Source organism: Helicobacter mehlei (assembly GCF_007280785.1).
Lineage (GTDB): Bacteria > Campylobacterota > Campylobacteria > Campylobacterales > Helicobacteraceae > Helicobacter > Helicobacter mehlei.
The window spans coordinates 1-57671 of sequence record NZ_VKGC01000006.1; the positions used below are offsets into that span (position 1 = coordinate 1).

The following is a 57671-nucleotide window of genomic DNA, read 5'->3' on the forward strand; positions in this document are numbered from 1 at the left end:
GATTTTTAATTTTTCTATGCAATGCGGTTATTCGAGCACACCACTTCACGGCGTGTGCCCCTTTTCTTTTTAGGAAGTAGTTAGCTACCTTTTTAAATCTAGGGAGTCTGCCCTGCTTTTTAAAAAACTTTTTGTAGGTTTTGTCTATTCTTTTTGTGATGTCTTGCAAGGTTTAAGAACCCAAAGTTTTCAAAAAAGCAAAGCGTGCTGTTTTCTTTAGTTTAGTGATGTGTTTTTGCAAGGTGTAGGGCTTTAAGTGTTTTTTAAAAGTCTATAATGCCTCTTATGTAAGGCGATACAATGGTCCATAAAGGCGTAGCAGTTTGCCGATGTGCTTATTTTTGTTTGTATTGTAGAGTTTCTGTTTGTAGGCGATTAACATTGGGGTATTATACACAACCCCAGTGATATTTAAGAGTGTGCGGCAACTCTCCGCTTAGCTTTAAGCTTGTGGGCTTTAGCGCGCAGATGGTAGGGTTTTAAGCATCACAGAGTTAAGTTAATGTTAAAATTTTCAACGGATTTGTCTCAAAAATCCTATATTTTGATGGGCGTTAAAGAATTTTGGCTATAATGTCCTTTTATTCTCTCTCTGAAAGGCTAGCCATGTTGCGATCTCTTTATAGTGCCACCACCGGGATGTTAGGGCAACAAACCCATATCGACACCACTTCTAACAACATTGCCAATGTCAATACCGTGGGTTTTAAAAAACAGCGCGCGGATTTTAACGACCTCTTTTACCAAGCCCTCCAATATGCCGGCACTTCTACATCAGACACCACCAAATCGCCCAATGGGATCGAAGTGGGCTTGGGCGTGCGCACTTCTAGCGTTACCAAGATGTTTTCTCAAGGTAGCCCCAAAGAGACCGAAAATAACCTAGACATCGCCATTACCGGTAAGGGCTTTTTCCAAATCCAAATGCCCGATGGCTCGACCGCCTACACCCGCGCGGGCAATTTTAAGATCGACGATCAGGGCAATATGGTTACTACTGAGGGGTATTTGCTCATCCCCCAAATCACCTTCCCTCAAGACACCACCCAAATTAGCATCGGGGTAGATGGCACGGTGAGCGTTACACAGGGCAATGCCAGCACCTCGAATGTGATAGGCCAAATCACTTTGGCTAACTTCATTAACCCCGCCGGATTGCACGCTTTGGGGGATAATTTGCTCGCTGTAACCTCCGCTAGTGGTCCGGCCATTGTGGGCAATCCTAATGGCGATGGCTATGGGCAATTACGCCAAGGCTTTTTAGAGCTTAGCAATGTGCGTTTAGTCGAAGAGATGACCGACTTAATCACCGCCCAGCGCGCCTATGAAGCCAATTCCAAGACGATCCAAACGGCAGATAACATGCTACAGACGGTCAATAGTTTGAAACGCTAGGATTTTCTTGCGCTTTTTTAGCAGAGAGTGTTTTTTAACCCTGTTTTTCTCGGGCAAAGTATCTAAGGGACCGGGCACGGCAGGCAGTGCAGTCGCTCTTGTGCTGGGCTTGCCCATCTTGTATGTTTCGGCTAACACGCTTTTTTTATGTGCGATTTTAATCGGCTTGATTGCCATCAAGCAAATTGACATCTACGAGGCACAGACCAACACCCACGATGACAAAGAGATTGTGATTGATGAATTGGTGGGCATGTGGATGGCGATGGCGATTGCGGGTTGGAGTTGGGTCGGCATCATCGCTAGCTTTATTTTCTTCAGACTCTTTGATATTCTCAAGCCCTCTATCATTGGCAAGATCGATCGCGATGTCAAGGGGGGCTTAGGAGTCGTGGGCGATGATGCACTAGCCGGAATTTTAGGCGGGCTTTGCGCGCTGATCTTAACCCACTTGGTGAAGGTCTTTTTCTAGTGGTGGCTAACAGATTGGGGGGTAAATTTTATGATAGAATAGACGATTATGAAAGGCATGAAAAGACAAGGTGGCTTAATCCTTAGATGTAGGCGTGTACTTGCACGGCGTGCGGGTTTTAAGGCTAGGGCTTTGCGTTGCAAATTAAGCCCGCCTACACCAAGCCCCACGCTTAGAAGGCGTGTTTTTGGGGGGGCTTTGATCTTGGGGATGTTGCTTGTTGGGGAGGTTGGCGCAACATCTTGGAGGTCGGGAAATCAGACTCTCAACATGCAAAATATTGGGCAATACATCTATGACAACTCCACTAACAATACTTGGTGGGGTGGAAGTAATAAGTTTTACCGCTCTTACTCCAATGGGGGTTATTATTGTGCCAATTTTAATTGTAATAACCCTATAACCTTAAATGGCAATGGGGGGGGCACTTATACTTTCAATGGCTACACCTATAGTGGTCCGCTTAATATCAACACCCCTAATGCCAACTTGCAATTAGGCAATGTCCATTTTAATAATAACTGGGCAGGCCGCCAAACTGACCAATTTAACGCCCAAAATATCATTATCAACAATGCTTTTAGCTCGGGACAGAATACTAATTTGCAACTCAAAGCCAGTAGTATCACCACTTCAAACGCCCAGATCAGTGCTAATAATGGTCAAGGGATTAGCTTTGATACCTCCAAGATGGATATTAGTTCGACCACCTTCAGTGGGAATAGCACCTTAAACTTTGGCAGTGTCAAGGACATTAGCTTTGATAACACCAATTTCCAAACCGGCAATGTGCAGTTTGGCACTCTTAACAATGCGACTTTCAAGGGCACTTTCAACTACACAGGGAATCAGCAACTCACCATCAACGCACAAGATATTAATGCACAAGGGGCCACTATCTCTGCGAGCAATGGGGGGCTTAAACTCCAATCAAATCAGAGTGCTAATTTTAATGGGACAACCTTTGGGGGCAATAGTGCCATCACCTTAGGCATCAAAGGGCAAGCCACTTTTAATGGGGCGACTTTTAATAACGACAAAGTGCAAATCCAAGGGGCTAATAGCCTAGACTTTCAAGGGACAACCACTCTTGATCAAGCCTCTCCCTTTACTAACGTGAGCGTGCCCATTACGCTTAGCCCGGGTGCAGTATTTGATATTAATACCAATTTGACTAAGGGCCAAACTTTTAATATTTTGGGCACGACCGGGAATAGCACCATAGATTACAAAAATTACGCCAATAATCTTTGGCAACTCATCCACTACCAAGGGGCTACCGGGAGTCTATACACGGGCAATGGGGTTAACAACCCTAGCTCGGGGGTTGGCACCTACCAAGTGGTCTTTAACCAAAATGGGGCGCAATATGTCGTGCAAGAGATTTTTGGCAGTAATTCCATCTCTTTAAAAATGCTCTCCTATGTTCCCCCACCCCAAAATGTGTGGAGCACCGTATCTGGCTTGACCACGGGGACTTATAATGTGGGCGATGGGGGGATCGCCTATATCAATCCCAATGGAAACACCCTAAGCGCATCGGTTCCATGGTATAACTTTGCTAATGGTAGCTTTAATGTTCAAATTAAAGGCAATGGGACTTTGATCTTAGGGAACGATAAAAAGGCTGTTGCCAGCGGGGGGACAATTTGGTTGGGTCAAAGTCAAGCGGTCATTTATGCCATCAACGGGAAGTTTGCATCCTATAACATCTATATGACCAATAATTTCAAAACGGGCAATGACTTTAGCGGGGGGACTGGGTATTTGGGTTTTGCTGCCGACAATGATTTCACCATGAAGGGCTTGAATTTCACTAATGTGTATGCGGGCACTGCTTATAGTGCTCAAGATTGGTTCACTGCTAATAAAACCATGGAAATTAGCCAGTCCAGTTTTGTGGATAACACGGGTGGCGCATGGTATTTTAATGCCCCTGAGATGACAATCACCAACTCTATCTTTAGCGGTGATGGCACCACCATGGACTTTAATGTCTTTAATAACAATAACACTGCAAAGGGTTGGACACCCAAAAGTATCCAAGTAATCAATTCCACTTTTACAGAGAAAAAGCGGGGGAGCATTAATCTCCAAAGTGGCAATATCACGATTGGTGGGAGTAATTTTGTTAGTGGTAATGCCACTAATATTAGCTTGAGTGCTAGCCAAGCCTTGAGCGTGAGCGACACGATTTTTAATGATCCATGGGATACTAGTGGGAGTGGGGCGACTATTGCTCTAGGGGGTAGCTCGGTTAGTTTGAATAATGACACTTTCAAGGGGACCAACAATGCGGTCAAGATTGTGGGGGCTGGTGGGAATGGATCGGCTCAAAATCTCACCATCAGCAACACCCAATTTGAGAGCAGCAAGCAGATCAACATTGATGCCAATCAAGCCACCTTTACCAATACCACCTTTGACACCACCGGCTATGGCAACCCCACCAATAACTTTAATATCCAAAAAGCCACTTTTGATAACACCACCTTTGAGGGGTATTCACAATATAGTTTTAGTCCCAATGGCACGGCGACTTTTCAAGGCACCACCACCATTGGCACGACTAATAATGGCGTGCCTGCTTCGCCCTTTGCAACTCTGGGCGGGAACATCACTTTAAGCCAAAATGCCTTGTTCAACATTAAAAACGCCTTGCAGGCGGGGGCTTCTTACACGCTCTTAAAGGGCAAGATCAATTATAACGACAGCCAGTATGCCAAATCTCTATGGCAACTTGTCAATTACCAAGGCATGCAAGGGCAACTTTTAAGCCAAAATGGCGATGTTTATACCGTCGGGTTTGATGTGGGTGGCTTGACCCTCAAAATGCAAGAGACTTTAAACAATGATTCTTTTACATTGCAACTTTTAACGGCTGTGAAAGATGTTTGGCAATATGTGCAGCCTTTAGACGGGGCGCATAGCGTTAGTATTGGTGATGGGATTGCCTACATCGATCCCAATCAAAAAAATGCAGCTTCTCCCTATTTTAACCCTAATGGTAACTTGCTCCAAACTTGGGGGACCTCCATTTTGGGGATTCCCTACCACACCTCATTTACAATTAATGTTGATGGAACGGGGACTTTGGTCATTGGGAATAACCGCCAACAAGTTGCAAATGGGGGGACTATTTCTTTAGGGACCGGATCCGGACAAGGATCAGCTGCTTGGTTGTGCCCGACCTGCTACGTCACCGGCACCTTTAATGCCCCTAATATTTATCTCACCAACACTTTTAAAACGGGTAATTTTGCCTACGGACAGGGTGCTGGGGTTACTTTTAATGCCACAAATGACCTTACCGCTGATGGCTTGACCTATAGCAATGTGGCTACCGCCTTTCCCGGAATACAAACAGGAATTAGCCAACACTCCCGTGCTTCTTTTAGCGCACAGACAATGGAGATCACCAATTCGCATTTCTTTGATGCGACTTGGGGGAGTTTTAGTTTTACCGGCTCTAAGCAGATCACTTTTAATCAAAGTGCCGTGCAAGGGAGTAATACCCAAGTTACGCTCAATTCCCCTAGCATCAGCTTAAATGGTGGGGGTTTCTTCTTGGGGCTTGGGAGCACGCTAAGCATTGGGAATAATGGTGGGGGTGCTAGCCTTGAGGGCACTGATGCGACCTTTAATCTCAACCAACAAAGCCATGCGACCTTTAATACTGCTGTTAATTTGGAGGGCGATAGCGCGCTTTTCTTAAATAACTCCAGCACCGCGACTTTTAACCAACAAGCAGATTTTGCGGGCGATAGTGCGTTGAATTTGGACAATGCTAGTAGCATCACTTTTAATGGCAACACAACCCTAAGTGGCAATGCGCTTTTGAGCTTGATGAACACGGGTGGGCAAAAAACCAACCAAAGCAAGGTGGCTTTTAATGGCACAACTACGCTTAGTGGCAATGCAAACATTAGCTTATCTCAAGGGAGCGTAGCGACCTTTAAGGGTTTGGCGACTTTTGGGGGGCAGTCTAGCCTAAACATGGTTGGGACGGGGCAGAATACCCAAAATGGGCAACCACAGACAACAGCCACTTTTCAGGGCGGGGTTACTTTTGGTGCGCAGTCTAGCTTGAATCTGAGTGATGGTGCCAGTGCTAGCATACAAGGGCAGAGCAACTTTGAGGGGAACACCACCAATCTTTCCAATAGCTCTTTGAGCTTGCAAGATGTTACTTTTAATGCGGGTAACTTGGTGGTGGAAAATAGCACCTTTAATGCCAGCGGGGCTGTGAGCAGTGATGGCACAACCAATATGAATTTATATGGCAATAATAGCTTGAGCATGGGCAGTTTTACCCTCAATGGGTTTTTAAACCTCAATGGTGCGATGAGCCCTGACACGGCTCCCTTGATCAAGGTTACCAATAATTTCACCTTAGCCCAAAAAGGGAAACTTAATCTCTCTAACATTGATATCTTCACTAATCTTGGAAATAAAAAATCAAAAACCTTTGATATTTTAAAAGCGGGTAGTATTGTGGGGCTTAGTGGGGCGGATGGTTATCAAAACATTGGGCTTTATGGTTTGCCTATTCAAGATGCTTTGTATAACCAAGCCAATGATAGCTGGAGCTTTGTTAATCCCCTCAATGGCAACCAGATCATCACTGAGAGCGTGCAAAATAATAATCTCACGATCACCATCTCGGCTAATCCTAACCCTAGCCCCACCTTAGCCAATCTCTACAACATCGCCCCTGAGCTTTTTTATTACAAACAATCCAAGCAAAACACCACGGGAACCAGCTATGATTATAGCGATGATCGGGTGGGGACGTTTTTCCTAGATAGTAATATCAAAGGGACTTTCACAGCCCCTATTACTGCCCAAAATCCTAATCCTACTCCCCAAGTGCCCACCACCTACAACACCAGCGGACACCCCCTAGACCCGCTTTACATCTACAATAGCCCGATCAATAAGCAAGTTTTGGCTAATCTCTTTGACATTGCCTCTAGCCTATTCCCGGCCCTAGAGCAACTCTTAAAATCTTTCAATATCAATGATCTAAGCGATCCTAATAAGCTTTTACAAGCCCTCTCAAACTCTAATATTAGCTTGACAGACCAGCAAAAACAACAGCTTTTGGATTTTATCGGTTCTCTTTCAAGCAATATCAACCAAACCTTTAAAAATGGGACTTTGGTCGTGGGGGCTCCACAGGTCGGGCAGGTCAATAACACGAGCCAAGTTTGGTTTGGGGGGAATGGGTATGCGGGCATATGCGCCCAAAACTCTATCTGTAAAACCTTTGGGAACACCTACCTAGGGCAACTCTTAACTTCCACGGCAGGGGCTCTAGGCTATATTGATGCCAATTTCAACGCCAAAGATATTTACATCACCGGGACCCTTGGTAGCGGGAATGCGACCCAGACGGGTGGGAGCGCGTCTGTAAGCTTTAATAGCGCAACCAATTTGGTTTTAAACCAAGCCAATGTAACCGCCGAGCAAACCGATCAAGTCTTTAATCTTTTGGGCACAGGGGGCATTGATAAAATTTTAGGGCAACCCGGGCTAGGGCAGGCATTGGGGAACATCATTTACCAAACAGCCTCTAATAATGGCTTGATCCCCCAAGGCTTGCAAGATTTATTGCCCAAATCCTTAAGTAGCAAAACACTAGGATCGATTTTTAATGCCAGTGATTTAGGCCCCATTTTGCAATTACCCGGTTTTGCCACTGCCATTAAAGATATTATGACTTCTAAAACGGTGGGTTCTTTACTAGGCTCTAATGGACTCATTAGCCATTTGGATAGCGCACAACAAGCAAAAATCTACACCATGCTTAATGATGAGATTCAAAAAGGTTTGAATAGTCTTCCTACAGCTGCAAAAATTGCGGCACAAGTCGGGCTTGGTATTGTAGGTGGGACCAAAGGGGCTCAATCTCTTATTGACAAGTTTTATGCCAAAGACACCCTTTGGACCTTGATGGAGCAACTCTCTCCGGCAACGGGCATGACTTTAAACCAAGCTTTGGCAATGGGGGACACGCCCCAAGGTGTTGCTAGTTTGCAAAAGTTCTTAGACACCACCACTTTTGGGCAAATCTTTAAGATAGTCTTTGAGAATACAAACTTAGTTAATCAGGGTGTGGCATGGCTGGGTCCTCAACTTTTAGGCACCATTCTTAACATGGCGATCCAAGATGCGATCAACCCCCCCAAAGCCCTCACCAACATGGCACAAAATGTCGGGATGAAAATTCTAAGCGACATCTTAGGACCAGACACTATAAAAGCCTTGCAGGATAACACCATGGTTAGCAATGTGATCAATGGCATTATCAAAGATGGCGGTTTGGGGGGTGTTTGGCAAAAGGGCTTGGGAAGCATCTTACCCCCTAATTTGCAAGAAGCCCTTAAAAAAGCAGGCGTGGGGTCTTTATTGGCCCCTAAGGGTCTTAGCACGCTTTGGGAGAAGGGTTATTTTAGCTTTTTAGCTAATGATAATGTCTTTGTGAATAACAGCACTTTTAGCAACGCCACCGGGGGAGATTTGAGCTTTGTTGCGGGCAAATCTCTTTATTTTGTGGGTAATAATAGCATTGATTTTACCAACTATCAAGGCACGCTCAATCTCTTTTCTAACGATGTTTCTAACATTAACTTAACCACCCTAAACGCCACCAATGGGCTCACTATCAACGCCCAATTCAACAATCTGGCCGTCCAAAAGGGCACGATCGCGCTCAACCAATACGAGAGTTTGAGTGTGAGCGCGAATAATTTTGGCTATTTGGGCACAATCAATGCCGATGGGGCGGTCAATCTCTCCAGTGTAACCAACCAAACAGAGTTAGCTACGCTCAATCTCACCCAAAATAGCACCTTGCAAGCCAATAACTTAACCATCACAAAGGCACTCACCAGCACCTCTAATAGCGTGCTCAATGTCGCCCAAAATCTCAATTTGCAAAGTGGGGCAACCCTTGATCTCAACATCACCAAACTACCAGCCCCCAACACACAAGCAACACAGACACCAACAGCAGATGGCTTGCAAATTGGGGGGGGGTTTAATAGTGCGGGTACGGTCAGTTTGAGCGTGGATTCTTCTCTTGCCCCTAGCCAACCCTTGATCCAAGCTAATGGGCTCATCAATTTTAGTTTAAACACCCAAACGCCCTTGAGTTTCAGCGTCCAAGCCCCACAAGGTGCCACCGCGCCCATCAGCGGTGCTTATACTCTCATGCAATCTAATAGCTGGATTCATTACAACCCCACAACCTTTAACCCCAATAACTGGCAAGATTACCTCAATCTTTATACCAGTTTGAAAATCAATGGGACTAATTTCCAGCTCAATGCACAGGGCACGGGCTTAACCTACAACGGGCAAGCGGTCAATATCAGCGATCGCGGTTTGTTGGTTACCTACCAAAATGGCAATAACCAAAGCGTGAGTGCCTCGATTGCTTATAATAAAATCCAAGTGGGGGTCAATCAGCCACTCAATATTGAAGTGCCCACGATCAAACAATACATCAGCCAAATCCAAGGGGAAGCCAGCGTGCGCGCCATTGAACAAGCCGGGGGACCTGATGTGATGGGCTGGTTTAACAAGCTCTTGATTCAAACTAAGAATACACCCCTCTTTGCGCCCTATTACCTCGAGCAACACTCCTTGCAAGACATGGTAAAAATGGCTAAGGATATTGCCAATAGTATCGATTTAATTGCTAGCCCCACACTTAAGGCTAATGCCTCCGATCTCTTGCAAATTAGCTCCCACACCAAGCAGATGAGCCGTCTAGCCAAACTCTCTAGTTTCAGTGCTGAGCCGGCGGTCTCCTTCCATGACTTTTTGCAATCCCTCAAGGGTAAAAAGTTTGCCAGTGCCGTACCCAATGCGATGGATATTATCACGGCTTATTCCCAAAGGGATCGCTTAAAAAATAACTTTTGGGTTACCGGCGTGGGCGGGGCTAGCTTTGTGGCTGGGGGCACGGGCACGCTCTATGGAATCAATATCGGCTACGACCGCTTCATTAAGGGTGTGATTGTGGGCGGGTATGCCGCCTATGGCTACAGCGGTTTTTATGGCAATATCAGCAACGCTAGTTCTAATAATGTCAATCTTGGGTTTTATAGCCGTGCTTTTTTAAAGGGCAGACATGAATTAACCGGGAGCATCAATGAGACTTGGGGCTATAACAAAGCAACTATCAATGCGATCAACCCCATTTTATCGGTCGTGAATCAAAAATACGATTACAATACATGGACGACCAACATCGGTGCCAATTACGGCTATGACTTCTTTTTCAAAGAAAAACGAGTCATTTTAAAGCCCCAAATCGGACTCACTTACTACTACATCGGGTTATCCCGTTTGCAAGGCTCGATGAACAACCCTCTTTATAACCAGTTTAAAGCCAATGCCGATCCGGCCAATAAGTCCGTACTCACCCTCAATCTTGCCCTAGAGAGTCGCCATTATTTCAAAAAGAACTCTTATTACTATGTGATTGCGGGCATTGGGCGGGATTTATTTGTCAATTCTATGGGCGATAAGCAAGTGCGCTTCATTGGCAATGATACCTTGAGCTACCGCAATGGGGGGCTTTACAACACTTTTATGAGCTTGACAACTGGGGGAGAGGTGCGTTTGTGGCGATCCTTTTATATCAATGCGGGCATTGGGGCGCGTTTTGGGTTGGATTACAAAGATATTAATATTACCGGGAACGTGGGGATGCGCTATGCCTTTTAAGATAAAATTAAGCATTCATAGGGTATTATTCAAGTCCCCCTCCTTTTTAGCCCTGAGAGGTTCCTCTCGGGGCTTTTTTATTTGTAATCATTAGGTTTTTTAATCAGCATGAAACTCCCTCCCATTAAACGTGTACATGTCCTCCTCAAACCCGATCTCGCTCCTAAGCACTTGGAAGTCCTCCAAGTTGCCTTGCAAGAGGCACAGATGGATTATGACTTTTTGATTCCGCCAAAATCTAGCCCCCATGAAGCTTTGCTGTGCTTGGGGGGTGATGGCACAATCTTGGGGGCTTTGCGCCATAGCAGTGCAGCGGCTTGTTTTGGAATCCATGTGGGCCGTCTGGGATTTTTGAGCGCGACCAATTTGGAGGGCACTTTAGAGTTTTTAAAAGCCCTTAAAGAAGGGCGTTATAACTTGCACCAACATTTGATGCTAGAGGCTTACATGGGCAAACAACCCCATACCTTCCTCTGTGCTAATGATATTGTGGTGGCTAAAAAAGACTTTTATGGCATTTTAGAATTGCAATTATTTATTGATCAGACTCTAGCCAATGTCTATCAAGTGGATGGTTTGATTATCGCCACGCCTCTAGGCTCCACAGCGTATAATATCAGCGTGGGCGGGAGTGTAGTTCACCCTTTGTGCCAAAATATCTTAATCACCCCCATTGCCCCCCACTCTTTAAATGAACGCCCCTTGATTTTGGGGGCACACGCACGCTTAGAGATTGTGGCGCAAAAATCTTGTGTGGTGGTGCTCGATGGGCAGAGCCACCACACCCTAAGGGCTCACCAAGTCCTAGAGGTGCAGGCATCTACACGCCAAGCCACCTTGCTCCAACCTTTGAATCGCAACTATTTTAAGGTCCTCAAAGAAAAATTCTCTTGGGGGCTAAAAGAACTCCCCAAAGAGAGGACATAGGGGGATGTTTTAACTCCAGCCACGGAGCTTTTTTAAAGCCATGTGCAGATGTTCGCGTCCCGGAAATCATTCCAGCAAAGAAGTGCGATCGGGGTATATAGACTGTGGTAAATATGCGGGAAGGCATCTAAGAGGGATTGGAAGATAATAGAGATTTATAAAATTTTCTAAGATTTCTTGCAGAGCTAAGACGGCTCAACACCGCTAACATCTTTATTGTGGCAAATCCAATGCACCACCCGTTCAACCTCTTCTTCGGTCACATAAGGGGCGTGTAGTCTTAATAATGCATTACTTCCCGGTGGGGTGAAGAGCATATCGCCCTTGCCTAGCAGACTTTGCGCCCCCTCAGTATCTAAGATTACACGCGAATCCACCTTAGAGCCCACTTTAAAGCTGATCTTGCAAGGTAAGTTTGTTTTGATAACACCTGTGAGCACATCCACGCTGGGGCGTTGGGTAGCAATGATCAAATGAATCCCGCTGGCACGTCCCATTTGGGCGATCCGCATGATCGGGGTTTCTACATCTTTGCCACCCACCACCATTAAATCGGCTAGTTCATCGATCATGATCACCAAAAAAGGCATGCTCTCTGCCTGCGCTTTGGCGTGGTAACTCTCGATATTTTTAACCCGTTGCTGGTTTAGCAGGGTGTAGCGGCACTCCATTTCACACACGGCATTTTCTAGGGCTTCTATGGCTTCTTGGGGCGTGGTGATGATCGGGGCTCTCAAATGGGGGATATCCGCATAAAGGCTAAATTCTACGCGCTTGGGGTCAATGATGATTAATTGGAGCTGATCGGGAGTGTTTTTAAAGAGCAAGGATAAAATCATCGCGTGCATGCCAACACTCTTGCCACTGCCGGTGGTGCCAGCAATAAGCAAATGGGGGAGACTCTTAAGATCACTCACATAGGGCTGACCCACCACATCTTTACCCAAAGCCAGTGCTAAGGGTGGGGCTTGTCTGAAAGCTTCACTCTCTAGGATTTCTTTTAAGCAAATAGGCGTGGGTGTGGGGTTGGCAATCTCAATGCCCATCACATCTTTACCCTTGATCGGGGCTTGAATCCGAATAGAAGGGGCACAGAGTGCCATTGCCAAATCATCAGCTAGAGCTAGGATTTTGCTCACCTTGATATGCGGGGCGGGGCGTAACTCAAAAGTGCTCACAACGGGTCCTACATGGGTGCTCACCAACACCCCTTCAATTTTAAACATGCGCAATTTGTCTAGTAATTGCTGGCTCTTTTGCTCCATTTGAGGCAAATCTAGGGCTAGGGGCATCTCTGGGATGGGGTTGAGTAAATCCGTGCTAGGCAGGGTGTGATTTTCAATTCTATGGGACTTAAGGGGTGTGATCGGGGTTGTTTCTATTGGATCTTCTAGGGCGCGTCTTTGTTGCACCAAATCCATATAAGCTGAGTTGGGGGGGGTGGGTTTAGCCGGGTCAGAAGTAGATTTAGAAGGGCTGACTAATTGGACTTGTTGGGTGCAAAGGTCTTGGTTTTCTTGGCTGTAATAGCTCACCTTGATTTTTAGGGGGGAACTGGGGGGCTCCTCTTGGGGCTCTTTGGGGGTTGGGGGTTGTGTTTGGGGGGGATTTTGGGCTTGCCAAGATTTTAAGGGGCTAGGCTTGGGCTCAAAGAAGTTTTTTAGCGCATTGTTTAAGAGTTTGAGACCTTTTTTGAGTCTAGAGGGGGCTTGCAAACCAAACTGATAAAGCCATGTTTTGGAGGTTTGGTAGGTGCTAGGCATCAAAGTAGCCCACGCCCATATCCCCATGCATAAAATACACACCCACACCCCCAAAGACCCAATATAGACTTTTAACGCCCCCGTCAAGATCACACCCACCATACCTTTTTGGAACACCAAAGCCTGGATGAATAAGAGAGTCAAAAAGGCGATCAAGCTGGCCAGCAAGTGTTCTAAGGCTTTAAGAGTAGCGCGGCGTGCTAGAGTTACTATATAATACAGATAAAAGACATTGAGATAGCCCACATAACCAAAGTAATGGGTGTTAAAGCGTGCCACCTCTTGACCTATAGTCCCCACCAGCCCGCCACCCCCAAACCAAGTGGTTAAGAATAGAACAAATAAGAGGGCATAAAAAAGCCCAAACCCTATTTTAATGCCCCCTCCTCATTCTATGCCACACATATCAGTATAGGGGCAAAATTGGCAATTCTGTCTAAAGGGGGTTTTTTCAAAATCCACTTCACGATCCAAATCCCCCAATAAGGCTTCTAAGCGTTCTTGTTTGCCCTGCAATATTTCGGGGGTTTCTGGCACAAGTTTGCCTGCCCTGAGATCGTAAAATGCGGTTTGGATCTGACCCTCTAGCCCCAGAGAAGGGGCGGCAAGTTGGTAAATTAGCAACTGGTAATCTAAGCCCTTGGGGCTGTCTAGGTCCTTATCCACGCTCACTTTGGATTTAAACTTGTAATCCAAGATGGCATACGACCCATCTACGCCTTGATCGATGCGATCAATGCGCCCATTAATTAAAACCCCATGCCAAGAGAAAGAGAATTTTTTTTCACACGCCAACACCTTGCCACTAGCTAACCTTTTTTGCTCCTCAGCAAAAAACGCCCCCATTTTCTCCAAACCCAACTTAACATTTAAATGTTCTAATGGGCTTAGATTTTCTAGGCGTTGTTGGAGGTAGTTTTGCATGTGCGCTTTGGTGATGGGGGTTGCGGGGTGGGTGCTGTAGTGCTGGTATAAAATCTCATGGAAGAATGTCCCCATGTTGAAACCCTCTGTGGGCGTGGGCGCATAATTTTTGATATATTTAAAGTAGAAACGGCGTTTGCAGGCACTCCAATCGTTAAGCTTAGTCGCACTCCATGTAAAACCAGCAGGGATGGTTGTGGTGATTTTTTCCTCTTGGTAATTGAGTGTGCGGGGGTTGGGGAAGAGTTTAAAGGGGGGTGGGCTGTTTTTGTTTTTATGGCAATCGAGTAATTGGAGCTCTAAGATCATCTTGGAGTAAGTGCCATTGTTGGCTTGGCTGTAGGCAATGTCTACTTGGGTGCTGTTTTGCAAAAGCTGGTAGTAATAGTGCTTTTTGAGATTCAATTTATCTTGCAAGGTGGGGATTTTGAGGCGTTGGCGGGTGGGGGTGTTTAAAAAGAGGTCGTGATCCTTGATGTGGGGCACGAGGTGATCGTTAAAATCCAGTAACACCACATGTTCAAAGCGCAAGCCCCTAGTTTCTAACACATCAAGTACCTTGACCTTCCCCCCGCCCACATCATCAATGCGTAAATCCTTGAGGGCACGCATGTAAAGTTCTAACAAGTCTTTAAACCCATAGCCCTTCAGGCTAGCTTGGATGGGGGCATAGGTGCACCTAAACTCCTCATTAAAACTTTGGAGTTTAGGCGGGATGGTGTGGTAGATTTGCAAACATTGTTGGCATGCTTGCTGGAGTTGCTCTAAGGGGGGCTTGGGGTTGTGTGGGTCTGGTGCAAAGTTTTCGAGGGCTTTTAAATAGGGCTCAAAGATCGCGCATGCCTCTTTCCCACGAGCAAAATTCAAATTGCCCTTAATATCTAAGAGTTTGAGCCATGCATTCATCTCAGGACTGGGCGTGATGATGGCTAATTTGCTGGGCTCTAAGCCTTTTTTGAGCCACTCTTGCACACGGGCTAAAGCTAAGCCAATTTGTTCCATGCGCTCATTAAAGCCCCAAATGTTGATTTTATCTTTTTCAAAGGGAGTGTATGTGCTGTGCAAAATAGGATTCTGCCCGCCCACAAGGGCGCGTAAATCTAGCGCGTAGGTGTGATCGACTTGCAATTCTAGGTGCAGAAAATCTAAAAAATCCTTGTTGTAGCGATCGCAAGCGGTGTGCAAGATCACGGGCACTATCTCATTGATTTTAAACAGCATTTCCTTTTCGCATGCATTTAAAAAGCCCTCCATGTAAAACTCAATGTGGTTAAATTTTTGGAGCACGCTGGGGAGCAAGATAGGTTTAAGTGCCAATAGCGGGTCGTAAAAACCCCATGTTTGCAGGGCTTGGGTGTAGCGATCATAAATGCGTTGCAAAATCTCTAGATGGTAGGCGTAATCCCCGTAGGTGTCTTGACTAGGGATTTGGGCAATGTCTAGATCAAACTTAGCTAATTCGCTAAAAAAATGCGCCACAAAAGCACTCCCATCCAAATACCCCAAAAAGGTCTTTTCAAAAACAATTAAGTTTTCTGACCCCTCTAAAACACCCTCCTCTTGCACCTCTTGGATCGCGCCCATTAAGAGCACTTGGCGCACGCCCTCTGGGATTTTTTGCAAATGGGGCACATAGCTCACTTGGCTATAAAACTCTGACACGCTCCAAACAGTGGGCAAAAACCCATCCTCTTGTTGGGCACAAAATGCATTGCACGCACGGCGACTACTAAAGACATAGAGAATATTTCCAGCAGACATGGCTAACTTTCCAGCAAACTTTGCGCTTTTTGGGCGATAGTTTCAGAGCTAAAACCAAAATGTCTAAATAGCGCAGAGCCCGGGGCGGACCTGCCAAAACTCTCCATATTCACAAGCGCATGCGCAAATCTAAACCACTCCAACCCACGGCTAGCCTCAATGGCTAACACCTTGCCCACAAATAGCCCGTCTAAATACGTGCGGTCCTGCTCTAAGAGCAAATCAAAGCAAGGCACGCTCACCACTTGCACGCCGATATCTTGTGCCTCTAACAAAGAAGCCGCCTGCAAGCACGCTTGCACCTCGCTCCCACTACTAACTAAGGTGATCTGCACAGGCTGGGGGCTTTGATAAAGCACATACCCCCCCCTTTGCACTTTGGTTAGATCGCCTATGGGCAAGACCTCAAGGTTTTGGCGACTCAGCACAAAAGCACAGCTCTTTTTAAGCCCCAAAGCCACCTGCCAACAAAGGACATTTTCATGGGCATCCATGGGTCTAAAGACATAGAAATTAGGCAGGGCTCTTAGGTGGCTCAAGTGTTCGATGGGCTGGTGGGTCGGGCCATCCTCGCCCACCCCGATACTATCATGGGTGAAAATATAAAAAACTTGGTTGCCCATCAGCGCGCTCAAGCGCAAACTAGCGCATAAATAATCGCTGAAGACAAAAAAAGTCGCACAAAAGGGCACAAACAAGCCATAATTGGCAATCCCATTACAAATCGCCCCCATGGCATGCTCTCTGATTCCAAAATGCAGATTGCGCCCCGCATGGGTGGGGTTAAAATCTTTTAGTCCGTGTAGAGTCGTGTTGTTAGAGGGGGCTAAATCCGCACTCCCGCCTAAAAAACCTTTGTAAGCCCGACTGATCGCATTTAAGATTTTGCCATTGCTCACCCGTGTGGCAATTTGTTGCCCGACCTCAAAAGTGGGGTAAGCCACTTGGCTAAAATCTTTGGCTTGCAAGTGAGCGATCTGCTCTTGGATGCTTGGGGTGAGCTTTTGCTCCCACAAACGCTCCCACACCTCGTTTTTTTCCATGTGAAAATGCAGGGCGGCACTCTTGGGGATATAAAAAGGGGGGTGTTCCCAGTTTAAAGCACGCTTAGAGTTTTCTAGCACCTCCAGGCCCAAAGGCGCGCCATGCACCTTAGAGCTCCCCTCCAAGCCCAAAGCCCCTTTCCCGATGGTGGTTTTAGCGATGACGAGCGTGGGTTTTAAGCTTTGTTTAGCACTCCTTAAAGCCCGATCGATATCTAAAAAATCATGCCCATCACAGCTAAGAACCTCCCAATTCTGCGCCCTAAAGCGCAACTCTACATCTTCGCTAAAGGCTAGATGGGTATCCCCCTCAATGGTGATGGCGTTGCTATCATAGATCACAATGAGATTTTTAAGCTCCAAATGCCCGGCTAAAGATGCGCTCTCATAGCTCAAGCCCTCTTGCAAATCCCCATCCCCACACAGACAATAGACCTTGTGATTGATGATCTCTGTGCCCAACATCTCCTGAGCCAACTTGCTAGCTAGACTAAAGCCCACAGCGTTAGCAAACCCCTGTCCTAGCGGACCGGTGGTGATCTCAATGCCCTCTGTGTGCTTGTATTCTAAATGCCCGGGGGTTTTAGAGCCCAGTTGTCTAAAGGCCTTTAAATCCTCCAAACTGATATTAAATCCCCACAAATGCAAGAGCGCATAGGCTAGAGCACTGGCATGCCCACCACTAAATACGAGGCGATCGCGATTAAGCCATGCCGGGTTTTTAGGGTTGATTTTCAAATGCAAGCCTAGCACCACCGCCACATCGGCTAACCCCATCGCCACACCCGGATGCCCGCTATTGGCTTGTTGCACCATGTCCGCACACAAAAAACGCAAAGTGGTTGCCATGTTTTGGAGTGTGGGCAAATCCTGGGGGCTTAAGGCTAAAGATTGCATACAATACCTTTTGATAGATTGGGCACATTGTAACATACTTCCCACAGCTTCAAGCTAAAGCATAGAAATACTCCCAATAAGCGCATTGGTGCAAACCCACACGACTAGCGAGGAGATCAGCCAAGTACAGGCCATAGAGAGGCAAGCACCCACACAAGACATACCAGCCTAACAAGCCCCAAGGCAACCACTGCCAAAAATACCCATCAGCGCACTATTTGGAGTATTAAAGAAAATTTAAGGGGAATTGTGGTCAATGGCACTAGCGGACGTTGCCCCTAAAAAGGGGGTTTAAACGGGTTTTGATATAACCATCAAAACCGCTAACACTACGATTAATTTCATAGTTTGCTCTCCTTTGGAGAGTTACCCCTCTCTCCAGCCCACGCTAAAAGCGCATTACCCCATAGCGCAAAAGGGAAGCAAACTACTATGTGACGCCCCCATTTTAACGCATTTTGGCTTAGGGAGGCGCATTAACGCTTTATTATCAACCAACGTTAAAGCATTTTGCAAATGCGTTGCGTTTGCGCATTAAACCCTTCGGCACTCTAAGATAGGGCTTTCGCCCTCTATATCATATAAACCCTTCGGGTTTAGTCCTTGTCCTCTCTCTAGGCAAATGCTAAGATGTTAGGGCAAATGAGAGAGTCAAGCAAGAGGGCATTGGCATTTAGAATTAGCCTAAACCACGTTTAAAAAGCAAAATGAAACCCAGTTTGCTAGCAAAGCCCAGCAATTAGAGACACAATTCAAGAAGGCCATTCAAGAGAGCTTAGATCACCCCCCATTCAACATAGATATATAAGCGTGTTTAGAGAATCTAGTCAGCCAGCAAATCCAAACTTTAATGCCCCCCAAATCAGCCAAAAGGCGCGCACAGGAAAATAAGAAGTTAGATGCTAGCAGATCGCACAAGAGGTACAAGATAACCTCAAAGAGGCTATTATTGCCAAGCTAAACCTAGAGGATATTTTAAGCCCTCATAGAGTTAGAGGGACTTTAGGGGAGATTAAAAACCCAAGTGGTGCAACACTGGCAAACCCAAGAACAAGCCTTTTAACCACTTTTCAAACCCAAATACAGGGCATTTTAGGCAAGGGGCAAGAGAAGCTAGAGCAGGGGACTTTAAAGCCAGATCGAGAGACTAGGGACTGGGCAACAAATCGCTTTTATCTCTAATGAAAGCCCAAGTGGAACGGCTTGACTTAGGTTTTTAAAAGAGCAACACGATCTCTTTACCCCGCCATTGAAAAGCACTTGAAGGCGTTATTTTTCAGGGAAATAGAGCAAGACTTTTTAAAGCGTTTTGCAAAGACGGCTAGCCCAAGAGACCCAATTCAGAGCTTCAAAGAAATGGATTTGAAGCCCAAATGCACTTAGAGAGTTTGTTGCTAGACAATGCGTCAAAGATATTGTAAGAGGAGCAAACAGAGCTGATGCAAATGCGTTTAAAAGAGTTGTAATTTGCTAATAATATGGCATTGGCGATGAAACGCCAAGAGCTCATCAAAAGGGTATCTTGCAAGAAGAGTGGCTGGATTGGTGTTTGTTTAAGTAGCGCAACTAAAACTAGGCAGTTATGAAACAATTAGTCTAAAAGATTACTAAATAGAATAAGAAGGCATGATACATTATCTTAAGATTTATTTTATTAAATGGCATATATGATTTCGTTTGTAATTCCATTTTCAAGGCGTGTGATGAAAAGTTTTAAGATATTAAAAAGAGTGTTGCCATGTAGCGTGGCTCTTTGTGGGTTTTTAAGTACGGGTTTGCAAGCGGCTAGCTTTGCTTACGATCTCAAGTTTATGAGCTTCACCTACAACTTGGCGGGCAAGGACAACCCTTATTGGAATAGTCTTGTTAATATGAAAAACCGAATCATGCCCGAGATTGGGATTCAATTTGACAAGCACCAATCTATCATGTTTGGGGGGTGGTTTATCCAAAATCTGCACACCCATTATAGTTATTTCCCCTACTCTTGGGGGGTTACGATGTATTATAGTGCGGTGGGCAAGGACTTTAGAGCATATGTGGGCATCATCCCCAGAACTTACACGATGGCATCCTACCCCTTAGCCGCCTTTAAAAAGCTCTTTTGGTTTAAAGACCCGACCGTTAGGGGGGCGATGTTCCAATATAAACCCGCCTACAACCCTAACCGCTGGTGGAATGGCTGGGCGGAGTTCATCATTGACTGGTATGGGGGGCGCAACTGGAATAACATTGGTGGCAAGAAATATGCCGCCAACCATTACAACATGAACCAAATGCTCTACTTTGGGGCGAGTGAATGGTCGTTTTTAAAAGGTTATTTGGGCTTTGGGGGGCGCATTGTGGCATTCCACAACACCAGCTCTTATAGCATGGGTGATCCTTATCCCTTTGGGGGCAACCCCGATCCAGCCATGCGCGGACAAGACCCACTATGGCCCAATGGTTACCCCTATGCCGCCGGGCAACCCGAGGCTGGCAAACCCGGTGTTTATTCTAACCCCACGGTGCTCGATCGCATTTACTACTATGGCTACATCAAAAGCGATTTAAAACGGCTTGCTCCCTTTTTAGACAAACTCTCTGTTGCTTTTGGCACAATGAGTGAGCAAGAGCATTACTGCGTGCGCTCGGGCAATCGTTGCGGGCCTAGCCAGTGGTACAATAGTTTTGGAGGGCAATTTGACTTCGAGGTACAGTATAAGGGCTTTGGATTTTACAACAAATACTACTTCTCTGACAAGCCCCAAATGAAGTTTTATGCCACCTATGGGCGCGCGCTCTATACGGGCTTGCCATGGTATCATGCCCCCAACTTCGAGCGCATTGCCCTTTATTATGTCTATAAAAACAAATTCTTAAGCGTGCGTGCAGACGCTTTCTTTAACTTCATGGGCGGGGGCGATGGGCATAGCTTGAATGGGCATGGGGGCAAGTGGTACACCACTTTCCAACAATTTGTAACCGTTGGTATTGACACCCGCCAATTAGTGGATTTTGTCCGCGCCCACCACAACTAAAAAAGCCTTTAATCGTTTTTGACTCTCTTGATCCCCTAGGATAAAGAGAGCATCTTTTAGCCCAATGCCCCCAGCCTTGCCTAGCAAGGCCAATCTCAAGGGCAACATCAAAGCCGCGCTTTTAAGCCCATGTTCTTGCATAAAGGCATGTAAAAAATCCTCCAAGCTCTCTGGACTACTAAAAAGATCGGGATGGAATGTTAAGGGTTCTAGGGCTTTGCATGCACCCTCTAAGTTTTTAAGTTTATTGAGTTCATAGGTGCTAGGAGGGGTTAAAATCTCTTGGATACTCAATGCCATTTGTTTGAGGGTGGCACACCTAGCTTTTAGTGCTTGCAACAACACTTCTTGCTTGAAGGGGGGTAATTTTTCTAAAGGGTTGCAACCAAAATCTTTTAAAAGCGTTTTGAGCCGGTCTGTGGGGCTTTCTTTGATATAATGGGTGTTGAGCCAATCAAGTTTGTGTAGGCTAAAGCAACTGGGCGCGCTGTTGAGATCATCGGGGTTAAATAAGTTAGTCATCTCAGCCAAGCCAAAGATCTCTTGATCCCCATAACTCCAACCTAAGCGCACTAAGAAATTTAGCAACGCCTCTTTAAGATAGCCCAAAGCCTTGTAATCCATCACCCCCATTGCTCCATCGCGTTTGCTGAGTTTATGCCCGTACTCATTAAAGATCATGGGTACATGGTAGAATTTGGGGGGTGTGAAGCCCAATGCCTCATATAAGATCAGTTGTTTGGGCGTGTTGCTCAGATGATCATCACCCCGAATGACAACATTAATCCCCATTAAAGCATCATCTACACTGACCACAAAATTATAAGTGGGCGTGCCATCCGCACGCGCAATGATAAAATCATCCAATTCCTTAGCCTGAACCGCCACCGCCCCCTTGATCCCATCATCAAAACAGATAGCACCGCTTAAAGGGGCTTTAATGCGCACCACGGGTTGGTTATGCGGGGGTGTGCCCTTAAAATCGCGGTAACGCCGATCATATCTTGGAGTCTCCCCTCTAGCCCTTTGTGCCTCTCTTAGAGCCTCTAATTCCTGCTTGTCCATGTAGCAATAATAAGCCTTGCCTTGATCTAGCAAGCGTTGGATATGCTCTTGATAAACTTTTAAGCGTTGGGACTGATAGACAATCTCCCCATCAAAATCCAAACCCACCCACTCAAAGGCTTTTAAAATCGCCTCGCTGGCTTCTTGGCAGTTGCGTTTGGAGTCAGTATCCTCAATGCGCAAATAAAATTTCCCGCCATTTTTTCTAGCCCAAAGGTAGTTAAAAAGTGCTGTTCTAAGCCCGCCGATGTGTAAATGCCCCGTGGGCGAGGGTGCAAAACGCGTTACAACCATAGATGTCCTTTTTAAGCGCAAAAATCTTAAAATAGGCATTTTAATACAGCTAACTTAAGGGGCGGTTATGATCTGCGTGTTGGATATTGAAAGTGTACCCGATGTTGCCTTAATTCAAGAGCATTACCCACAAATGTGTATGGGGGCTACTAATGATTTAGAGATTTGCCAAAAGGCTTTTGAGTGGCAAAAGGAGCAAAGCGGGACAGCCTTTTTACCTTTGTATCTGCACAAAGTGATCTCCATTGGTAGCGTGATCGCCGATGATTACGGGCATTTTAAAAAGGTGGGCAATTTTGGCAAACAACTTGCAGAGAAGAGCGAAAAAGGCTTGATTGCGGATTTTTTAGCATTTTTCAACAAGCACCAGCCTAAGTTAGTTACTTTTAACGGGCGGCACTTTGATCTGCCCTTGTTGATGCTCAAAGCCCTAGCCTATAACTTAGATGCGCATGCATTTTATGAACAAGATAACCCAGAACGCAATAAAAGCAAATGGGAGAATTACCGCCAACGTTACAGCGAAAAATTCCACACTGATTTATTGGATAGCTTGTTGCAATTTGATAGTACAAGGGGGCTTAGTCTTAAGGGGGTTTGTGCGTTGTGTGGCTTGCCGGGTAAATATGATGTGAGCGGGGATCAAGTCCATGTGCTCTACCATGCGGGGCAATTAGAGCAAATTGATAGTTATTGCCAAAGTGATGTGCTCAACACCTATTGGCTTTATTTGAAATACGAGCTCAATAAAGGGCATTTGCTCAAAGAGGATTATTTGAATATTTTGGTGCATTTAAAAGAGAATTTGCCCTCAGAGCAACCCTATACCTCCTTTTTCACCCAAGCTTTGCTAACCGAGATTGACAAAGAGTTACAAGCTTGAGTTTGTCTAGGTTTGTTATGATCGCCAATCTATACAACACAAAGGATTAACATGTTAAAAAATGCCGTATTTTGGCTTTTAGGGGCAGGCTTGCTTATGGCTGAACCCAACCACGATTTGAAATTTGATGTTTTTTACCGACCTGTGGGCGGGAAGATGATGGAGAGCATGATCAAACGCACTTATATGCGTATCACTTCTTTAAACAATGAAGCAGTGTTGATTGAAGATATTATTATCAACCGCGGGAACTCTTGTGCCATTGCCAAAAAAATAGGTGATAACTTCAAGGATAAGTTTAAAAAACAACCCTTGTTCAACTACCGCCTCAAATATTCCCAAGAAAGTGCTTATGAACTCAAATGCGCGCCCTCCCAGCTCCTAGAGATCAAGATTGTAACTGATAAGGGCGACTTTGAGCGCAAGGTGCAATAGGGGCTAGCGTGCAACCAATTTTTCTGGATAAAAGGGAGCTAGACAACCGCGCGCAGGTGCTCTATGGCTTAAGCGATCAGCTACTGATGGAAAATGCTGCCAATGCCTTAAAGCAGGTGATTTTAGCGCGGGCTAAAGCCCCTCAAGAGGTATTGATCGTGTGTGGGGGCGGGGATAATGGGGGCGATGGGTATGCTTTGGCGCGCCAGCTCAAGGGGAGTGGTTATGGCGTGCGTGTCTATGCCCCCAAAACCCCTAAAAGCACTCTATGCCAAATCCAATACCAGCGTGCTCTAGCCACTCAAGTGGAAATGGTTTTGGGCTTGCAACCCTGCGCTGTGTTGGTAGATTGCCTCTTTGGGTCGGGCTTTAAGGGGGATTTGAGCCCAGAAGATCAAGAACTCATCACACAAATGAACGCCTTAGAGGGGCTTAAACTGGCTTGTGATGTGCCTAGCGGGATAGACTCTAAGGGGTGCGTGGATTCTGTAGCCTTTAGGGCAGATGTGAGTGTGAGCATGGGGGCTTTGGGGCTGGCTCTTTTTAGCGATGTAGCTAAGGACTTTGTGGGCGAGGTGGTTGTGGGGGATTTGGGCGTGGGGCGTGGACTCTATGAGATTGAAAGCCCGCTTTTTTTGCTGGAGAAAAGCGATCTATGCCTGCCCCTGCGAGTCAAGCAGAACACGCATAAGGGGTATTTTGGGCATGTGTGCGTGTTTGTAGGCGAGCAAAGTGGAGCGGGCTTACTCAGTGCCCAAAGTGCTTTAGCTTTTGGAGCAGGGATGGTGAGCATTGTGGGCGATGGGTCGCTAAAGAATAGCAAGCCCCTAGAAATCATGTATGCCTCAGATGTGTTGCCACAAGCTAATGCCTTTGCCATTGGCATGGGCTTAGGGCAGAGCGTACCTAGTTGCTTGGAGCAAATGCTCCAACAAGGTCCATGTGTGATCGATGCGGACATGTTTTATCGCCCCTTGTTAAAGGATTTATTAGAGTTGCCCTATGATTTGGTGCTCACCCCCCATCCCAAAGAGTTTTTATCCCTCTTGCACATGGTGGGCTTTGAAGTGAGCATGCCAGAGTTATTGCAGGCTAAACTGGATTATGCCCTAGCCTTTAGCCAAGCCTACCCGCATGTGGTCTTGCTCTTAAAAGGGGCAAATGTGTTCATCGCCTACAATGGGCATATCCACATTAATACGCTAGGCAGTAGCGCGTTGGCTAAGGCTGGGAGTGGGGATGTGCTCAGTGGCATGATCGCTGCACTATTGGCACAGGGTTATAGTTTATTGGATGCTAGTATCCATGCTAGCCTTGCGCATGCCCTAGTGGCTCAAGATTTTTGTTCCTTTGCCCTCACGCCCTTGGAACTCATCAAGCACCTAAAAGAGTTAGCCTAATGACCTACACAAACACTTCCCAAGAGAATTTAATCATGATGGAAAGGGCGGTGTTTTCAGCTCTTTTGGAGGGCAATAAATACGAAGATTTTGCCTCGATACTCAAGCCCGATGACTTTTTTTATCCCAGCCACCGCCTTCTTTTTAACCTCTGTGGCACGCTTTATGACGCCAAAAAGCCCGTTGATGCGTCTTTTTTAGATAAAGAGTTGCTCAAACACGCCAACCACCAAACGCATCGGGAGGCGTTAGCCCAAATCATAGCAACTTCTCCCATTGCCAACCTAGAGGCTTATATCCGCGCCATTCAAGAAGCCGCAATCCACAGACGCTTGTTGCAACTCAGCATTGAGATTAGAGAGCAATGTTCCCAAGACAAGCCAAGTTCCATGATCTTAGATGAGGTGGAGCGCGCCCTTTATCAAATCTCCATGCAGGATGCCAAGAAGAGTTTTAGACCCGTTACAGAGATTGTTTATAACACCCTGAAGATGATTGAAGAAGCCAAACTACGGGGCAACAACAAAGTTACGGGTTTGGATACGGGTTTCCACCAGCTCAACGAATACACGGGGGGGTTTCAAAAGGGGGATTTGGTGGTCATTGGGGCTAGACCCTCTATGGGTAAAACAAGCTTTGTGCTCAATATCGCCCAAACCACCCTAGCCCACAACCAAGGCGTGGCGATCTTTAGCATGGAGATGAGCGGGGAGCAGTTGATGATGCGCCTCCTCTCCTCATTGTCTATTTTGCACCTGCATGACCTCAAAATGGGGAATTTGACAGACCCTGCTTGGGAGAATCTCTCTAGGAGCGCGCAAAACATCGCCCAAAAGCCCTTGTTCATTGATGATAGCAGTGTTTTGACCATCCAACATGTACGTTCCAAATTGCGCCAGCTTAAAAACCAGCACCCCGAGATTGCCATTGCCATTGTGGATTATTTGCAACTGATGAGCGGGGATCGTGGCGAACTCAAACGCCACGAGCAAGTTGCCGAAATCTCTAGGGGACTTAAGACTTTGGCCAGAGAGCTAGATATTCCCATGGTTGCCTTATCCCAGCTCAACCGCGCCTTGGAAAGTCGTGAAGATAAACGCCCTATTCTATCCGATCTCAAAGAGAGTGGAGCGATTGAGCAAGATGCCGATCAAGTTTTATTTTTATACCGCGATGCAATCTATAAAAAACGCGCCCAAAACGATCTGCTAGCCAAAATGCGCAAAGAGGGCAAAACTGAGGAAGTTAAAAAGCTAGAGAAACAATTTAGCGAGGAGGGTAAGTTGGAGTTTGGGCGAAACAATGGAGTAGAAGATGCCGAGATCATTTTGGCTAAAAATAGGAATGGGAGCATTGGGACGATTAAAGTGGGCTTTAATAAGGCTTATACCCGTTTTGAAGATCGCATTGAGCAAGAGGGCGATCAAAAACCCACCAACATGTCCAATGTGCCCGAAACGACCATGTCGGGTATGCCAAAGCCAGAGCCTTCTTATGATCTCGAGACGACCATGCCTAACATGTTGGAGTTTGTCTCCGTGCCCGAAACAAATACGCCAAGCATGTTAGAGCCTGCCGATGTGCCCGAACATGCCTCTAAAGAGTCCATGACCCTTGTACCCATCAACCACCGCTGAAAACACATTCTTTAGTCCAGCCCCTCTTACAAACTAAGCGCGATTGCTTGGGGGTGTGCCTTATCTTGCTCACTCTCCTTGCCCTTTCACTGGGCTATAAATACACCCAATACCAAACATTTTTAGGCAAAAAACCCCTAAGAATGCATGCTCAAGTGATCTTACAATATGCCAAGGGTCCCCAGCCCTATTATGTCCTCAAGCTCAAAGACCAGCATGGCAATCTCTTTTTCACCACCAGCAAAGAGGACATCAAGGACTTGACCTATGCTTTTGTGCAAGTCTATGGCAAGATGGCAAAATGTTCCTTTTGGGAATTTTTAAAAAGCTGTTATTTCCACACCTTTTATCTTGCCCTAAGCCCTTCTAAAGATTATAAAAACCCACTACGCACCTCTATTAACGCCCAACACCTAAACCCGCTGATGGGCAACTTCTACAACACTTTATTTCTAGCCGATTCTTTAGATGCACGCACCCGCAAGGTGAGCGTAGGGCTAGGCTTGAGCCACATCATCGCCATTAGCGGGTTTCACTTGGGAATCCTCAGTGCCTTTTTTTATGCCCTCTTTAAAATCCCCTATACTTTTTTGCAACAACGCCACTTCCCCCACCGCAACCGCACCTATGATTTGGGCGTGCTGGTGTTGCTTGTTATGGGGGTTTATTTGGTGCTCTTGGACTTCCAACCCTCATTTTTGCGCGCTTTTGTGATGGCTGTGGGGGCGTTTGTGCTCTTTTTTAGCGGGGTGGAATTGTTGAGCTTTGCGTTTTTGTTATTGGTGGTGCTGGTGGGTTTAGCCCTCTTCCCAAACCTAATCCGCCATATCGGCTTCATTTTGTCGGTGAGCGGGGTATTCTATATTTTTCTTTTCATCAAATACACGCCCAAAATGCCCGTTTGGCTCTATGCACTCTTGTTTAATAGCACGATTTTCCTCCACATGCTCCCCATCGTGCATGCCTTCTTTAGCCCCTTTAGCCTCTACCAACTCAGTGCGATCTTATTAGCCTTTGTCTTTGTGATCTTTTTCCCCCTAACTCTCATCTTGCATACTCTAGGCTTGGGGGGCGTATTTGATCCTTACTTGCTTAAAGCCCTAGAGTGGCACATCCCCACTTTGGACTACCTTACCCCTAAGTGGCTCTTGGGGCTCTATGTGAGTCTCTCTTTGTTAGCCATGCGTTATAAGTGGGCTTATATCGGGCTTTATGTGGTGGGTTTGGGAGTCTTTGCTCTCTTAGCCCTGCGTGCGCTTTATTGATTTTTATGCTAGAATAGGGATTTTTAGAAAGGCTAGCATGTGGGGTAAACTCAAGCTCTTTGGTGCGTTAGTCGCCATTGAGCACACCATTTTTTCTGGCATGTTCATTTTGATAGCCATCGTGGTGGCATGGGCACAAGCACATGTGGGTTTTGGAAAGGGGCTTTGGCTCTTGCTTTTGTGTAGCTTGGCTCTGCTAAGCGCGCGCAATTTTGCGATGGGCTTTAACCGCCTAGTAGACCGCAAATTTGATCGTAAGAATGCACGCACCAAGGATCGCCCCAGCGTAAATGGGAGCTTGGGTATTTTCTCCCAGCTAGTTTTTTGTGTAGCTAATGCTCTGCTTTTTGTGGGGGTGAGCTATGCCATCAATGCTCTTGCCTTCAAACTCTCCTTTTTCTTTTTGTTGATCTTGGGGGGGTATTCTTACATGAAGCGTTTTAGCTATTATGCGCACTGGGTGCTGGGTGTGTGTTTGGGGCTAGCCCCTATTGCGGGCGTGGTGGCAATCTTGGGGTCTGTGCCCTTGTGGAGTGTGTGGCTAGCTTTGGGGGTGGTCTTTTGGGTGGCAGGTTTTGATCTGCTCTATTCCTTGCAAGATATGGAATTTGACAAGCAAGAGGGGTTATACTCTGTGCCCGCCATCTTTGGAGCGCAAAAAACCCTTTGGCTCTCACGCTTAAGCCATCTTTTGGCGGTGTTGTGCTGGGTGGGGTTTGTTTATAGTGCGCATTTGGGAGTGGTGGCGTATGTGGGGGTGTTGGTGAATTTGGGGATTTTACTCTATGAGCAATGGCTGGTATTTAAGGATTTTGAAAATATCCCCAAAGCCTTTTTTGTGTTTAATGGATATTTGGGGGTGGTGTTTTTGATCTTTATCCTCATCGATCGGAGTGTGTGGCTTGGATTTGGGGCACTTTAAGCAACTTTGCAACCAACATGGACATTTTACCCGTTTAGTGGCTTGCTCATTGCCCATAGAATACGCGCCCTATCAAGAGGTGCATGCAAGCGAATATGAAAGTTTGGGTTCTTCAGATGCGATCCAAGCCCCCGATTGGGAAGTTTTCTATGGCAAGGATCGCGAGGATGTGATCTTAAGGGCTCTTTCTGAGATTTATGCCAAACTCAACCATCTAGAACAAATGATGAGCGAGCAACAGATCGCCTATTTGCCCTTAGAGTCCCAAAGCACTTTGGAGGTTTTAGGGCATGGCATTTTGGGCACGACTAAGGCTGGTTTTGAGCCCTCCCAAACTTACTACATGCGCTTTAAACTCCCCCACATGCCCTACAAACGTATCCCCCTCATAGCAAGGGCTTTTGATTTGCACTTGTTGCACATCACACGCATGCACCCCAGAGATGTGAAAGATTTTGATGGTTTCATTGCCAAAAGAGAATTAGAAAGTTTAAAAAAAGCGGATTAAAGGGCGCGCATGCAATTAAGTTTTGATGTGTTAATATGGATCATCGGCGGGGTGGTGGTTTTGGTTTTTGCTTGCTTGATAGCTTATAGTTATATCAAGGATAAAGAGTTTGCCAACAAGACCAAACAGCTTGAGAAAGCCCTAGATGCGATCAACCAAGAAATTTATAAAATCCGCAAGTGGATTCAAGAGAGCGAGTTACAAGCCGAGTTTAACGCCTCTAGCATGAGCGCGAGCGTGAAAGATGCAGTCAATGATAACCTCAATGCGAGTTTGTCTAATCTTTACAACCATCTCCAAGAAATCCAAGATAGCATCCACAAAGAACGGGATTATTTGGAAGAAAAGATTATTGTTTTAGAAAACAAATTCAAAGAATTGGGGCACTTCACGCCCAGCAATGATGATATTGATGAAAAAAAGGTCATTAAGATGTACAAAGAGGGCTGGAGCGTGGATTCAATCGCTAAGGAGTTGCGTAGTAGCAAGGGGCAGATCGAGTTTATCTTAAAGCTGGCGGATATTTAACATGGGAAATAGCAATACTTTATCAAGGCTCTTTGGCAAGTTTGCCCGCCACGCCTTCCCCACACCCGTGCAAAAGGTGATCAACCGTGTTTATGTGCGTTTGTTTAACATCGATCTAAACGGCTTTGCACCCCTAGAGTCCTACACCACCCTAAATGCCCTCTTCACCCGTGCCCTGCAAACCCCCAGACCCCTAGATACCAATCCCCAAATCTTAAATGCACCCAGTGATAGTATAATCACCGCTTGTGGGCTTGTGCAACACCAACAAGCCTTGCAAATTAAAGGTATGGCTTATAGTGTCTATGAACTCTTAGGACTAGATCGGCCCCTAGAGGAGCATTACCACTTTTTTAACTTCTACCTCTCCCCCAAAGATTACCACCGCTTCCACGCCCCTTGTAATCTCAAAATCCTAGAGGCGCGCCACTTTTGCGGGGAGCTTTTGAGTGTAGGGCAACGCGCCTTAAACAAACATTCTAATGTTTTTGTGCGTAACGAACGGGTGGTGGTGATCGCCCAAGACGATCGGGGCTTTTTGCTCTATTTTGTGGCTATAGGGGCGCTCAATGTGGGGCAGATTGTGCTCAACTTTGACCCCAATATCCAAACCAACGCCAAAATCCACCCCAAACCCCAAATTTACCACTACGATCCGCCCATTGTGCTAGAAAAGGGGGCAGAGTTAGGGCGTTTTGAGATGGGTTCTAGCATTGTGCTTTTTGTAGCACACAGCACGCCCCTACCCTTAGTGGGTCAAAAAGTGCTCTATGGCACCAACATTGCTACCTTGAATTGAGGTTAAACCATGCAAGATTTAGCCCAAAGCGTGCAAAAGTTGCTTGGCGATCTAGATGCGCTTTTAGTGGCGCATTTTTACCAAAAAGATGAAATTATCGCACTAGCCCAGATCACGGGCGATAGCCTAGAGTTGGCTAGACGGGCGAGTGCTAGCCCCCAAAACCTCATCGTCTTTTGCGGGGTGGGTTTTATGGGCGAGAGTGTGAAAATTTTAGCCCCCCAAAAAGAGGTCATCATGCCCAAGTTGGCTTGTTGTTCGATGGCTAGAATGATTGATAGTAGCTATTTTGATCAAAGCATGCAAATGCTCCAAAGATTAGGCATCCACGATGTCTTACCCATCACCTACATTAATTCCAGTGCGGGAGTAAAAGCCAAAGTCGGCGCGATGGGGGGGCTGGTTTGCACCAGTGCGAACGCCTCTAAAATCTTTGATTATGCCCAAAAAAAGGGGCAAAAAATCTTTTTCTTGCCCGATCGTTGTTTGGGGATGAATTTAGCGCGCGCCCATAATCTCAAAAGTGCCCTTTTAGGACTAGATAGCCCCGAGCAAATTTTACGAGCCGATGTGATCTGTTATAATGGCTTTTGTGCTGTGCACCAACTCTTTAAGCCTAGCGATGTGGCTTTTTTTAGAGAAAAATACCCCGATATTTTAGTCGTGGTGCATCCAGAGTGCGATCCTAGTGTAGTGGAGTTAGCCGACTTTGTGGGTTCAACTAGCCAAATTATCCAATTTGTGCGTTCCTTGCCCTTAGAACAAAAGGTCGCTGTGGGCACGGAGTTTAATTTAGTCAAACGGCTACGCGCACAAAATACCTATGTGCTCTCCAGCACCCTGCCAGAATGCCCGACCATGAATGAAACCACTTTGGGCGATCTCTTTGAGGTGTTGAAAGCCTATAAAAACCACCGCGCTTATAACCGTATCGAAGTGGATACTGAGGTTGCCAAGTGGGCGAAAGTGGCATTAGATCGCATGCTGGAGCTCTCATGAAAGACACACAGATTTTAGACTTTTTAAAGGCGTGTTTGCAAGAGGATTTGGGATCGGGGGATTTGTTTGAACGCCTAGCCCCACCCCTAGAGGTGCAAGCATGCGTGCTAGCTAAGGGGGCGGGGGTGTTATCCGGGCAACTCTATGTACAAGCCCTCTTGGAGTGGATGGGGATCAGGGGCACTTGGCATATTCATGATGCCCAAGCCTTTAGCCCCCAACAAGTGATTTTAGAGTTGCGAGGCGATTTTGCCTTACTCTTAAAATTGGAGCGGGTGATCTTAAATATCTTGCAACACTCCAGCGGAATTGCCACCCAAACCGCACGCTATATGAAACTCATTCAAGATTTGCCCATACAACTTTTGGATACCCGCAAGACTCGCCCCCTTTTGCGGGTGTTTGAAAAGTATTCGGTGCGTAATGGGGGGGCTAGAAATCACCGCATGGGCTTAGATGATGCCCTCATGCTTAAAGATACGCATTTAGCCCACATTGGCGATCTCAAAGACTTTATGCAAAAAGCACGCGCCGGCATTCCATGGACAGCCAAAATTGAAATTGAATGCAGTAGCGTGGCGATGGCACAAGAGATCATGACATTGGGGGCAGATATTATCATGTGTGATAATATGAGTGTCAAAGAGATAAAAGAGGTGGTTGCCTTTAGAAATGCGCATTACCCTTTGGTGCTTTTAGAGGCTAGCGGAAACATTACCCAAGAGAGCGTGCGCGCTTATGCGCAAAGCGGGGTGGATGCGATCAGCAGTGGGGCGTTGATCCACCAAGCGGTGTGGGTGGATATGAGCATGCAATTAGCTTAAACTTGGACATTGAGCGTTATTTTTTAGAGACTCTGCAAAAAAGCGCGATCACGCAAGGAATTGGCGATGATGGCGTGGTGTTAGCTAACCTGCCTAAAAATTTGGTTATGGTGTTGGATCTCTTTAGCGAGGGCGTGCATTTTAAAAGAGAATGGTTTGGTTGCGAGCAGGTGGGTTATAAAGCCTTGATGGTGAATATCTCTGATGCGATTAGTATGGGGGCTGTGCCCCAATATGCGCTTCTGGGTGTAACTTTGCCCAAAAAGATCACACCTGCTGAGATTAGGGCACTCATCAAGGGAATTGGACGTGCTTGCGTGGAATTTGGCGTGCGTGTGATCGGAGGGGATACTATTGTGGGGCAAACCCTAAGCCTGAGTGTGAGTTTGCTAGCCTACACGCCTAAGCCCTTGTATCGAGTTGGGGCACGCAAGGGGGATTTGATCATGCATACTGGCACGCTAGGCAGTAGTTATCAAGCTCTGCACACGCTCTTAAGAGGGGGGAAAGTTTCTAGTCACTCTAAATTTTACGCCCCCAAATTAAAAGCCTGTGCGCGTTTTATGCAAGAGGCGCGATCCATCTTGCATGTGGGCATGGATATTTCTGATGGACTCTTTGCCGAGTGCAACCGCTTATCTAAAACCAACCGCCTAGCCTTTAAGATCAATAACCCCCTATACCCACCCCACAAACGCGCCTTTTTGAGTGGCGAAGAGTATGAAATGCTCTTATGCCTAGCCCCCAAGCACAAACTTAAAGCCTACCGACTCGCCCAAAAACACCGCTTAAAACTGCGGATCATCGGGCGTGTCCAACAAGGGCAATCTCATTACCACCCCAAAATTTGGCATGCTTAAAAATCCATAAGCTACACCCTAATCACCCTTGACAAATTAGGCAAAGTCTATTAGAATTATGTTATTGTTATTTTTAATCATTTTTTATTATTTTTGCTTTTTTAAGGAGCTTTTTTTGATTACAATAACCAAAAACCTTAAGCATTCTCTATTGGGTTTCAGTATTCTGGCATGCCTAACTAACCCTTTGGGTGCGGAACGCAATAGCGGGTATTTTGCTTTAGGTTTCCAATATTCTTATATGAGCTCAGAGGGGAAGACTCAAGTTTTTGCCAGCCCTGTTCCTTCTGCCCAAACCGCAACAACCGATGCCATATCGGGTAGCCTTTTTGGGGGCAATCTCCAGCTAGGTTACAAACAATTTTTTGGCAAGAAAAAACGCTTTGGTCTGCGCTACTATGTGATGTTCAGCGCGCAAGGGGGGCGTTATAGCTACCCATATGGTTACAAAAATAACGCCGATGGCACGACTACAAGCTACACGATCCGCAATGGGGGGATGGCAGATTTATTTTATGGTGCGGGCATCGATGCGCTCATTAACTTTTTTGATGGCAAAGACCGCTCTTTTGGAGTCTTTGGAGGCGTGATGTTGGGGGGGACCTCGTGGCTTTTGGGGAACAATAAGGCATGCCCGGCCATGGATTATGTGGTCAGCGATAGTGCGGGGACAATCACATGCAACACCACGGATTCTTATGCACAACTGGCTAGAAAATTGGGGAGTAAGGCGCATTACTCGCCTAGTTTCGTGCAATTTGCCTTTAATTTTGGGGTGCGTGGCAATTTTAGTAAGCATAACGGGTTTGAAGTGGGGTTGCGTGTTCCTGTCATCAACACGCCCTATTTTACCAATAAAGACAACCCAACCATGAACTTAAGCTTTAGGCGGGTGATTGCCATCTTTGCCAATTATGTGGTGAATTTTTAGATTTCTCGCTGTGTCCTTGCTTAGTCAAAACATGCTATTATGTAGTTTTGCAGAAAGGATCATGATGAGACGGCCATTTAGAAAAATTGCAGATTATGCGATCGTGGGAGGGTTGAGTGCGGTGGTGGTGGTAACTTTGGCGGGCTGTAATAGCTCAGATCATAATAGCCACGAGCAAAAACCCAGCGAGCAGAGTAACACCAGCAACGCCTTAAAAAAGGGGGCATTTGTGATCTTGCAAGAGCAAGCAGACAAAAGTTATAAGGTCGCAGAAGAATATCCTAGTGACAAAACACGGGTTGTCGTGCGGGATCTGCAGGGCAAGGAGCGCATGCTCAGTGATGAGGAAATCCAGAAGCTCATTAAGGACGAGGAAACTAAGATCGATCAGGGCACCAGCCAGCTAACAAAGCCGGCTAGTGAGGGCGGGGGATCGGGGCTTGGCATTGGGGCAGCAATCTTGGGCAGTGCCGCGGGGGCGATTTTGGGGAGCTATATTGGCAACAAGCTTTTTAACAACCCCAATTACAACCAAAATGCCCAGAGAAATTACACCTCCCCACAAGCCTATCAAAGAAGCCAAAATACTTTTAAAAGCCCCTCAAGCCCAGCGGGCGCACCCGCATCTAGTGCAGGCAAGAGCGGATTTTTTAAACCTTCATCGAGCACGCCCCATGCTGGTGGTGCTCCCCATACTCCCAGTGCAAGTTCTTAAGGAGGATTCATGCAAGTTAAAACTTTAGACCCTTTGAGCCAGCAAGCCCTAGAGGAAATCGGGCTAGAGTGGCACACAGATACGGATAACAGCCCTTATATCAGCCAAGATTTGGTGGTGGTGAGCCAAAAAGAAGCCGATGCCTACTATGAGGCGTGCAATGAGCTTTATGAGATGTTTGTAGAAACCGGACAAGTGATTATTGATGAAGGGCGCTTTTTTGAGTTGGATATCCCTAATAGCATTGTGCCCTTGATCAAACAGAGTTGGGAAAATGAGGTGCATTGGCATATTTATGGGCGTTTTGATTTGGCGGGGGGGTTAGATGGCAAGCCCATTAAATTATTGGAGTTTAATGCGGACACACCTACGATGCTCTATGAAAGCGCAGTGGTGCAATGGGCGTTACTCAAATACAATGGCTACGATGCGGACTTGCAATTTAACAACATCCATGAGTCCTTGACGGAGAATTTTAAGCGTTTAGTTACTTTAGATGAGGATACAAGCGCATTTGAAAACATGTATGAGGGCTGGAAGATTCTCTTTTCTAGCATTAAGGGGAGTAGCGAGGAGGAACGCACCACGAAATTTTTAGAAGATGCGGCCAGAAGTGCAGGTTTTGAAACCAACTTTGCCTATATCGATGAGGTGCAGTTTGACAAGGATCGGGGCGTGTTTTTTGGGGGCGTGAATTACGAATACTTGTTTAAGCTTGTGCCTTGGGAGAATATTGCCATTGATGAACCCGAGCTAGCTGTCATCATGCAAACCATGATGGAGAATCAAAACACGATCTTTTTAAACCCGGCTTATACTCTGCTCTTCCAAAGCAAACGTTTTTTAAAAGTACTTTGGGATCGCTACCCCAACCACCCCTTATTGTTACAAACAAGCTATGAGCCCCTTAGTAATAAAAAACAGGTTAAAAAGGTCGCCTTTGGTCGAGAGGGGGCAAATGTAGCAATTTTAGGTGCTAATGGGCAGGTTTTAAAGCAAAGTGAGGGGGTTTATGGCAACCACAAACCCATTTACCAAGAATATTACGAGCTCAATAAAGACGGGGAGTTTTATTACCAACCCAATGTCTTTTTTGCCTACGAGGCGTGTGGATTGGGCTTTAGAAAGGGCGGATTAATTTTGGATAATTTTTCTAAATTTGCCAGCCACATCATTAGATGAAACGCAAATCCTCTGTGGGTATAGCCTATGCCTTCCATGCGTATGCGAGTGTCTTTTTCCTACCAATGGTCTTGCTCTTTGTGGTGAGCGGGGGGGCGTATTATTTGGGTTTTAACTCCAATACCGGAGCCCAGATTAGCAAATGGAGCGTGCCAGCGGTGGCAACCCAACAAGAATTAGATTTTTTGATCGCCTTTTTAAAAGACAAACAGGCCTTGCCCTCTAAAATTGAAGCCAGAAAATTCAGAGGGGCTTTGGTCATTGGCACACCCGCTTATGAAGCCAGTTTGGTAACCAAGGGAGAGAAAAGCGAAATCACGCTCACCAAGCGTAGCTTTTTGGGGGTGATCATGCAAGTGCATAAGGGTCGGGCTAATAAAGCCTTGTTGATCTTTGCGGGTATCTTTGTGGTGTTCTTGTGCCTGCTCTATGTTAGTGGGTTGTCAATGGGGATCAAGCGCAAGACTAAAGGGCTAATGGGTGTATTTTTGTTAGGCGTGGGGGTTCTTGGGGTGTTATTGTGGAGTGCACTTTAAAGCCAACCCTTCTTTTTAAAATAAAGAATAGGCAAAATGGTTGAGATGATCATGGTGAGCACGGCTAGGGGGTAGCCAAATTCCCAACGCAATTCGGGCATGACCTCAAAGTTCATGCCATAAATTGTGCCAATCAAAGTCGGGGGCATCATCGCCATAGTCGCCACGGTGAAAAGCTTGATGATTTTGTTTTGTTCCACATTGACTTGAGAGGTGAAAAGGTTTTGGATATTATCTAGGGCGTTGAGATTAGCCGTGCTGAAATCTACCAAGGAGCTAAAATCCTTTAAGATAATATTAAAATCCTTTTTGGTCTCATTATCAACCTTGTTGCTTTTTAGCAAGGTGGTGATGATACGCCGCTTGTCAAAGAGCGAGTCGCGCAATTCCATGTTAAATTCTTGCAAAAAAGAGAGGGTGATGAGGGTGTCCTCATGGGTGCAGATATTAGGTTCGAGCACAATTTGTTTTCTAAGTGCACTGGTTTCGCGATTGACCTCCTCCAAATAATCCGCACCCTTTTCAAAATAAAGCTCTAGAATTTTAGACAGAATATCAAAGCCATCCTGGAATTTTTTAGGGCTGGCTAGGATTCGTTTCTGCACATCTTCGAAGATGGGTAGGCTACCATTGTAAAGGGTGAATAAAATGTTGTCTGAAATAAAATAAGTCATCGGCTCGGCATGGAAAGCTAGGGGCGTGTCTTTATAAACAGAATAGGTATTGATGGTAATGGAAGTGCTATTCTCCCAATACTTGGCAATTGCGCTTTTCTCGGGCTCTTCTTGACTGGTGTTGATGTGGTAGTTTTGGACGATGCATTGTAATTCGGTGTCAGTGGGGTTGATGAGCTCAAACCACAAGATATTTTGCTCGTCCAAAGGGAAGGATTCAAAGCCGTGGAAATCCACAATCTCCACTAAGTGGTTGTTTTTGGCAAAAACATTAATCATGATCGGCCCAATTTTGTTTTTGATCCAAAACCTCAAAGGCGACTAAAATCTTGCCCTCCAAAAGCTCCAAACTCGCCCCTCCACCTGTGGAGATAAAACTCACACTATCTTTATCGCCCGCACGGGTCAAAACATCGATGGTGTCGCCTCCGCCAATCAGCGAATAGGCATAGGTGTTGGAAATGCTATGGGCGATCTGAAACGAACCTCGGCTAAAAAGAGGCACTTCATAAACACCTAATGGACCGTTCCAAATGATGGTTTGACTCCCTTGAATCACCAATGAAAAGAGCTTAGAGGTGGCAGGACCAATATCTACGACAATATGGTTTAGTGGGATGTCTTGAGCAGGGGTGATTTGGACTTGATCGGTATGATCCATGTGCGGGGTGCTCACCACATCCACGGGCAAATAGATATGCACACCCTTTTGTTTGGCTTTTTGTAAAATCTCTAGAGCCTCTTGAATCAAATCTTCTTCCACTAAGGAGGCTTGCATATTGTAACCCAGTGCCTTTAAAAAAGTGTTGCTCATCGCCCCGCCGATAATGACCTTATCTACGCGATCTAAAATATTGCGTAAAAGTGTGAGTTTGGAGCTCACCTTAGCCCCACCCACAATCAAGAGCACCGGTCTAAGCGGGTTGGCTAGAGCCTTCGCAAAGGAATTGATCTCTTTTTTGAGCAAGAAGCCTGCCACCTTCACAGACACATAGCCGGCAATCCCATAAGTGCTGGCGTGTTTGCGATGGCTTGTGCCAAAGGCATCATTGACATAAACATCGCACAAACTCGCTAGCTTTTGGGAAAAAGAAGGGTCATTGCTTTTTTCGCCTTTATAAAAGCGCAAATTCTCTACCAAAATAATGGGGTGATCTTGTTCTTGCAAACTCTGCGCCATCTCAAGCGAATGGGCAAACAGCACCTCTTTATTTAAAAGCCTCTCTAGGCGTTTGACCAAGTGGCTAAAGGAAAATTGAATCTGCTTTTCGCCATCTATCTTGGGCTCAGGCCGCCCCAAATGCCCGACCAGCACGACCGACTTAGCCCCATTATCGATACAATAGTTGATCGTGGGGATACTCTCACGCATGCGCGTATCCTCAGTGATATTAAAATCCTTATCCAAGGGCACATTAAAATCTACGCGGATCAAAACCCGTTTATCCTTGAGTGCCACATCCTGAATCCCCAAGACCTCTTGCATTTTCTTAATGCCCGCTAGCATGCTTGTCCTTTGCGTTGGTGAATGTATTGCGCCATATCCACTAAGCGGTGGCTATAACCCACTTCATTATCATACCATGCTAGGATTTTGGCATGGTGCTCGCCTAGCACAAGGGTTTGATCGGGGATGTAGATGGAGCTTAGGGGCGATCCTAAAAAATCGCTGGAAACACATTGGTGTTCATCAATGCCCAATACACCCTGTAAGGAGCCTTGAGAGGCTACATGCATGCTGGCATGGATTTTTTCTAAGCTCAAGGGCGTGCGTGTACTAAAGCTCAAATCTACCAAACTCACATCGGGGGTGGGCACTCTTAGGGCTAGCCCGCTGATCTTGCCAGCCAAATGAGGCAAGACTAGGGCAATGGCTTTATTAACCCCCGTGCTTGTGGGGATAATATTAAGGGCAGCTGCGCGCGCCCGGCGCAAGTCTTTGTGCTTGGAGTCTAGTAGGTTTTGATCGTTGGTGTAGCTGTGAATTGTTGTCATCAAAGCATGTTGCACGCCAAAATTTTCATCCAGCACCTTTAAGAGCGGGGCTAGGGCGTTGGTGGTGCAAGAGGCATTAGAGATAATGGGTTGGTTGTTGTAGGCAGTGTGATTGACCCCATAGACAAAGGTTGGGGTGTTGTTAGCTGGGGCTGAGATCACCACTTGTTGGACTTGGTTTTTGAGGTGGGCTTGGGCTAGGTCCATACTATTAAACTTGCCTGTGCATTCCAACACGACCTGCGCCAAACCAAAATCCAGTCTGGAGGGATCGCGATCGCTTAAGATCCGGACATACCGGCTATGTCCAATGGCGATGTGTTGCGAATCAACTTGCTCAATTTCTAGCGCGTGCTTGTGCAAGGAGTCAAAGCGCAAAAGGTGGATTAAAGTTTCTAGTGGACATGTGGAGTTGATTGCTACCAACTCGATGTCTTTTCTAGCCCCAACGACCCGGCTTGCACACAAGCCGATCCGCCCTGTCCCATTGATCGCTACGCGCACCCTTAAAATCCCTTAAAGCTTAGTATGAGGGGCTATCATACAAGTAGCTAGCTTGAATCGCTCTTAAAGGGGGGTGTCTGCCTTGAGATTTAAGGCTCTAAAGGAAGGTTGGAGCGGGTTTTGTTCCCTAAAATTTACATTTTGTAGTATAATGCTTGCCGTATTTTAAGCATGTCAGAAAGGTTTGAGATGAAAAAAGCGGAGTTTGTCGATTTACTTAAGGAAGAGGGTGAATTTGAGAGCAAAAAAGACGCTGAAAAGGCGTTAGATGGTTTTGTAAAAGCCATTGAAAAGGTGTTAGGCACGCATGAGAGTGTGGAGCTGGTAGGTTTTGGCAAGTTTGAAGTGGCGTTGCAAAAAGGCAAGAGCGGGAAGGTGCCCGGTAGCGATAAGACCTATAGCACACCGGATAAAATGGTCCCCAAGTTCAAGCCCGGTAAGTTGTTAAAAGATGTGGTGGCAACGCACAAGAAGCCCAAAGTAAATAAGAAGAAGTAGCTTAGCTTTAAGCCTGATTTTTGATGAGTGTGGATCACACTCAGAATCCGGTGTTGTTGCTTTCTGTTAGATGGATTGGTCCTTGTAGCTCAGTTGGATAGAGCGTACGATTCCTAATCGTAAGGTCGTGGGTTCAAATCCCGCCAAGGACACCACCCATTTTTGTGTGTTGCTTAAATTGGAGTTAGTCGTGGGTTTTTTGCGTTTTTTACCAATCCAAAGTAAGAGGTTCTCATGGATTAAGGGCGGTTTGGCATTGGCTTTTTGCTGGAATTTACAGGGTTTGGAATTAGAGACCTATTCTCCCCCCGGAGATGATCTAGGCCCCAATATGAAACAATTAGAAAATATGGAGGATCGCAAATTTGCCGATACACAAGGGCATGCACTAGGTTTAGCAGATTTAATCAAAAATGCGGACAATAACTATTCCCTCCAAGCAGCCCGCTTGCAAGTGCGCCAAGCCCTCAAAAACCACGCCATTGCTAAGGCTAAGTTTTTACCCACCTTGAGTAGCAATTACACCTATAACCACCGCAACAGAAACACGCCTTTTTATCCCGAATACGACATGCAATTACTCAACACCAATCTAAAACTCAATGTCTTCAATGGCTTTAGCGATGTTAATAATGTCAAAGAAAAATCAGCCAGTTACCGCTCTAGTAGTGCCAATATGGAATACACCAAGCAAAGCATTTATTTGCAAGTGGTCCAGCAGTATTACCAATATTTCAACAACATGGCACAGCTGGCCGCCTCCAAAAAGAAATTAGCTGAGTTGCGTTCTGATATTGAGCGCACCAGACAACTCTTTGAGCAAGGATTAACCACGGCTGATAATTTAGAGAGCGCAAAGGCACAGGGGGCTCTTAGCGAAAATGATATTACCCAAATGGAATTTGATATTGAGCAAAACCGCTTGACCTTAGAGTATCTGACCAATAGCAAGATTCCCTCTCTAAAGAGAACCACTCTACTTTCTCCCACTCTCTCATTAAAAGAGCGAGCAGATCTGCGCGCCCTAAGAGAACAGATTACGGCGATTCACTACCAAAACAAACAACTCAACTATTACCCAACCGTTGATGTTAATGACGACTGGCAATATTATATCCAAAAACCTGCCTTTGCACGGGGGAGTGATAACCGATTTGGAAACTTGTTCCCTAACCAGCAAAACACCGTGGGGGTCGTAGTAACCTTGAACATTTTGAATGATATTGGCTTGAATTTGCAAAAACAATACCTGCGCTTAAACCAAATGGCGCAAGAAAAAAATCTGATGTATAAAAAAATGGAACAAGTCAAGGATGTGGAACTTTACCGCAAGTCTTTAGACATGGCACGATCGCGCATCCGTAGCTCTGAAGCCAGCTTAAAATCTGCCAATATCGCCTATGAGAGCATTAAGAAAAAATACAATGCCAATTTGGTTGATTTTACTACCTATTTGAGGGCTCTAAGGACACGCTTTGATGCCGAAGTAATCTATAACCAATCTCTCAACAACTACGAAATGCAAAAAGCCAATTACATTTTTTATAGTGGGCATCATATCCAAGATTATGTGCGCTAAGGGATTCAGTATGCGATTAATATTCATTGCCCTATTCTTGATGGTAGGGCTCCAAGCAAAAGAGGTTTATGCGATTTTTAATGTGGTCGCGCTCAAAGATGCCAGTCTAAAATTAGATTCAGCGGGTATTGTGGATGCCATTTATGTAGATGTAGGCTCTCATGTCAAAAAAGGCGATGTGCTCTTAACCCTTTATAACAGGGACAAGAAAGCCCAAGCCGATTCAATCACCCAGCAATATGACTTTACGCAAAAACAATATGCGCGTTACCAAAAAATCGGGCGTGCCGTGGATAAGAATACGCTAGACAAATATTATGCAGATTATAAAAAACTCGAATACGATCGCGACTATGCCCTCTCGGTGGTGGAAAAGACCATTTTAAAAGCCCCTTTTGATGGGGTGATCGCTAGCAAGAATATTGAGCTAGGGGAGGGGACTAGTGCGAATAGCACCGTACTTTTTAGATTGGTGAGCAAGCGGGTAAAGATTGTGCTAGAGTTTGACTCGAAATATTTGCCTGTCGTCAAAGTGGGGGATAGATTCATCTATAGCATCGATGGCAAACCTGAGAAAAAAGAAGTCAAGATCACTAAGATTTACCCCACGATTGATGTCAGCACCCGCAAGGTGAATGCAGAAGCCCTACTGCCTGCCAACAGCCCCCTAGTCCCCGGCATCTTTGGGGATGGCTTTATCCAATAGGGGGCTTTTGTGTATAAGTTTGCGATCCAAAGACCCATCACAACCTTAATGTTTGCGTGCATGGTGGTCTTCTTTGGCACGATGGCACTCAAAAAAATCAGTGTTGCGCTCTTCCCCAATATTGACTTCCCCATTATCGTGGTGAAAACCGCTTACCCGGGGGCGAGTGCGGACATTGTGGAGAGTAAAGTAACCGACAAGATTGAAGAAGCTGTCATGGGTGTGGATGGGATCAAGAAGGTTACTTCCAATAGTGCGCGCAATATTAGTATTGTGGTCGTGGAATTTGTGCTTGAAAAGCCCATCACGGTAGCTCTCAATGACATCATCAACAAAGTTTCCTCCGTGAGTTTTGGTGATCCCAATATCCGCCGCCCTTCCATCGATAAGGTCGATACCAGTGGGCAAGCGATTCTCTCGATCTTTTTAACCAGCAAGACCAAGACTCCGGCCGAGCTCAACGATCATGCTAAAAACATCATCAAACCCATGTTGCAAAAGATCGAGGGTGTGGGTGGGGTGCAATTACAAGGTTTTGAAGAAAAGCAAGTGAGGATTTATGCCGACCCAAGTTTGATGAACAAATATGGCTTGACCTACACCGACCTTTACAACGCCCTAAAAAGCCAAAACCTAGAAATGGACGGGGGCAAGATCACTGGTCCTAAGAAAAACTACGCCATTTTGGTGGATGGCAATAGCTATACCCTTGAAGAATTGGCTAATATCCAAATTGGTAACCATGTTCGCCTAGCCGACATCGCCACGATTGAAAAGGGCATTGATCCGGACATCACTTATGCTAGTTACAAGCACGATCAAGGTATCGTTTTAGAGGTGCAAAAGATTGCCGGAGCCAATGAGATCAAAATTGTGGATGCGGTGTATCAAGAAATGGATGCCATGCGCGCAGTGAGCCCGGGCTATGAGTTGCGCCCCTTTTTAGACACCACCGATTACACCCGCCACTCCATTAAAGATGTCAAGTTTGACTTGATATTGGGGGGGATTTTAGCGATCTCTGTAGTCTTTTTCTTTTTGCGTAGTCTATCCATCACCTTTGTATCCGCAATGAGTATCCCCATCTCCATTATGGGGACATTCGCGCTCATCCAGTGGATGGGCTTTTCTTTGAATATGCTGACCATGGTTGCGCTCACACTCTCCATTGGGATCATCATAGACGATGCGATTGTGGTGATTGAAAATATCCACAAAAAGCTAGAAGCGGGCATGGACAAAAGAACCGCCAGCTATGAGGGCGTGCATGAAATCGCCTTTGCAATCATTGCCATTTCGGCAATGCTTTTATCTGTCTTTATTCCTGTGGGCAACATGAGCGGGATTGTGGGGCGCTTTTTCCAAAGCTTTGGGATCACGGTTGCCCTAGCTATTGTGATTTCTTATTTTGTGGTGGTTACAGTGATCCCCATGTTAAGCTCTATCATCGTATCCACCGAGCAATCTAAATTTTACAAGCGCACAGAACCCTTTTTCCAAAAAATGGAGCAATCTTATGCCAAGTTATTAAGCTGGCTTTTAAACCATAAATTGATTGTGGGATTAGCCGTGGCGGGGATTTTTGCTAGCTCTGTGCACGTGGCTGGTAAGCTGGGCATGGAGTTTATGTTAAAAGAAGATCGGGGCATGTTTTATGTCTATGTCAAAGCACAAACTGACATTAGTCTAAAAGCGATGCTGGCCAAAATGAAAGCTTTACAAGCCGTGATTGAAAAGGACCCTGATGTGGAGTTTGACTCCATGCAAGTGGGTTATGGCAATATCCAAAGCACCTTTAAAGGTAAATTCTATGTCAAGCTCAAAAAAGGGCACAAAAGAAGCCAATTTGTGATTATGGAGGAGATGCGTCACAAATTAAGGGCCATCCCAGAGGCTAAAGACATTGCCTCCATTAATCTAGCCGAAGTGCCTTTGATTGGTGGGGGGGATAATTCGGCGTTTCAAGTCTATGTCTATGGCCCCACGCAAAAGCTCGTGGATGAAAGCGTGGCAAATCTCCAAAAATTCTTGCTAGAAAGCCCTGAGATGAAGGGCAAGGTAGCAGGCTACCACACCAACACCTCAGATTATCAAACCCAATACCAATTACGCGTTTTAAGGGCAGCCACAACCAAATACGGCGTGAGTGCCCAAGACATTGCGAGCGTGGTGAGCAACGCCTTCTCAGGGGAGAATCGGGTGAGCTACTTTAAAGAGGATGGCAAGGAATATGACATTGTGATCCGTGTCCCCTCCAATAAAAAAATCAATATGGATGACATCAAGCGGCTACAGATCAAAAACAAAGATGGCAAACTGATGTTTTTAGATGGGCTGATTGAAGTCGTTGAGCGTAAAGTACCCTCCAATATCACTCGCTACAACCGCCAAAGGAGTGTTACTGTGCTTGCCCGCCCCGCTACTGGGGTGGATTTAGGCGAACTCTTAAGCCAAGTGCAAAAGCACCAAGATCAATGGCTGGCTAAAGGGGCAGCTTTCCGCTTTACAGGCGACTCAGACAAACTCAAAGAAACTAATGAGGCCTTTGGCGTGGCGATCGCCACTGCCTTTATTCTCATTTACATGATCTTGGCCGCCCTTTATGAGTCGCTCTTAGAGCCCCTGATCATCATGGTTACCATGCCTCTAAGTTTCTCAGGGGCATTCTTTGCGCTAGGGCTCGTGCATCAGCCCATGAGCATGTTCTCTTTAATGGGGCTGATTTTGCTCATCGGCATGGTGGGCAAGAACGCCACGCTCATCATTGACATTGCTAACGATCGGCGTAAAGAAGGGCATGGCATTGAAGAAGCCATCATTTTGGCCGGTGAGTCGCGCTTACGACCCATTTTGATGACCACGATCGCGATGGTGTGTGGGATGTTGCCTTTGGCTTTGGCTGTAGGGCAGGGCTCGGCGATGAAGTCGCCTATAGGTATTGCGATGAGTGGGGGACTATTGGTGTCTATGGCATTAAGCTTGTTGGTCGTGCCAATTTTCTATCGCTTATTAGCTCCTTTAGATGACAAGTTAAAGCGATTCTATCAGGATCGCAAATGATAAAACGGATATGCGGACTCTTGCTGGGTGTGGGGTTATTGGGTGCTACTAGCGAGAAAATCCAGCATAAAAGCCATATTTTTGTGGGTGTGATGAGCGGTTTTGAAACCTATAGACTTTCCATTGCGCCCAAACGTCCTTGGACAAATTCTTTTTTGTGGGGGATCAGGGCAGGTTATCAATACGATTTGGTGAAGTATGCCACTTTGCGTGTGGATTTGAGTTATATCATGGGTTTAAAGCCCACAGCGTTCCATACCCTCGTGCATTCCTTTTTAAGCCTCAATATGGATGTGGTGAGCGATTTTTACAAGATAGGCAAATATTATTTTGGAGCTTATGCGGGTTTGGGGTTTGGGTATTTTCAAGGTGCCCCCACTTTGGTCAGCTCAGATAGCAACCGCTCTTTTATGGGTTATAACGGGGTTTTTAATGTGGGCGTGGGGAGCACCATTGAGCAAAGACACCGCGTGGAGTTAGGGGTTAAAATCCCCTTTGGCAAGACAAAAGCACTCATGGGGAAAGGATTCTACTCGGAGCGTTTCTACTGGGTGGCTAGTTATGCTTATTTGTTTTAATGCCACTGGCTGGCAAAACTTGGCTTTTTAGTCTGTAGAAATCTCTAAAAATCTTTGGGCGACCTTGAGTTGGCGCATCTGCACGCCCAAAGTTTGTTGCTCCTCTTGGAGTCGTTCAATGGTCGTGCTGATAAGGGCTTTAGCGGTCTCTAAAGTGGGCAAATCGCTACAACCCTCTTTGAGGAGCGGGCACTCTTCAACCAGCTTAAAAGCTTTTTGCGTGTTGTTTTCTAAAAGCGCGATCTTGAGCTCATCGACCCAATTCATGAGCATGGATCTCCCGCCAAGCCTCTAACAAGCCCCTAGCAACCCCCATCACCAAATCGATTTTAGTGCTATCATTCTCCACATTGGCCTGTGTGAGGGTTTTGATCTGGTGGGTGTAAAGCCCGGTTAGATAAACAGCCACTTCACCCCCACGCTCATAATCCAAGACATTTAAGAGTTCGGTAAAAATATCGGCGACCTTATTGATATAGAGAATCTTTTTTTCAATATCATCGGCTTCCATGTGCCTTTTAGCCTGGGCAGCGAATTTCAAGATACCCTCATAAAGCATCTCAATCAGTTTAGCCGGAGACTCCACACTCACAGAGTTTTGCTGGTATAGATTATACGCATTTGCCTTAAACATCTTCATCCTCACTAATTCTTTTTGGCTGCTGCTTGATCGATCATCATTTGCACCGCATCAAATGACTTGTTGGCTTTGGAGATCTGCCCGTCATAGGCGGCAAAACGCTCCGCCATGATGTCATAACGAGTTTTCAACAAATCCATCGCGCTCTGTTTGTCACGACGCAAATCCTTAGCATCTTGTTCTAAGGAGTCTCCATATATTTTCAAGCTAGCACTACTACCATCGACTAAATGCGATAAAACTTTACCGAGTCGTTCAAAAATCCCCTCCTGGTGAATCTCCTTGCCCCCCATGCTTTTTACCTGAGACCCATAGAAAAAGTCTTGCACACCTTGAGGATCTGTGCCAAGAGCACTGGACAGCTTGCTTTCATCTAGACTCAACTGCCCGTTCTCATTAAACATGATCCCATATTTCATCAAGCTATCCACGCCCTTCTCAGTGGTGCGTGTAAAAGCGATGGCATTGTTGATTGAGGAACGGATCGTGCGGATATCCCCCACACCATTAAAAATCCCGGCAATCCTAGTATCGGGGTCGTAACGGGTGGTCTCATCTAATTTGGGAATCAAGGCGTTGTAAGCTTTGACAAACTCTTTGACATGATCGACAATGGCTTTATTGTCTCTAGTGATGCTCACAATAGCGGGTTTGCCCGGCTCAGTCTTGCCTAGTAAGCTCAAAGACACACCATTGATCACATCATTGACTTCGTTAGTGGGGCGGGTGATGGTCGCCCCATCGTAGGTGAATTTCGCATCGCCTGCCTTCTGGAGATTCTTAAGTGCGAAGAGACCTTGCGTGTGGGCGTAGTTTTGGGTGAGCCCTTCTGTGAGCCCAATATTCCTAAGACCTGCCTTGCCGGTAGGTCCCACCCCGGCTATGCGCAACTCTCCGCTATCGCTATTGAGCACCAACTTACCATCTGCTCCCATAGAAGCGTGCAAGCCCTTAATGGCATTGATGGCTTTGACAATTGCCTCCCCATTCTGTGTGCTAGAATTACCTATCAAGGTAATTGCCCCGAGATTGATGTCGTGATCATTGATGCGGATCGTGCCCTCAATCTTGCCCTGCTTGATTCCTGTGGTGGCTTTAAACAGATCACCACTCTCGGATTTATCTTGGACAAAGCCCAACTCCCCAGCCTTAGCCCCCCCAACGGCTACCTCTAACCCGCGTTTGTCATTGATAATGAGCGATTTGCCATCATCAACCACTTCTACATTGAGCTGACCGGAATCCACTAAGGACTTTGTATCGGGGTTATCTTCCAGGGCCTTTTGGATGGCTGCACGCAAGACTTCATTTTTCTTAGGCACAGGCGTAGCGGTGCTCAAATCAAGGGCAATGGGGATCTCTACTAGCTTGTTATTGGCATCATAAACTTTGACAAAAAAATCATGCTCGGCTTTGGCTGGAGTCTTGCCATCAGGGCTAGGCGCGCTAGCTAGGCTTAGAGTGATGGGTGCATCGCTACTCAAATGCGAAACCACGCTTGTGCCAAAAAAGAGACGGCTATTGGCTCCAGTGTTTTTGGAGTTGATCATCAACTGGTAGGGTTTGTCCCCTCCAGTTTTCATCACGATCCCCATCGCATTCCCATCGCTTCCATCGGTGATCGCTTGGGCCACATCGCCCAAACTCATGCCCGCCTTGATGTCAATGGTGTAATTTTTGCCATTGGTATAAAAGTGCAACTTGGTATTGGCTTGGCTAAAGGCATCATCTCGGGAGCGAAAATGCGTCCCCACCTCGTTAATATCCCCCTGTGCCAAGCTTTCAACGTCAACTTTGATATTTTGGAGCGGAATCCCCGGACTGACACTTGCTTTAAGCGCATCTCCACTCACATGGCTATTTCTAGCCGTGTAGGTGGAGTAGTCGCTCAAGGCTTGCACGGGAGACTCCAAGGCGGAAATGAGGCTTTTGATCTCTACCAAAGCTTTTTGCTTTTGGATATTATTTTCCATTTTTTTGTCAATAGGGGCGATCATGGTCTTCTCATCAGCCGCCTTGAGCTTGTCGATCACATCGTAATTTAAGACCTTGCTCCCAATCCCTAAAGAACTTAGTTTCCCAACACCCATTTTCTACTCCAAAGACACCTAGCCTTTTTTATCAAAAATAATCCCCACAATGTCGCGCATCTTCTCCATCAAGCGCACCATCCCCTGAGGTGGGATTTCGCGGATAATGTGCTCACCCTTACTATCCTTAACCACCACCACCAAACTCCCAATCTCCTCATTGTATTTGAAGACCAAATTAGAGTGGATGCGCTTCATCTCTCTATTGAGTTCCTTGCTCAGTTTCTGCAAATCCTGTTCCTCTAGCAACAGGGCATTATTGGCATCTTGTTCTGCCTTCTCTACTTTTTTCAAATCTGCTTTATTGGCAATGGGCCGTAGTAAATCGCTATGCTCCTCCATGTTGATCGAACTGACTTGCGGGACTGCTTGTAATAAATGAGGTTGTTTTGTAAAATTAATGGTTTCAACTGACATGGAACTCTCCTTTCAAAACGCTCGTTTTGAGATCGGCATGTCTTTGTTACTTTTAATGTGTTTGGGCGATGATCTCCAAAGGATCGATGTGTTTGTCCTTTATGGTAACCTCAAAGCTTAGGCGTTGATCGATACGCCCGATCACATAGCCCTTTTGCACCCGTAAGCCGTGCTTGATCGTGGGGGCGATTTTATCTAGCTGGGAATAAATCGTGTGCATGCCCCCCTTGTGCTCAATGATGATCACTTTTTTTAAGATCGGCACTTCTTTAGCATAGACCACCCGCCCATCAAAGATACTCCGCACGACCGCATTGGGTTTTGTAGAAACAAGCGTGATGTATTCATTAAAGACCTTGAGTTTATAGACCGGATCAAAGTAAGGCCCAAATTTTTGCACGATTTTATAATTAGCTAGGGGGGCGATGGTCTTAGGACCATTGTAAGCGATAGTAACAATATCGCGGTAAGAATTAGCCACCTGCCGCACCTCTAAAGGGGCTTGGATACCCCCGATTGCACGCGGTGCTTTTTGCTTGTTTTGCTGTTCTCTTTCTAGTTCTTTTTCTTTATTGCGTTTGATAATATTTAAAGAGGCTAGGAGCTGATCGAGTTCTTTGCGTTCCTTGTCTAAAGCAGTTAATTTTTTGTTATAAATGGCTAATTCAGCGCGCATAGTTGCGATTAACTTCTGTTGTTCTGAAACCATGATTTCTAAATTGTGTTGGCGATCTTTTTGTACCCCGATGGTTTTATTGATTTGGTTGATACTTTGGGTGATTTGGGTGATTTTGCTATTGATCTGCTCTTCTTTGAGATTCAAGTCGGCTAATTTGATTTTGGAGTCTTGATTAACATGCTTGAAGATTTCTTGCAAGATCAAATCCTCCGGGTTTGCCGAACTCTCTTGTTCCAAGATCAAGACAAATAATAAATCTTTAAGCAACACGCTTGTAACGGCATCTTGGATTTGGTGGCGATCCTTTTTTAAACTATTTAGCAAGGAGCGGTGTTGTTCGAGAGATTTTTCTTGGAGCAAGTTTTGTGCTTGGTTTTTTTCAATGCTTCTTTGGAGGGCTTGGATTTGTTGGGATAATTCTTGGCTTTGCTGGTATTTTTGGTTGATGGCATTGCCCAAGCTGGTTAAATGGTTGCTCAATTTGGTTTTTTCTAGAGTGGTCTCCTCTAATTTATTTTGATTGAGCATGATATTGCGGTTGATGTCCTCTAAACCTGTCCCCTTATTGCCCAACAAGCCCATGCTAAATAAACCCATTAAACCCAAAAGCCTTAAGGCTTTCATGCCACTCTCCTTTGGATTACAACCACCCACACACACATTAAGGACACCACAATAGAAGTGCCTAAAAAGATCAACATATCTTCTTGCCACACAAACAAACCGCCCTTAATTTCTAGGGCTTGCAAGATCGCTTGGAATTTGTCTTGTAGGGATAAATACAAACTCCCGATCAGCACCCCCGCGCTGGCCAAAATGGAATCCACCAAAGCCAATTTGAACAAAAAGCCGTTTTTGATCCGCATGGGTGCGCCCAAAAGTTCCATGATCTCAATACGCTTAGAATATTGCAAATTCCACACGCTCACTTGCTTCATCAAGAGCAAGATTGAGAGTGCCACCACAAGCACGCCAAGAACCATGATGCTTTTTTTGAGCAAGAGTAGTAGGCGGTATTCTTGGTCGTGGGTTTTGCTAAAGACTTCGATTTTTTCCACCCCCGGGATTTTTAAAAGCTTTTGGTGGATTTGCTGGAGTTGTGCTGAGGTGGGGAAGATGGCTAGTTTGAGCGAGTAAAAATAGGGGAGATTTTTTTTGATATTGGTGATATTGGTTTGGGTTAAATTTTGTTGGAGCTTTTCTAAAAGCATGTCAGGATCAATGAGGGTGAGTATAGCACTCTCTTTGATATTTTGCTTTAAAAAGGGCAGTGTGAGCTTTTGCTTGCTGGCAATGGTGATTGTGTAGCTCTTAGAAAGCTTTTCTTCTCTAATATTGACGGCACGATTGATAAATAAAATGCTTTCCAAGCTAAAGAGCAAAGCCATTAAAGGCAACAAAAAACCCAAATGTTCTTTAAGTGTATTCATGAATCTCCCCGTCTTTGATGTAAATTTTGCGGTAAGGGATATTAAAACTACTGGGAATCCTATGCGTCACCACCACAATCGTGATGTCTAGTTGTTTGTTAGCCCCTTTAAGCAAGCTCCAAATCATATCGCTTGAATAATCATCAAGGTTACCCGTAGGCTCATCAGCTAAGATTAAAAAGGGCTTGTGGGCAATCGCGCGCGCCATCGCCACGCGTTGTTGCTCCCCCCCACTAAGTTCCAGCGGGTAGCGGTTAGACTTGTAGAGCAAATCCACATGGGCTAAGAGTTTTTCAGCTTGGATGTTGCATTCATCTTTTTTATAGCCATTGATGGTCATGGGTAATTTAATATTTTGCTCCACAGTCCATTCCTCAATCAACTTATAATCTTGGAACACCACACCAATATTGCGTCTTAACTCATTAATAAAGGTCTTAGAAGCCCGATTGACATTGATATTGCACACCTCTAAGCTCCCGCCCATCATGGGCAAATCCCCATAGAGCGAGCGCAATAAAGTGCTCTTCCCGCTCCCACTAGCCCCCGAGATAAACACAAAATCCTTACGTTCAATACGCAGATTTGCCCCCCTGATCACCCATTCATCTTTTTTATACCCCAAACACAAATCTTTAGCCACAATGATACTAGCCACAATTCTCCTCCTGCAAAATCTCTAGCAAATGTTGGTGCGCTTGTCTGTGGGCTTTTGTATTGAGCGGTAAGCCCCCGATATACTCGATCGTGCCCTTTTTGCGATCCACAACGACCATTTTATTTAAGGGGGTGAGCAAGTCCCCCAAGCTCAACACCAATAACCACAAATTTTCATATTCTAACACATCTTGAATATTTAAAAAACAATTCTCCTGTATCCACGCCTTTTGTTGCCACAAATGCAGAGGTTCTTGTTTGGTGGGTGCTTTAAAGTGCAGGGGTGCATCTAATGAAAAGGGCAGGTAAGAGCGATTAATGGGGTTTAAGACGCGCAATTTTAAATCCCAAATATCTTTTTGTTGCCGCCTCCAACGCGCCTCGTATTTGCTCAATACCATATCTTGATCTATATTCTTGCAAACTTGCAGATCACAACAAGGCAAGCTTAAAACCAGTTGCAAACTCTGTTGGAAATAGGGTTTATCATCGCTCCTTAGCCACAACCACGCATTTTTGCATAAAATTGCGCGCATGTGCTCTAAGGTCTGGGGATTCATCACACGCCGATTAGGGCTCTTGCTCCAAGGCACGGGAAAATGCACATCCAAGCCCAAACAGCCTGAGGGCAAGATTTCTAACAGCGCGCGCGCGTCAGCTTGAGCCAGGTAGAGATTTTTAAGCCCTAAAAGTTCAATTTGGCGCAAGACTTGCTCTAAAGAGGGGGTGTGAATCTCCACTCCGATATAGGTTTCTTGTGGGTTTTTTTGGGCTTTGTTGAGCAAATGCCGCCCTGAACCAAAACCAATTTCTAGGTGGTAGGATTGGGGGAATGCAAAGCGATCCCAATGGATCAAAAAGGGGCTTTCAAAATATGGGCTAGGCGTGCCCAAATTAGAATAAGACACCTTGCAAAAGCGCGCCAAAATTTGCAAGGCTTTTTGCAAGACACCCACTGGGAGAGGGCGTGTAGATTTTTGCGCCTTGAATAAGTCTCCCCCTTTTTGTTTGATTTGTAAGATACAAAAATCATAGAGCCCATAGAGTCCCTGCTTTTGGACACGAATCGCGCTCAGATGCGCATCTCTCAAACTACAAGCGCGGTATAAGAAAACAAACCCCTCACTCTCAAAGGGGAAATCAGGCAATTTAGCCAAAGAAGCAAACAAGTGCGGCATGCACAACTAGCGATCCAAGCGCAATTCCACTTCTTTACTCGGATTAGACTCCAAGCCAGCTCCATCGACGCTCACCACTTGGTAGCGGTATTTTTGCCCACTCACCATGTTGTTATCCACAAAACGAGTCTTGGTAATATCCCCAAAACGCAAGGGCTTAGAACTGGAATTGCCATCAAAGCGATAGACAGCATAGCCCTTAACCCGCCCATCTTGGATGGGTTGCCACTCGATGATAGCCTGCCCATCCTCAATTGTGCCCTTTGTGATCATGGGTGTGGCTGGGCGGGGCAATGTCATGCCCTGAATTGCTGTTGTGGGCATCGCGCTTTCAAGATTGTATTTATCCACTGCCACGACTTTATAAAATCTCTGTACCCCATCTGCATCGACATTATCTAAGTAGCTGGTATCATTGGTTTCAGCGATGTTTTTAAAGCGTTCGTCCATTTTATTAGCTGCATAAATGCGGTAAGACACCACATCTTTTTGATCAGAGGGAGTCCAACTCAGCTGGATTTTACGCGTGAGGTTATTGCTGGCTTGCACGCTAGTTACCCCTATTGGGGGCTCTTTTGTCCTGCCTGTTACTACAGCACTGGGCAAAGACTTAGCCCCTTCAAAACTCTCGGCAATCACGCGGTAACGATATGCGCTCCCATCGGGCAAATCCTTATCAAAATACTCCACATACAGTCTATTTTTCACCACCCCAATATTGGAAAATTTGCCATCGCTCCCCTCCCGCTGGATAATGTATTTATCAATGCTTGGATTTGGGTGCGGGCTCCAAAAAACCTTGATCTCCTTGGGCTCGACATGGCTAGCAAAAACACTCTCCACCGGATTAATAAAGGAAGTGCGGACACTAATTGTTTCGGAGGCGCGCGAGATTCCACCGTTTTTGCCAATGGTGGCAATTTGGTAGTAATATTGGGTTTGGGGGGTGAGTCCATCATCATAGTAATGCGTGGCTAGCGGGTTACGCACAATCGCCACGCGCCTAAAGCTTTGATCGGCTTGCATGCGGTAGAGCACAAACCCATCAATGAGTCCCGGATTGCTCACAGGTTGCCATTCAAATCCCACAGACTGCACATCATCGATGGTTTTAATCCCCTGCACAATAGGTAAGTTCGGATTAAGGGTCTCTTCTTTTTTCCCAAAAAATGAGAGAACATTATTCTTCCTTGTAGGTGCACAACTAACCAGCAATACTGCCAAACAAGTCACCAATACTGCTTTCCAACCCATCCCAACTCATCCCTTCAAAGTGATTTTCTAAATATTGTAGCATATCCTTTAGCATGTTGGCTTTAAAAAGAAGTTTGCGCCCATCTTTTGGGTGGGTGGCATAAAGCAAGTAGGCGTGCAATAAAATGCGTCCTGCGTAGCTATCTTTTTGCCCATATAGTGGATCGCCCACGATGTGGCGATTCAGGCTTTCCAAGTGCGCGCGGATTTGGTGCGTGCGTCCGGTTTCTAATTTGGCACAAATGAGCTGGGTCTGGTTAGTGCCTGTGATTAAGGGCACAAAATGGGTTTTAGACATTTTGCCACCCCTAATGGGAGTTCTGAGCGCATCTAAATTGGTCATTTTCAAGCGGTTGTTGGGGTGGCGGCCCAAATGGCATGCCACACTCACCGGATTATTCAGAGGTTCTGAGAGAATGGCCAAATAATAACGCCCCATTTGTTTGCTTTTCAGCTGGGTTGCCAAATGCGCATGGCTGGCGTTGTTCTTAGCCACCACCAATACCCCGCTTGTGTCTTTATCCAAACGATGCACGATCCCATAGCGCAACGCCCCGCTCAGAGTTGAGAGCGCATAGCCCCTAGCCTGCAAATAATCCACCAAAGTTGCCTCTTTGACACTGCTAGCATGATGAACAACCAAATGAGGGGGTTTATTGATCACCAAAATATCCTCATCTTCGTAAATGATCTCCAAATCTAGGGGTGGCAGGCTCAAAGGCTGGCTTTCTTGGGGCTGGATACTCCAAATCTCCAAAACATCTCCCAATTTTACGCCCACTCCCCCCTTACTACATGCCCCCCCATTGAGGCGCACACAACCAGCTTTGATGAGTTGGAGGACTTGATTTTTAGCCACTTGGAGTTTAGTGCTTAAAAAAGTATCCAAGCGGTCCTTTTGATCCACGATCCAAGTCTGTTTTGGCAAAACAAGCCTTTCATAAACTTTTTATTGCTAAAAGGATTTTAGCAGAAATATTTATGGGTATAATAAGCCGTATTTTGATAATAAGAGCAATTTTTAGAGGAATAAAATGGATAAAATTATTGTTGCCTTAGTCGGACAGCCTAATGTGGGTAAAAGCTCGCTGATCAATGCTATTAGTGGGGCGCATTTAAAAGTGGGTAATTTTGCAGGTGTGACCGTGGAAAAAACAGAAATCCACACTTTTTATGGCGACACCCCCATTGTCATTGTGGACCTGCCCGGCATTTATGCCCTAAATGATTTTACCATTGAGGAGAAGGTTACCCGGCATTTTTTAGAAAACGAGCATTACGATCTGATCTTAAATGTGTTGGATTGCACCAATTTAGAACGCAATTTGGCGTTGAGTCTCCAGCTCTTAAACACGGGACACAAGGTTTTAATGGCACTCAACATGTGGGATGAGGCACTCAAAGAGGGCTTAGAAATTGATCTAGAACGCTTGTCTCAAGCCCTCAACACCCCCTGCATCCCCACCTCAGCACACTCTTACTTTAATATCCAAAAACTCTTGGAACACATCATCGACACACACCACAAAACTTACAGCCCCCCTAAAATCACCTATAGCCCTAAGTTTGAGAATGCCTTAGATGCACTAGCCAAAAAACTAGAGAGTTTGGAGCACCTGCACCACTCTCTTTTAAACCCCAGGCAGCATGCGTGGCTTTTACTACAAGGGAGCTTACAGCCCCCCCAGCAAGAGGCTTTCAAGTATTGCCAAGAAGCCAAGACAGAGTTGAGTGCCTCTTTTGGAGAAAATGCAATTCCTCTCATTTTAAGTCAAGAGGCTCTAGGCTTTTGCAAACGCCTAAGCCAGCAAGTGGTCTCTTTTAAAGAAACACAGACCACCCAACGCACCCAACAAATTGACAAATATCTCATGCACCCCGTTTATGGCTTGCCAATTTTTCTAGCCTTGATGTTTTTGGTATTCTCCTTGAGCTTCTTAGTGGGTGGGGGGTTGCAAACCTATGTTGATGATGCCTTTGCATTTTTGGGCACAGCCATTAAAGAACATGCCAATGATAGCAACTTGGGCTCTCTGCTAGGCGATGGAATCATTGGGGGAGTGGGGGCAGTGATCTCCTTTTTACCCTTGATTGTGGTTTTATACTTGGGTATTTCGCTCTTAGAGGCGACTGGCTATATGAGTCGCGTAGCCTTTTTATTAGATGGCATTTTCCATAAATTTGGTTTGCATGGCAAGAGTTTTATCCCCCTTGTTACGGGCTTTGGCTGTTCAGTGCCCGCCTACATGGCAACCCGCACTTTGCAAAACCAACACGAAAGATTAATCACACTCTTTGTGATCGGTTTTATGAGTTGTAGCGCACGACTACCTATTTATGTGCTCTTTGTGGGGGCGTTTTTTCCCGATAAATACGCCGGATTCGTGCTCTTTGGCATTTATATTTTAGGGGCTGTGGTGGCGTTATTAATGGCCAAACTCTTAAAACTGAGTGTCTTTAGAGGTAAAGAAGAATCCTTTGTGATGGAGATGCCCAAATACCGCATACCCAGCGTTAAGGTGGTTTGGTTTAGCATTTACACTAAATCGATCTCTTATTTGAAAAAGGCGGGCACTTATATTTTAGGCGGGGCGGTGATCATCTGGTTTGCCTCCCAATACCCCAAAAACCCCCAAGTCCTACAGGCTTACCAAGAACAACATGCCAAGATTGAACAAAGCGATCTAAATGAAGCCCAAAAAACCCAAGCCCTAGAGGCTTTAGAGGAGAACTTGCAAAAAAGCACGCTAGAGAATAGTCTAGTGGGGCGCTTGGGGACTTTGATGGATGGGATTTTTAAGCCCATGGACTTTGATTGGAAACTTTCAATCTCGTTGGTAACGGGCTTTATGGCTAAGGAAGTGGTGGTCTCCACTTTGGGTGTGTTGCACTCTTTAAATAATCAGGGCGCAAACTCCATTTTATTCAAAAAAGCCCTCAAAGAGAGCGTGAGCACGCCCTCAGCGATCGCCTTCATTGTTTTTGTGATGTTTTATATCCCTTGCTTT

44 protein-coding genes, 1 tRNA gene and 1 pseudogene (1 of these 46 running past the window's edge) are annotated in these 57671 nt (G+C 45.8%); 28 read left to right on the forward strand and 18 right to left on the reverse strand.

What is annotated here, in order from left to right:
* Positions 1-76: 76 nt before the first annotated feature.
* A pseudogene (locus FNE76_RS08515) lies at positions 77-382 on the reverse strand (RNA-guided endonuclease TnpB family protein); the annotation flags it as partial.
* Between the two features lie 224 nt (positions 383-606).
* On the opposite strand from FNE76_RS08515, the gene flgG reads away from it, so the two are divergent.
* The 4 genes from flgG to FNE76_RS03525 all read left to right on the forward strand — a co-directional run bounded on the left by flgG (position 607) and on the right by FNE76_RS03525 (position 11533).
* A complete protein-coding gene (flgG, locus tag FNE76_RS03510) occupies positions 607-1395 on the forward strand; it encodes a flagellar basal-body rod protein FlgG (RefSeq protein WP_006016181.1) in 789 nt (262 codons plus the stop codon).
* Between the two features lie 7 nt (positions 1396-1402).
* Positions 1403-1867, forward strand: a complete 465-nt coding sequence (locus tag FNE76_RS03515; RefSeq protein WP_120947571.1) for a phosphatidylglycerophosphatase A family protein — start codon at positions 1403-1405, stop codon at positions 1865-1867.
* Between the two features lie 57 nt (positions 1868-1924).
* On the forward strand, positions 1925-10606 hold the full coding sequence (locus FNE76_RS03520) for a vacuolating cytotoxin domain-containing protein (RefSeq protein ID WP_185962982.1): 8682 nt from the start codon (positions 1925-1927) through the stop codon (positions 10604-10606).
* A 108-nt stretch (positions 10607-10714) separates the two neighbouring features.
* Positions 10715-11533 (forward strand): NAD(+)/NADH kinase, encoded by an 819-nt coding sequence (locus tag FNE76_RS03525; protein ID WP_120947575.1) that lies wholly within the window; start codon positions 10715-10717, stop codon positions 11531-11533.
* Positions 11534-11718: 185 nt separating this feature from the next.
* On the opposite strand, the gene FNE76_RS08230 is transcribed toward FNE76_RS03525, so the two are convergent.
* The 3 genes from FNE76_RS08230 to tkt all read right to left on the reverse strand — a co-directional run bounded on the left by FNE76_RS08230 (position 11719) and on the right by tkt (position 17921).
* Entirely contained in the window at positions 11719-13596 is a 1878-nt protein-coding gene (locus tag FNE76_RS08230; RefSeq protein WP_162983046.1) for an FtsK/SpoIIIE family DNA translocase, read from the reverse strand.
* 87 nt (positions 13597-13683) lie between these two features.
* Positions 13684-15981 carry a RecB family exonuclease gene (locus FNE76_RS03535; RefSeq protein WP_143928378.1) on the reverse strand — a complete coding sequence of 766 codons (2298 nt, stop codon included), beginning with the start codon at positions 15979-15981 and terminating at the stop codon, positions 13684-13686.
* A gap of 2 nt (positions 15982-15983) precedes the next feature.
* Positions 15984-17921, reverse strand: coding sequence for a transketolase (tkt, locus tag FNE76_RS03540; RefSeq protein ID WP_120947577.1), 1938 nt, complete (start codon positions 17919-17921; stop codon positions 15984-15986).
* Positions 17922-19624: 1703 nt separating this feature from the next.
* Between tkt and FNE76_RS03545 the strand changes: the two genes are divergently transcribed.
* Complete coding sequence (locus FNE76_RS03545) at positions 19625-20941, forward strand: hypothetical protein (RefSeq protein WP_120947579.1); 1317 nt, start codon at positions 19625-19627, stop codon at positions 20939-20941.
* Here the strand turns inward: FNE76_RS03545 and gltX are convergent.
* Positions 20909-22300: a glutamate--tRNA ligase gene (gene gltX / locus FNE76_RS03550; protein WP_235895356.1), complete on the reverse strand. Its 1392-nt coding sequence runs from the start codon at positions 22298-22300 to the stop codon at positions 20909-20911. The genes FNE76_RS03545 and gltX overlap by 33 nt on opposite strands.
* 67 nt (positions 22301-22367) lie before the next feature.
* Between gltX and FNE76_RS03555 the strand changes: the two genes are divergently transcribed.
* From FNE76_RS03555 to FNE76_RS03630, 16 genes are all read left to right on the forward strand, one after another.
* Positions 22368-23183 carry a 3'-5' exonuclease gene (locus FNE76_RS03555; protein WP_120947583.1) on the forward strand — a complete coding sequence of 272 codons (816 nt, stop codon included), beginning with the start codon at positions 22368-22370 and terminating at the stop codon, positions 23181-23183.
* A 96-nt stretch (positions 23184-23279) separates the two neighbouring features.
* Positions 23280-23618 (forward strand): hypothetical protein, encoded by a 339-nt coding sequence (locus FNE76_RS03560; RefSeq protein WP_185962985.1) that lies wholly within the window; start codon positions 23280-23282, stop codon positions 23616-23618.
* 8 nt (positions 23619-23626) lie between these two features.
* Positions 23627-25018 carry an NAD(P)H-hydrate dehydratase gene (locus FNE76_RS03565; RefSeq protein ID WP_120947586.1) on the forward strand — a complete coding sequence of 464 codons (1392 nt, stop codon included), beginning with the start codon at positions 23627-23629 and terminating at the stop codon, positions 25016-25018.
* Positions 25018-26655, forward strand: coding sequence for a replicative DNA helicase (gene dnaB / locus FNE76_RS03570; RefSeq protein WP_120947588.1), 1638 nt, complete (start codon positions 25018-25020; stop codon positions 26653-26655). The genes FNE76_RS03565 and dnaB overlap by 1 nt, the downstream gene beginning before the upstream one ends.
* Positions 26656-26720: 65 nt before the next feature.
* Positions 26721-27920 carry a ComEC/Rec2 family competence protein gene (locus FNE76_RS03575; RefSeq protein WP_235852178.1) on the forward strand — a complete coding sequence of 400 codons (1200 nt, stop codon included), beginning with the start codon at positions 26721-26723 and terminating at the stop codon, positions 27918-27920.
* 37 nt (positions 27921-27957) lie between these two features.
* A complete protein-coding gene (mqnP, locus tag FNE76_RS03580) occupies positions 27958-28842 on the forward strand; it encodes a menaquinone biosynthesis prenyltransferase MqnP (RefSeq protein ID WP_120947817.1) in 885 nt (294 codons plus the stop codon).
* Positions 28823-29350, forward strand: coding sequence for a hypothetical protein (locus FNE76_RS03585; protein WP_235852179.1), 528 nt, complete (start codon positions 28823-28825; stop codon positions 29348-29350). The genes mqnP and FNE76_RS03585 overlap by 20 nt, the downstream gene beginning before the upstream one ends.
* Before the next feature lie 9 nt (positions 29351-29359).
* Positions 29360-29878 carry a helix-turn-helix domain-containing protein gene (locus tag FNE76_RS03590; RefSeq protein ID WP_120947592.1) on the forward strand — a complete coding sequence of 173 codons (519 nt, stop codon included), beginning with the start codon at positions 29360-29362 and terminating at the stop codon, positions 29876-29878.
* A 1-nt stretch (position 29879) separates the two neighbouring features.
* Complete coding sequence (locus FNE76_RS03595; protein ID WP_120947594.1) at positions 29880-30677, forward strand: phosphatidylserine decarboxylase; 798 nt, start codon at positions 29880-29882, stop codon at positions 30675-30677.
* A gap of 9 nt (positions 30678-30686) precedes the next feature.
* Positions 30687-31676: a quinolinate synthase NadA gene (gene nadA / locus FNE76_RS03600; RefSeq protein ID WP_120947595.1), complete on the forward strand. Its 990-nt coding sequence runs from the start codon at positions 30687-30689 to the stop codon at positions 31674-31676.
* Positions 31673-32500, forward strand: coding sequence for a carboxylating nicotinate-nucleotide diphosphorylase (gene nadC, locus FNE76_RS03605; protein ID WP_120947597.1), 828 nt, complete (start codon positions 31673-31675; stop codon positions 32498-32500). The genes nadA and nadC overlap by 4 nt, the downstream gene beginning before the upstream one ends.
* Positions 32470-33360, forward strand: coding sequence for a thiamine-phosphate kinase (locus FNE76_RS03610; RefSeq protein WP_235852180.1), 891 nt, complete (start codon positions 32470-32472; stop codon positions 33358-33360). The genes nadC and FNE76_RS03610 overlap by 31 nt, the downstream gene beginning before the upstream one ends.
* Positions 33361-33475: 115 nt before the next feature.
* Positions 33476-34291: an outer membrane protein gene (locus tag FNE76_RS03615; protein ID WP_235852181.1), complete on the forward strand. Its 816-nt coding sequence runs from the start codon at positions 33476-33478 to the stop codon at positions 34289-34291.
* A gap of 64 nt (positions 34292-34355) precedes the next feature.
* Complete coding sequence (locus tag FNE76_RS03620) at positions 34356-35006, forward strand: UPF0323 family lipoprotein (RefSeq protein WP_120947601.1); 651 nt, start codon at positions 34356-34358, stop codon at positions 35004-35006.
* A gap of 9 nt (positions 35007-35015) precedes the next feature.
* Positions 35016-36188 carry a glutathionylspermidine synthase family protein gene (locus tag FNE76_RS03625; protein WP_120947603.1) on the forward strand — a complete coding sequence of 391 codons (1173 nt, stop codon included), beginning with the start codon at positions 35016-35018 and terminating at the stop codon, positions 36186-36188.
* Positions 36185-36724: a hypothetical protein gene (locus FNE76_RS03630; RefSeq protein ID WP_120947605.1), complete on the forward strand. Its 540-nt coding sequence runs from the start codon at positions 36185-36187 to the stop codon at positions 36722-36724. Before FNE76_RS03625 ends, FNE76_RS03630 begins: the two co-directional genes overlap by 4 nt.
* Here the strand turns inward: FNE76_RS03630 and corA are convergent.
* The 3 genes from corA to gap are packed head-to-tail and all read right to left on the reverse strand — an operon-like array spanning position 36721 to position 39897.
* Complete coding sequence (gene corA, locus FNE76_RS03635) at positions 36721-37677, reverse strand: magnesium/cobalt transporter CorA (RefSeq protein ID WP_120947607.1); 957 nt, start codon at positions 37675-37677, stop codon at positions 36721-36723. The two genes, FNE76_RS03630 and corA, sit on opposite strands and share 4 nt — an antisense overlap.
* Complete coding sequence (locus tag FNE76_RS03640; protein ID WP_120947609.1) at positions 37670-38905, reverse strand: phosphoglycerate kinase; 1236 nt, start codon at positions 38903-38905, stop codon at positions 37670-37672. The genes corA and FNE76_RS03640 overlap by 8 nt, the downstream gene beginning before the upstream one ends.
* Entirely contained in the window at positions 38899-39897 is a 999-nt protein-coding gene (gap, locus tag FNE76_RS03645; RefSeq protein ID WP_120947611.1) for a type I glyceraldehyde-3-phosphate dehydrogenase, read from the reverse strand. Before gap ends, FNE76_RS03640 begins: the two co-directional genes overlap by 7 nt.
* A gap of 189 nt (positions 39898-40086) precedes the next feature.
* Between gap and FNE76_RS03650 the strand changes: the two genes are divergently transcribed.
* From FNE76_RS03650 to FNE76_RS03675, 6 genes are all read left to right on the forward strand, one after another.
* On the forward strand, positions 40087-40395 hold the full coding sequence (locus FNE76_RS03650; RefSeq protein ID WP_120947612.1) for an HU family DNA-binding protein: 309 nt from the start codon (positions 40087-40089) through the stop codon (positions 40393-40395).
* Positions 40396-40473: 78 nt separating this feature from the next.
* Positions 40474-40550 (forward strand) — tRNA-Arg (locus FNE76_RS03655).
* Positions 40551-40726: 176 nt separating this feature from the next.
* Positions 40727-41974, forward strand: a complete 1248-nt coding sequence (locus FNE76_RS03660) for a TolC family protein (RefSeq protein ID WP_120947820.1) — start codon at positions 40727-40729, stop codon at positions 41972-41974.
* A gap of 10 nt (positions 41975-41984) precedes the next feature.
* Positions 41985-42680, forward strand: coding sequence for an efflux RND transporter periplasmic adaptor subunit (locus FNE76_RS03665; RefSeq protein WP_120947614.1), 696 nt, complete (start codon positions 41985-41987; stop codon positions 42678-42680).
* A 9-nt stretch (positions 42681-42689) separates the two neighbouring features.
* The gene (locus FNE76_RS03670; RefSeq protein WP_120947616.1) at positions 42690-45740 is read left to right on the forward strand and encodes an efflux RND transporter permease subunit; all 3051 of its coding nucleotides are present in this window, start codon (positions 42690-42692) and stop codon (positions 45738-45740) included.
* Complete coding sequence (locus FNE76_RS03675; protein ID WP_120947618.1) at positions 45737-46318, forward strand: outer membrane beta-barrel protein; 582 nt, start codon at positions 45737-45739, stop codon at positions 46316-46318. The genes FNE76_RS03670 and FNE76_RS03675 overlap by 4 nt, the downstream gene beginning before the upstream one ends.
* Before the next feature lie 27 nt (positions 46319-46345).
* Here FNE76_RS03675 and FNE76_RS03680 read toward each other — a convergent pair whose 3' ends face one another.
* Genes FNE76_RS03680 through FNE76_RS03725 form a run of 10 tightly spaced genes read right to left on the reverse strand, consistent with a single transcriptional unit; the run spans position 46346 to position 55591 of the window.
* Positions 46346-46591 (reverse strand): hypothetical protein, encoded by a 246-nt coding sequence (locus tag FNE76_RS03680; RefSeq protein ID WP_235852349.1) that lies wholly within the window; start codon positions 46589-46591, stop codon positions 46346-46348.
* Positions 46569-46952, reverse strand: coding sequence for a flagellar export chaperone FliS (gene fliS, locus FNE76_RS03685; RefSeq protein ID WP_006018226.1), 384 nt, complete (start codon positions 46950-46952; stop codon positions 46569-46571). The genes FNE76_RS03680 and fliS overlap by 23 nt, the downstream gene beginning before the upstream one ends.
* 11 nt (positions 46953-46963) lie before the next feature.
* Entirely contained in the window at positions 46964-49048 is a 2085-nt protein-coding gene (gene fliD / locus FNE76_RS03690; RefSeq protein WP_120947622.1) for a flagellar filament capping protein FliD, read from the reverse strand.
* An 18-nt stretch (positions 49049-49066) separates the two neighbouring features.
* On the reverse strand, positions 49067-49465 hold the full coding sequence (locus FNE76_RS03695) for a flagellar protein FlaG (RefSeq protein ID WP_120947624.1): 399 nt from the start codon (positions 49463-49465) through the stop codon (positions 49067-49069).
* Between the two features lie 52 nt (positions 49466-49517).
* Positions 49518-50768 carry a murein hydrolase activator EnvC family protein gene (locus tag FNE76_RS03700; RefSeq protein WP_120947626.1) on the reverse strand — a complete coding sequence of 417 codons (1251 nt, stop codon included), beginning with the start codon at positions 50766-50768 and terminating at the stop codon, positions 49518-49520.
* A complete protein-coding gene (locus FNE76_RS03705; protein ID WP_120947628.1) occupies positions 50765-51574 on the reverse strand; it encodes a cell division FtsX domain-containing protein in 810 nt (269 codons plus the stop codon). Before FNE76_RS03705 ends, FNE76_RS03700 begins: the two co-directional genes overlap by 4 nt.
* Entirely contained in the window at positions 51561-52232 is a 672-nt protein-coding gene (locus FNE76_RS03710) for a cell division ATP-binding protein FtsE (protein WP_120947630.1), read from the reverse strand. Before FNE76_RS03710 ends, FNE76_RS03705 begins: the two co-directional genes overlap by 14 nt.
* Entirely contained in the window at positions 52225-53409 is a 1185-nt protein-coding gene (locus tag FNE76_RS03715) for a class I SAM-dependent methyltransferase (RefSeq protein ID WP_120947821.1), read from the reverse strand. The genes FNE76_RS03710 and FNE76_RS03715 overlap by 8 nt, the downstream gene beginning before the upstream one ends.
* Before the next feature lie 6 nt (positions 53410-53415).
* Complete coding sequence (locus tag FNE76_RS03720) at positions 53416-54663, reverse strand: fibronectin type III domain-containing protein (protein ID WP_185962983.1); 1248 nt, start codon at positions 54661-54663, stop codon at positions 53416-53418.
* Entirely contained in the window at positions 54614-55591 is a 978-nt protein-coding gene (locus FNE76_RS03725; protein ID WP_120947634.1) for an RluA family pseudouridine synthase, read from the reverse strand. The genes FNE76_RS03720 and FNE76_RS03725 overlap by 50 nt, the downstream gene beginning before the upstream one ends.
* A 106-nt stretch (positions 55592-55697) precedes the next feature.
* Here FNE76_RS03725 and feoB point away from each other — a divergent pair, with 106 nt between their 5' ends.
* Positions 55698-57671, forward strand: partial view of a ferrous iron transport protein B gene (feoB, locus tag FNE76_RS03730; protein WP_120947636.1) — the 5' portion only. It continues 141 nt past the right edge of the window; 1974 of the gene's 2115 nt are visible here — the first part of the coding sequence; it begins with the start codon at positions 55698-55700; its stop codon lies beyond the right edge, outside the window.

Bases quoted from the DNA above. Each gene is read 5' to 3' on its own strand.
- FNE76_RS03560 (WP_185962985.1), top strand. From the start codon at position 23,280: ATGGCTGAACCCAACCACGATTTGAAATTTGATGTTTTTTACCGACCT.
- FNE76_RS03630 (WP_120947605.1), top strand. From the start codon at position 36,185: ATGAAACGCAAATCCTCTGTGGGTATAGCCTATGCCTTCCATGCGTAT.
- FNE76_RS03620 (WP_120947601.1), top strand. From the start codon at position 34,356: ATGAGACGGCCATTTAGAAAAATTGCAGATTATGCGATCGTGGGAGGG.
- FNE76_RS03695 (WP_120947624.1), bottom strand. From the start codon at position 49,465: ATGTCAGTTGAAACCATTAATTTTACAAAACAACCTCATTTATTACAA.
- FNE76_RS03715 (WP_120947821.1), bottom strand. From the start codon at position 53,409: ATGCCGCACTTGTTTGCTTCTTTGGCTAAATTGCCTGATTTCCCCTTT.
- FNE76_RS03665 (WP_120947614.1), top strand. From the start codon at position 41,985: ATGCGATTAATATTCATTGCCCTATTCTTGATGGTAGGGCTCCAAGCA.
- FNE76_RS03520 (WP_185962982.1), top strand. From the start codon at position 1,925: ATGAAAAGACAAGGTGGCTTAATCCTTAGATGTAGGCGTGTACTTGCA.
- FNE76_RS03525 (WP_120947575.1), top strand. From the start codon at position 10,715: ATGAAACTCCCTCCCATTAAACGTGTACATGTCCTCCTCAAACCCGAT.
- fliD (WP_120947622.1), bottom strand. From the start codon at position 49,048: ATGGGTGTTGGGAAACTAAGTTCTTTAGGGATTGGGAGCAAGGTCTTA.
- FNE76_RS03705 (WP_120947628.1), bottom strand. From the start codon at position 51,574: ATGAATACACTTAAAGAACATTTGGGTTTTTTGTTGCCTTTAATGGCT.
- corA (WP_120947607.1), bottom strand. From the start codon at position 37,677: ATGATTAATGTTTTTGCCAAAAACAACCACTTAGTGGAGATTGTGGAT.
- nadC (WP_120947597.1), top strand. From the start codon at position 31,673: ATGAAAGACACACAGATTTTAGACTTTTTAAAGGCGTGTTTGCAAGAG.
- FNE76_RS03680 (WP_235852349.1), bottom strand. From the start codon at position 46,591: ATGCTCATGAATTGGGTCGATGAGCTCAAGATCGCGCTTTTAGAAAAC.
- FNE76_RS03675 (WP_120947618.1), top strand. From the start codon at position 45,737: ATGATAAAACGGATATGCGGACTCTTGCTGGGTGTGGGGTTATTGGGT.
- nadA (WP_120947595.1), top strand. From the start codon at position 30,687: ATGCAAGATTTAGCCCAAAGCGTGCAAAAGTTGCTTGGCGATCTAGAT.
- tkt (WP_120947577.1), bottom strand. From the start codon at position 17,921: ATGCAATCTTTAGCCTTAAGCCCCCAGGATTTGCCCACACTCCAAAAC.
- gltX (WP_235895356.1), bottom strand. From the start codon at position 22,300: ATGGTTGTAACGCGTTTTGCACCCTCGCCCACGGGGCATTTACACATC.
- FNE76_RS03660 (WP_120947820.1), top strand. From the start codon at position 40,727: ATGAAACAATTAGAAAATATGGAGGATCGCAAATTTGCCGATACACAA.
- FNE76_RS03640 (WP_120947609.1), bottom strand. From the start codon at position 38,905: ATGCTAGCGGGCATTAAGAAAATGCAAGAGGTCTTGGGGATTCAGGAT.
- FNE76_RS03595 (WP_120947594.1), top strand. From the start codon at position 29,880: ATGGGAAATAGCAATACTTTATCAAGGCTCTTTGGCAAGTTTGCCCGC.
- FNE76_RS03700 (WP_120947626.1), bottom strand. From the start codon at position 50,768: ATGAAAGCCTTAAGGCTTTTGGGTTTAATGGGTTTATTTAGCATGGGC.
- FNE76_RS03555 (WP_120947583.1), top strand. From the start codon at position 22,368: ATGATCTGCGTGTTGGATATTGAAAGTGTACCCGATGTTGCCTTAATT.
- flgG (WP_006016181.1), top strand. From the start codon at position 607: ATGTTGCGATCTCTTTATAGTGCCACCACCGGGATGTTAGGGCAACAA.
- FNE76_RS03720 (WP_185962983.1), bottom strand. From the start codon at position 54,663: ATGGGTTGGAAAGCAGTATTGGTGACTTGTTTGGCAGTATTGCTGGTT.
- FNE76_RS03625 (WP_120947603.1), top strand. From the start codon at position 35,016: ATGCAAGTTAAAACTTTAGACCCTTTGAGCCAGCAAGCCCTAGAGGAA.
- FNE76_RS03535 (WP_143928378.1), bottom strand. From the start codon at position 15,981: ATGTCTGCTGGAAATATTCTCTATGTCTTTAGTAGTCGCCGTGCGTGC.
- mqnP (WP_120947817.1), top strand. From the start codon at position 27,958: ATGTGGGGTAAACTCAAGCTCTTTGGTGCGTTAGTCGCCATTGAGCAC.
- dnaB (WP_120947588.1), top strand. From the start codon at position 25,018: ATGACCTACACAAACACTTCCCAAGAGAATTTAATCATGATGGAAAGG.
- FNE76_RS03545 (WP_120947579.1), top strand. From the start codon at position 19,625: ATGAAAAGTTTTAAGATATTAAAAAGAGTGTTGCCATGTAGCGTGGCT.
- FNE76_RS03590 (WP_120947592.1), top strand. From the start codon at position 29,360: ATGCAATTAAGTTTTGATGTGTTAATATGGATCATCGGCGGGGTGGTG.
- fliS (WP_006018226.1), bottom strand. From the start codon at position 46,952: ATGTTTAAGGCAAATGCGTATAATCTATACCAGCAAAACTCTGTGAGT.
- FNE76_RS03650 (WP_120947612.1), top strand. From the start codon at position 40,087: ATGAAAAAAGCGGAGTTTGTCGATTTACTTAAGGAAGAGGGTGAATTT.